The organism is Ruegeria sp. HKCCD6647-2, from assembly GCF_057221075.1.
Window position 1 is genome coordinate 55628 of sequence record NZ_JBWVBD010000005.1, and the last position, 57671, is coordinate 113298.

At 58.7% G+C, this 57671-nt stretch carries 51 protein-coding genes (2 of these 51 running past the window's edge); 25 read left to right on the forward strand and 26 right to left on the reverse strand.

From position 1 onward, the window contains the following. On the forward strand, positions 1–1351 hold the 3' portion of the coding sequence (locus AC2TDJ_RS14170; protein ID WP_480843095.1) for a dicarboxylate/amino acid:cation symporter. It extends 2 nt beyond the left edge of the window; the window shows 1351 of its 1353 coding nt (coding positions 3–1353); only part of the start codon is in view: it crosses the left edge, with 1 base visible at position 1; it ends in the stop codon at positions 1349–1351. A gap of 54 nt (positions 1352–1405) precedes the next feature. Here AC2TDJ_RS14170 and AC2TDJ_RS14175 read toward each other — a convergent pair whose 3' ends face one another. From AC2TDJ_RS14175 to AC2TDJ_RS14185, 3 genes are all read right to left on the reverse strand, one after another. After that, positions 1406–3760, reverse strand: a complete 2355-nt coding sequence (locus AC2TDJ_RS14175) for a TRAP transporter large permease subunit (RefSeq protein ID WP_480843096.1) — start codon at positions 3758–3760, stop codon at positions 1406–1408. A gap of 17 nt (positions 3761–3777) precedes the next feature. After that, positions 3778–4704 carry a TRAP transporter small permease subunit gene (locus tag AC2TDJ_RS14180; RefSeq protein WP_480843097.1) on the reverse strand — a complete coding sequence of 309 codons (927 nt, stop codon included), beginning with the start codon at positions 4702–4704 and terminating at the stop codon, positions 3778–3780. Positions 4705–4823: 119 nt separating this feature from the next. Next, a complete protein-coding gene (locus AC2TDJ_RS14185) occupies positions 4824–5906 on the reverse strand; it encodes a TRAP transporter substrate-binding protein (protein WP_480843098.1) in 1083 nt (360 codons plus the stop codon). 247 nt (positions 5907–6153) lie between these two features. On the opposite strand from AC2TDJ_RS14185, the gene AC2TDJ_RS14190 reads away from it, so the two are divergent. Next, complete coding sequence (locus AC2TDJ_RS14190) at positions 6154–7587, forward strand: cache domain-containing protein (RefSeq protein ID WP_480843099.1); 1434 nt, start codon at positions 6154–6156, stop codon at positions 7585–7587. Continuing rightward, a complete protein-coding gene (locus AC2TDJ_RS14195; RefSeq protein WP_480843100.1) occupies positions 7587–8231 on the forward strand; it encodes a response regulator transcription factor in 645 nt (214 codons plus the stop codon). Before AC2TDJ_RS14190 ends, AC2TDJ_RS14195 begins: the two co-directional genes overlap by 1 nt. 73 nt (positions 8232–8304) lie before the next feature. Here AC2TDJ_RS14195 and AC2TDJ_RS14200 read toward each other — a convergent pair whose 3' ends face one another. Next, positions 8305–8694 carry a bleomycin resistance protein gene (locus tag AC2TDJ_RS14200; protein WP_480843101.1) on the reverse strand — a complete coding sequence of 130 codons (390 nt, stop codon included), beginning with the start codon at positions 8692–8694 and terminating at the stop codon, positions 8305–8307. A 50-nt stretch (positions 8695–8744) separates the two neighbouring features. After that, on the reverse strand, positions 8745–9590 hold the full coding sequence (locus AC2TDJ_RS14205; RefSeq protein ID WP_480843102.1) for a HalD/BesD family halogenase: 846 nt from the start codon (positions 9588–9590) through the stop codon (positions 8745–8747). Positions 9591–10012: 422 nt separating this feature from the next. On the opposite strand from AC2TDJ_RS14205, the gene AC2TDJ_RS14210 reads away from it, so the two are divergent. From AC2TDJ_RS14210 to AC2TDJ_RS14225, 4 genes are all read left to right on the forward strand, one after another. After that, positions 10013–11764 carry an acetolactate synthase 3 large subunit gene (locus AC2TDJ_RS14210; protein WP_480843103.1) on the forward strand — a complete coding sequence of 584 codons (1752 nt, stop codon included), beginning with the start codon at positions 10013–10015 and terminating at the stop codon, positions 11762–11764. A gap of 71 nt (positions 11765–11835) precedes the next feature. Beyond that, positions 11836–13104 carry a glycosyltransferase family 87 protein gene (locus AC2TDJ_RS14215; protein ID WP_480843104.1) on the forward strand — a complete coding sequence of 423 codons (1269 nt, stop codon included), beginning with the start codon at positions 11836–11838 and terminating at the stop codon, positions 13102–13104. Beyond that, positions 13101–13661 carry an acetolactate synthase small subunit gene (ilvN, locus tag AC2TDJ_RS14220; protein ID WP_480843105.1) on the forward strand — a complete coding sequence of 187 codons (561 nt, stop codon included), beginning with the start codon at positions 13101–13103 and terminating at the stop codon, positions 13659–13661. The genes AC2TDJ_RS14215 and ilvN overlap by 4 nt, the downstream gene beginning before the upstream one ends. A gap of 304 nt (positions 13662–13965) precedes the next feature. After that, the gene (locus tag AC2TDJ_RS14225; RefSeq protein ID WP_480843106.1) at positions 13966–14679 is read left to right on the forward strand and encodes a helix-turn-helix domain-containing protein; all 714 of its coding nucleotides are present in this window, start codon (positions 13966–13968) and stop codon (positions 14677–14679) included. Between the two features lie 16 nt (positions 14680–14695). On the opposite strand, the gene AC2TDJ_RS14230 is transcribed toward AC2TDJ_RS14225, so the two are convergent. The 3 genes from AC2TDJ_RS14230 to prfB all read right to left on the reverse strand — a co-directional run bounded on the left by AC2TDJ_RS14230 (position 14696) and on the right by prfB (position 18221). Next, positions 14696–15478 (reverse strand): DUF2189 domain-containing protein, encoded by a 783-nt coding sequence (locus AC2TDJ_RS14230; RefSeq protein WP_480843107.1) that lies wholly within the window; start codon positions 15476–15478, stop codon positions 14696–14698. A 28-nt stretch (positions 15479–15506) separates the two neighbouring features. Continuing rightward, positions 15507–16904 carry an amidase gene (locus tag AC2TDJ_RS14235; protein ID WP_480843108.1) on the reverse strand — a complete coding sequence of 466 codons (1398 nt, stop codon included), beginning with the start codon at positions 16902–16904 and terminating at the stop codon, positions 15507–15509. A 189-nt stretch (positions 16905–17093) separates the two neighbouring features. Continuing rightward, complete coding sequence (gene prfB / locus AC2TDJ_RS14240; protein ID WP_480843109.1) at positions 17094–18221, reverse strand: peptide chain release factor 2; 1128 nt, start codon at positions 18219–18221, stop codon at positions 17094–17096. Between the two features lie 101 nt (positions 18222–18322). Here prfB and AC2TDJ_RS14245 point away from each other — a divergent pair, with 101 nt between their 5' ends. Further along, positions 18323–19132, forward strand: a complete 810-nt coding sequence (locus AC2TDJ_RS14245) for an aminoglycoside phosphotransferase family protein (RefSeq protein ID WP_480843662.1) — start codon at positions 18323–18325, stop codon at positions 19130–19132. Here the strand turns inward: AC2TDJ_RS14245 and AC2TDJ_RS14250 are convergent. From AC2TDJ_RS14250 to AC2TDJ_RS14260, 3 genes are all read right to left on the reverse strand, one after another. Continuing rightward, positions 19126–21615: a penicillin-binding protein 1A gene (locus AC2TDJ_RS14250; RefSeq protein ID WP_480843110.1), complete on the reverse strand. Its 2490-nt coding sequence runs from the start codon at positions 21613–21615 to the stop codon at positions 19126–19128. The genes AC2TDJ_RS14245 and AC2TDJ_RS14250 overlap by 7 nt on opposite strands. Positions 21616–21710: 95 nt before the next feature. Then, positions 21711–22931 carry an N-acetylmuramoyl-L-alanine amidase gene (locus AC2TDJ_RS14255; protein ID WP_480843111.1) on the reverse strand — a complete coding sequence of 407 codons (1221 nt, stop codon included), beginning with the start codon at positions 22929–22931 and terminating at the stop codon, positions 21711–21713. Positions 22932–22996: 65 nt separating this feature from the next. Continuing rightward, positions 22997–24160 (reverse strand): pyridoxal phosphate-dependent aminotransferase, encoded by a 1164-nt coding sequence (locus AC2TDJ_RS14260; RefSeq protein ID WP_480843112.1) that lies wholly within the window; start codon positions 24158–24160, stop codon positions 22997–22999. On the opposite strand from AC2TDJ_RS14260, the gene AC2TDJ_RS14265 reads away from it, so the two are divergent. Both AC2TDJ_RS14265 and AC2TDJ_RS14270 read left to right on the forward strand, forming a co-directional pair. Beyond that, positions 24159–25538, forward strand: a complete 1380-nt coding sequence (locus tag AC2TDJ_RS14265; protein WP_480843113.1) for a M48 family metalloprotease — start codon at positions 24159–24161, stop codon at positions 25536–25538. The two genes, AC2TDJ_RS14260 and AC2TDJ_RS14265, sit on opposite strands and share 2 nt — an antisense overlap. Continuing rightward, entirely contained in the window at positions 25535–26293 is a 759-nt protein-coding gene (locus AC2TDJ_RS14270; protein WP_480843114.1) for a DsbA family protein, read from the forward strand. Before AC2TDJ_RS14265 ends, AC2TDJ_RS14270 begins: the two co-directional genes overlap by 4 nt. 147 nt (positions 26294–26440) lie before the next feature. Here the strand turns inward: AC2TDJ_RS14270 and AC2TDJ_RS14275 are convergent, their stop codons facing one another. The 4 genes from AC2TDJ_RS14275 to hemA form a co-directional block, all read right to left on the reverse strand. Further along, positions 26441–27259, reverse strand: a complete 819-nt coding sequence (locus AC2TDJ_RS14275) for a DUF2189 domain-containing protein (protein WP_480843115.1) — start codon at positions 27257–27259, stop codon at positions 26441–26443. Between the two features lie 184 nt (positions 27260–27443). Next, on the reverse strand, positions 27444–28565 hold the full coding sequence (gene ispG, locus AC2TDJ_RS14280; protein WP_480843116.1) for a flavodoxin-dependent (E)-4-hydroxy-3-methylbut-2-enyl-diphosphate synthase: 1122 nt from the start codon (positions 28563–28565) through the stop codon (positions 27444–27446). Between the two features lie 71 nt (positions 28566–28636). Next, entirely contained in the window at positions 28637–29851 is a 1215-nt protein-coding gene (locus AC2TDJ_RS14285) for a helix-turn-helix domain-containing protein (protein ID WP_480843117.1), read from the reverse strand. 128 nt (positions 29852–29979) lie between these two features. Further along, positions 29980–31203 (reverse strand): 5-aminolevulinate synthase, encoded by a 1224-nt coding sequence (gene hemA / locus AC2TDJ_RS14290; RefSeq protein ID WP_480843118.1) that lies wholly within the window; start codon positions 31201–31203, stop codon positions 29980–29982. Between the two features lie 317 nt (positions 31204–31520). On the opposite strand from hemA, the gene AC2TDJ_RS14295 reads away from it, so the two are divergent. Continuing rightward, on the forward strand, positions 31521–32906 hold the full coding sequence (locus AC2TDJ_RS14295; protein WP_480843119.1) for a M20/M25/M40 family metallo-hydrolase: 1386 nt from the start codon (positions 31521–31523) through the stop codon (positions 32904–32906). Positions 32907–33041: 135 nt separating this feature from the next. Here the strand turns inward: AC2TDJ_RS14295 and lpdA are convergent, their stop codons facing one another. After that, entirely contained in the window at positions 33042–34436 is a 1395-nt protein-coding gene (gene lpdA / locus AC2TDJ_RS14300) for a dihydrolipoyl dehydrogenase (RefSeq protein WP_480843120.1), read from the reverse strand. A 215-nt stretch (positions 34437–34651) separates the two neighbouring features. On the opposite strand from lpdA, the gene AC2TDJ_RS14305 reads away from it, so the two are divergent. Next, a complete protein-coding gene (locus AC2TDJ_RS14305; protein WP_480843121.1) occupies positions 34652–35086 on the forward strand; it encodes a hypothetical protein in 435 nt (144 codons plus the stop codon). Here AC2TDJ_RS14305 and AC2TDJ_RS14310 read toward each other — a convergent pair. The 4 genes from AC2TDJ_RS14310 to AC2TDJ_RS14325 all read right to left on the reverse strand — a co-directional run bounded on the left by AC2TDJ_RS14310 (position 35083) and on the right by AC2TDJ_RS14325 (position 41605). Then, on the reverse strand, positions 35083–35661 hold the full coding sequence (locus AC2TDJ_RS14310; protein ID WP_480843122.1) for a DUF924 family protein: 579 nt from the start codon (positions 35659–35661) through the stop codon (positions 35083–35085). The two genes, AC2TDJ_RS14305 and AC2TDJ_RS14310, sit on opposite strands and share 4 nt — an antisense overlap. Before the next feature lie 107 nt (positions 35662–35768). Then, the gene (locus tag AC2TDJ_RS14315) at positions 35769–37043 is read right to left on the reverse strand and encodes an MFS transporter (protein ID WP_480843123.1); all 1275 of its coding nucleotides are present in this window, start codon (positions 37041–37043) and stop codon (positions 35769–35771) included. Between the two features lie 105 nt (positions 37044–37148). Beyond that, entirely contained in the window at positions 37149–38195 is a 1047-nt protein-coding gene (gene queA / locus AC2TDJ_RS14320; RefSeq protein ID WP_480843664.1) for a tRNA preQ1(34) S-adenosylmethionine ribosyltransferase-isomerase QueA, read from the reverse strand. A gap of 44 nt (positions 38196–38239) precedes the next feature. Then, positions 38240–41605, reverse strand: coding sequence for a YhdP family protein (locus tag AC2TDJ_RS14325; RefSeq protein WP_480843124.1), 3366 nt, complete (start codon positions 41603–41605; stop codon positions 38240–38242). A 67-nt stretch (positions 41606–41672) separates the two neighbouring features. Here AC2TDJ_RS14325 and AC2TDJ_RS14330 point away from each other — a divergent pair, with 67 nt between their 5' ends. The 6 genes from AC2TDJ_RS14330 to aqpZ all read left to right on the forward strand — a co-directional run bounded on the left by AC2TDJ_RS14330 (position 41673) and on the right by aqpZ (position 46847). Then, the gene (locus tag AC2TDJ_RS14330; protein WP_480843125.1) at positions 41673–42134 is read left to right on the forward strand and encodes a peroxiredoxin; all 462 of its coding nucleotides are present in this window, start codon (positions 41673–41675) and stop codon (positions 42132–42134) included. Between the two features lie 88 nt (positions 42135–42222). Beyond that, positions 42223–43041: a ferritin-like domain-containing protein gene (locus tag AC2TDJ_RS14335; RefSeq protein ID WP_480843126.1), complete on the forward strand. Its 819-nt coding sequence runs from the start codon at positions 42223–42225 to the stop codon at positions 43039–43041. 177 nt (positions 43042–43218) lie between these two features. After that, a complete protein-coding gene (locus tag AC2TDJ_RS14340) occupies positions 43219–44544 on the forward strand; it encodes a DUF5930 domain-containing protein (protein ID WP_480843127.1) in 1326 nt (441 codons plus the stop codon). Beyond that, positions 44534–45031 (forward strand): bactofilin family protein, encoded by a 498-nt coding sequence (locus tag AC2TDJ_RS14345; protein ID WP_480843128.1) that lies wholly within the window; start codon positions 44534–44536, stop codon positions 45029–45031. Before AC2TDJ_RS14340 ends, AC2TDJ_RS14345 begins: the two co-directional genes overlap by 11 nt. 287 nt (positions 45032–45318) lie before the next feature. Further along, positions 45319–45933, forward strand: coding sequence for a dimethylsulfonioproprionate lyase family protein (locus AC2TDJ_RS14350; protein ID WP_480843129.1), 615 nt, complete (start codon positions 45319–45321; stop codon positions 45931–45933). Positions 45934–46157: 224 nt separating this feature from the next. Continuing rightward, on the forward strand, positions 46158–46847 hold the full coding sequence (aqpZ, locus tag AC2TDJ_RS14355; protein WP_480843130.1) for an aquaporin Z: 690 nt from the start codon (positions 46158–46160) through the stop codon (positions 46845–46847). Positions 46848–46867: 20 nt separating this feature from the next. Here aqpZ and AC2TDJ_RS14360 read toward each other — a convergent pair whose 3' ends face one another. The 3 genes from AC2TDJ_RS14360 to AC2TDJ_RS14370 form a co-directional block, all read right to left on the reverse strand. Further along, complete coding sequence (locus AC2TDJ_RS14360) at positions 46868–47860, reverse strand: DUF3179 domain-containing protein (protein WP_480843131.1); 993 nt, start codon at positions 47858–47860, stop codon at positions 46868–46870. 120 nt (positions 47861–47980) lie between these two features. Continuing rightward, the gene (locus AC2TDJ_RS14365) at positions 47981–48529 is read right to left on the reverse strand and encodes a peptidylprolyl isomerase (protein WP_480843132.1); all 549 of its coding nucleotides are present in this window, start codon (positions 48527–48529) and stop codon (positions 47981–47983) included. Next, positions 48522–49028: a peptidylprolyl isomerase gene (locus tag AC2TDJ_RS14370; protein WP_480843133.1), complete on the reverse strand. Its 507-nt coding sequence runs from the start codon at positions 49026–49028 to the stop codon at positions 48522–48524. Before AC2TDJ_RS14370 ends, AC2TDJ_RS14365 begins: the two co-directional genes overlap by 8 nt. Positions 49029–49161: 133 nt before the next feature. On the opposite strand from AC2TDJ_RS14370, the gene AC2TDJ_RS14375 reads away from it, so the two are divergent. The 6 genes from AC2TDJ_RS14375 to AC2TDJ_RS14400 all read left to right on the forward strand — a co-directional run bounded on the left by AC2TDJ_RS14375 (position 49162) and on the right by AC2TDJ_RS14400 (position 55112). Continuing rightward, complete coding sequence (locus AC2TDJ_RS14375) at positions 49162–50352, forward strand: phosphoglycerate kinase (RefSeq protein WP_480843134.1); 1191 nt, start codon at positions 49162–49164, stop codon at positions 50350–50352. A gap of 166 nt (positions 50353–50518) precedes the next feature. Then, entirely contained in the window at positions 50519–50818 is a 300-nt protein-coding gene (locus AC2TDJ_RS14380; RefSeq protein WP_480843135.1) for an FtsB family cell division protein, read from the forward strand. A gap of 205 nt (positions 50819–51023) precedes the next feature. Further along, positions 51024–52013 carry a pyruvate dehydrogenase (acetyl-transferring) E1 component subunit alpha gene (gene pdhA / locus AC2TDJ_RS14385; protein ID WP_480843136.1) on the forward strand — a complete coding sequence of 330 codons (990 nt, stop codon included), beginning with the start codon at positions 51024–51026 and terminating at the stop codon, positions 52011–52013. A 15-nt stretch (positions 52014–52028) separates the two neighbouring features. Next, positions 52029–53399 (forward strand): pyruvate dehydrogenase complex E1 component subunit beta, encoded by a 1371-nt coding sequence (locus tag AC2TDJ_RS14390; RefSeq protein ID WP_480843137.1) that lies wholly within the window; start codon positions 52029–52031, stop codon positions 53397–53399. A 14-nt stretch (positions 53400–53413) separates the two neighbouring features. Beyond that, entirely contained in the window at positions 53414–54712 is a 1299-nt protein-coding gene (locus AC2TDJ_RS14395) for a pyruvate dehydrogenase complex dihydrolipoamide acetyltransferase (RefSeq protein WP_480843138.1), read from the forward strand. Between the two features lie 154 nt (positions 54713–54866). Further along, a complete protein-coding gene (locus tag AC2TDJ_RS14400; protein ID WP_480843139.1) occupies positions 54867–55112 on the forward strand; it encodes a hypothetical protein in 246 nt (81 codons plus the stop codon). Between the two features lie 13 nt (positions 55113–55125). Here the strand turns inward: AC2TDJ_RS14400 and cysE are convergent, their stop codons facing one another. Next, entirely contained in the window at positions 55126–55935 is an 810-nt protein-coding gene (cysE, locus tag AC2TDJ_RS14405) for a serine O-acetyltransferase (protein ID WP_480843140.1), read from the reverse strand. A gap of 86 nt (positions 55936–56021) precedes the next feature. Between cysE and AC2TDJ_RS14410 the strand changes: the two genes are divergently transcribed. Next, a complete protein-coding gene (locus AC2TDJ_RS14410; protein WP_480843141.1) occupies positions 56022–56360 on the forward strand; it encodes a TraR/DksA family transcriptional regulator in 339 nt (112 codons plus the stop codon). On the opposite strand, the gene AC2TDJ_RS14415 is transcribed toward AC2TDJ_RS14410, so the two are convergent. Beyond that, positions 56341–56637: a DUF7742 family protein gene (locus tag AC2TDJ_RS14415; protein WP_480843142.1), complete on the reverse strand. Its 297-nt coding sequence runs from the start codon at positions 56635–56637 to the stop codon at positions 56341–56343. The two genes, AC2TDJ_RS14410 and AC2TDJ_RS14415, sit on opposite strands and share 20 nt — an antisense overlap. 8 nt (positions 56638–56645) lie before the next feature. Beyond that, positions 56646–57671, reverse strand: partial view of a phage tail protein gene (locus AC2TDJ_RS14420; RefSeq protein ID WP_480843666.1) — the final stretch only. 1443 nt of this gene lie beyond the right edge of the window; the window shows 1026 of its 2469 coding nt (coding positions 1444–2469); its start codon lies off the right edge, out of view; its stop codon occupies positions 56646–56648.

Below are 57671 nucleotides of genomic sequence, written 5' to 3' on the forward strand. Positions count from 1 at the left end.
GGTTAACGCCACGCGACGGCTATTATCGGCCAATTTGACGACTCAGATACTCATCGCTCTGGCCTTCGGCATGGTTGTGGGTCTGGGATTGAATGTGATCAACATGCCCGGACTGCAACAGACCCTTGCCAACGGGTTGTTCGCAATGATCGGGCAGATGTTTCTGAACGCACTGCAGATGCTTGTTGTGCCCTTGGTTGTGTTTTCGCTGTTATGTGGCGTTGTCGGGATCGGTGATGTCCGTGTGCTGGGCCGCATCGGGGGTCTCACCTTTCTGATCTACGTCGCAACAACGGCACTTGCGGTCACGACCGCGCTGATCTTCGCGGGCCTCATCGGGCCTGGTAGCGGCCTGGGCAGTTTGCAGTTGATTGGGCAGTCCCCTGACGTCTCTGCCCAGCAGAATGTCTGGGACATTCTGGCCAATATCGTACCCAAGAACCCGATCAACGCGCTGGCCAATGGTGAGATGTTGCAGATCATCTTTTACACGATGATCGTTGGGGTTGCGGTTTTGATGATGGGGACCCGCGCCAAGAGTTTTGTCGAAGGTTGCGAGTTCATGAACGAGCTTGCCATGAAAATCGTAAGCATTGTCATGGCTTTCGCCCCAATCGGCGTCTTCAGCCTGATCGCGCGGACGTTTGCTCTTGAAGGGTTCAGCCTGTTCGCGCCGGTCATCGGGTATTTGACCACGATCAGCCTGACACTGGTGTTCCACCTGTGCGTAACCCTGATGGCCTTGTTGTATTTCACCACGGGGTTAAGCCCGCGTGTGTTCCTGAGCAAAATCCGTTCGGCCCAGGTTTTTGCGTTTTCGACGTCCAGCTCGAACGCAACGATTCCGGCCAGCATGCAATGCGTTACGCAACGGATCGGCGTCGACCGCTCGGTCGCCTCGTTCGGTATCCCGTTGGGCGCTACGATCAATATGGACGGTACCGCGATCATGCATGGCGTGGCGACGGTGTTCCTGGCCAATGCCTATGGCATCGATCTGGGCCTGGGCGGCTATCTGACCGTCATTTCGATCTCGGTCCTGGCATCGATTGGCACGGCCGGAGTTCCGGGCGTCGGCATCGTGATGCTGGCGATGGTTCTGAATCAGTTGGGTATGCCGCTTGAGGGGATCGGGATCATTCTGGCCGTCGACCGGGTCGTCGACATGATGCGGACCGTCGTGAACGTGACCGGTGACGCTGTCGTGACCACCATCGTTGGACAAAAGGTTGGCAAGCTGAACCGGGCGACTTTTGACAATCCCCACGCTGGGACGATCGATGTCCACCCGCTGGAAATCGACCCGGAAGCCGAGCGTGAGTTTGCAAGGCTGACGCATCCGCAAAGCTGACACAGATACGGAGGCCCGATTGGGCCTCCGCTTCTGTCGAATAACCAGATCGGCCTAGTTCGGGATCAGGTCCGGAACAATGGTCACGATGGTCGGGAAGAACCACAGGATCGCGATGCCGACCACCTGAATGATCACGAACGGAATGATCCCCCGGTAGATATGGCCCGTCGTCACTTCTTTCGGGGCGACGCCTCTGAGATAGAACAGTGCGAATCCGAATGGTGGTGTCAGGAACGAAGTCTGTAGGTTCACCGCCACCATGATCGTGACCCATTTCGGGTCGAACGACCCGCCGTAAATCACCGGACCCACGATCGGGATCACAATGTAGATGATCTCGAGGAAATCCAGCACGAAGCCCAGAATGAACAACACCAGCATCACGATCAGGAAGACCGTGAACTCGTTGTCAAAGCTCTTGAGGAACTGCTGGATATAGTGCTCACCACCGAATGAGATCACCACAAGGTTCAGCAGCTGTGACCCGATCAGGATCGTGAACACCATCGAGGTCACCTTGGCCGTTTCTCGCACGACCGGGGTCAGAACCCCGCTGGAGAACAGGACCCAGCAACCGAATAACAGCCCGAACAACGCATAGAGATAGGCCGAATACGCGATGCCAAACGCGACCCAGGTCTCAAAGCTCACGCCACCCTGGTTGATGCGCAGGTCAAAGTTCACACCCATCAGCAATGCAATGATGACGGCGAAGGTCGCCCAGATGATCACCTTGCCGGATCGTTCCTGATCCTGCAGCTTTCGATAAGCCGCCAACATGATGGCGCCACCTGCCCCCAACGCCGCCGCCGGTGTCGGATTGGTTACCCCGCCAAGGATCGAGCCCAGCACCGCGATGATCAGAACCAGCGGCGGAAAGACGACGCGGATCAGATCATTCGTGGCACAGCGGGCCGCGGCCTCTTTGCAGCCGTAGATTGCCAATGCAAACGGCAAGGCCAGCAACACGAAGGTCAGCCCGGAGGACGTCGTCGGCGCGATCAGAAGCACGTCCACCAGCAGCATCAGCAACAGGCCGATTGCACCCAGGATCAACGGCTGCGTCGGGCGCGAAGGCGCGATGCCCCGACCCAGCGTCAATGTCAGACCAAGCAGCACGACGATGATGGCCACGCCAGTTCCAATTGGCGCCGCTGCCGCGATCTTTGCATCACGGGCCGCTGCCAGTTCCTCTTCACTCAGGCGTTGCGCCTGCGTTGTACCGCCTGCTGCATCAATGGCCTCCTGCTCGGCGACGGCCTGGTCCCATGCGGACTGACCGTGCAATTCGATCATCGAGGCCTGACACTCGGCCGACACGTTGGTGCGCAGCGATGCACTCTGAGAAGCGTCGGAAAATGTCGAGACCGATATGTTCTGGCTGCCGACAACACCCACGTTGCCCAGCAGAACGACACCAACGATCAATGCGACGGGCACACCCAGCAACCAAGTCAGGCCTTCACCGCGCGTTACGGGCTCACCGCTGCCGCCTGACAGTTCGACCGCCGGGGCCTTTTCCGGGTTCAACAGAGCGTAGCCAAAGGCATAAAGCGCATAGAGCAAGGCCAGCATGATCCCCGGCAGCAAGGCCGCCTGGAACAACGTGCCAACCGAAACCACTGCGGGTTCACCCAGATAGGTCAACGCATCGGTACACCCCGCCTCAACTGCGCGGGTTTCCTGAGCGGTCGAATAGAGATCACCGGCCAGCGTCCCCAGCAGAACGATCACGATAGACGGTGGAATGATCTGCCCCAACGTCCCCGAGGCCGCGATTACGCCAGTCGCCAGTTCGGGCGAATAGTTGTTTCGCAGCATTGTCGGCAAAGCCAGCAGTCCCATCGTCACAACGGTTGCACCAACGATCCCGGTCGAGGCTGCAAGGAACGCGCCGACAACCACGATGGACACCGCCAGACCGCCCGGCAGCGGGCCAAAGACACGCGCCATGGTGGTCAGCAGATCGTTCGCGATTTTCGACCGTTCCAGCGTGATACCCATCAGAACGAACATCAGCACCGCCAGCAGGGTCTCGATGGACTGACCGGCCAGAACACGCTCGTTCATGCGGTTCACGATGAACGAGACGTTGCGGTCCAGCGCGGTTTCCCAGCCCGAGACAAAGACAGGCTCGCCTATCCTTGGCAAATCAGGGTATCGGAATACGGATATCACGTCGGGTTTGACCCCGGAATTCACCAAATCCCGATAGGCTTGCGATCCGGTGTCGATCGCCTGGTGGATCAACAGCCCGGCACTGTCCAACGCCGCGATGATCCCGAATGAGATAATTCCGGCACCGCCGATGGCGAAGGCCACCGGAAAACCGGACAGGATGCCTCCGAAAAGGCAGAAGAATACGATAATGAGGCCTATCTCGACGCCATCAAGTCCGAATAGCATTGTCTTGGTCTCCGTCCTTAATGTGCGCCTTCGTAGGCTTCTTCACCCTCGCCAAGGCTGTCCTTGTCGAGGTATTTTCCAGTGCTTTCCGGGCCTTCCACGTATTCCAGATACGAACGGTACAGGAACGCAATTGCATGCAGGAAGACCATCGCAGCAAAGGCGACGAGCAGAATCTTGAACAGGAAATAGCCGTTGAAGCCGTTGGGGCTGAACCCGATGGTCTCGACGTTCCAGCGCAGCGCGCGGGATTTCATGACCAAACGGTCCAGCGTATCACTGGCCGAGGGTTTGGGCACGATCAGATGCCGCCACATGAAATACCAGCCATACATCCAGGTCAGCACGGCCATGGGCATCATGAACAATACTGCGCCCAGCATGTCCACGACACGTTTGGCCCGGTGGCTGATGCCGGCATAGATTAGGTCAACACGCACGTGGCCGCCCTGCACGAACGTATAGGTACAGCACAGGCAGACAACCATGGCGTTGTAGAGTTTCAGCTCCTCGGCATACCAGCTGATGTCCATTTGCAGGGGAATGCCGAAACCAAAGGACATGTCCGGTCGGGCAAACACGCGTTGCATGAAAACGATCACGATCTGCTGGATCACCATCAGCAATCCAGCCCAGGCAAAGAAGCGCCCGGTGGTGTTGGCGAACCCTTCGAGGCCACGCACCATGCCCCACATGAAGTTCCGGTAGTAAAGACCAATCGCGGTCAGAACCAGAAACAGTGTGAAAATCACAAAGAAGAACTCGACCGATCCGCCATAGTAGACAAAGCGCATGATAGCTTCTTTGTCCGACCAGTTCAGCCAGAGCTGCGGATGCGTGATAGCGTATCCGAAATTATAGAAAGCTTCGGCGATGTTCTGAACGAACCAAACCAGTCCGTTCCACAGGGCGCCGAAGAAGGAGATACCGTTATCGTCCTGCATGTTGTCCCCGGTTCTTCAGTTGCAATGCTGATTATAGCGGGTTTGTCCAAACCGCGCATTTGCAACAGGAAAGGTTCCCCCGCGCCTGCGGGGAAACCAAATGACTAAATACTTCGTTGTTAGCCGCGAACGCGGTCGCGCTGTGCAGTGTAGGCGCCCGACGACAAGTTTAGCCAGGCCGAGGATGCCGCCATCGACGACATGGCGCTGTCATGAATCTTCTTGAACAGCTCGTCGCCCATGTTCTCGTCCAGAACCTCCTGGCTGGCCTTACCGAACGCATCCCAAACACTGTCAGGGAACTCCAGAACTTTCACGCCACCGGCCTGAAGACGCTGCAGGGCTGCACCGTTGTTGGCCAGGAACTGCGCCAGGTTCCACTGGTGCGCTTCGGCTGCTGCAATCTCGATGATCTTCTGCTGCGCCGGGGTCAGTTCTTCGAACACGTCGCGGTTGGTCGCCAGCGACAGACCCGCGCCCGGCTCATGGAAGCCCGCGGTGTAGTAAGTCTTGGTGATCTCCTGGAAACCGGCCTTTTCATCGGCCCACGGCCCGATCCACTCGGTTCCGTCGATCGCGCCGGACGACAGCGCCTGATAGACTTCCGAACCCGGAATGTTCTGCACGGACGCACCCAGTTTACCCAGAGCTTTGCCACCCAGACCCGGCATACGGAATTTCAGGCCATTGAAGTCTTCGGGGCTGTTGATCTCTTTCGAGTACCAGCCGCCCGCCTGCGCGCCGGTGTTGCCTGCGATGAAGGACTTCAGACCAAAGATCTGACCAAGCTCGTCATGCAGTTCCATGCCGCCATCGTGGTAGTACCAGTTGACCAGCTCCTGCGCGGTCATGCCGAACGGAACAGCAGTAAAGAACGCATAGCCCGGATGCTGCCCGACAAAATAGTAGTCAGCCGCGTGATACATGTCGGCCTGACCCGAGGACACGGCATCAAACACTTCAAACGCGCCCACCAGTTCGCCAGCGGCCTTGATATCAACGGTCAGACTGCCATCCGACATGGCGTTGATGCTGTCGGCACAACGCTGCGCGCTGTCAAAAACGCCAGCCAGACCGCGGCCCCACGAGGTTACCATGGTCAGCGTACGATTGCCCTGCGCATACGCGGGTGCCGCCAATGTGGCAGCAGCGGCAGCCGAACCACCAATCGCAGAAGTTTTCAGAAATGAACGACGATCCATGTGAGTGTTCCTCCCCTCCATATTCAAAGCCCGGATCTGTCCGGGCCAGTCGTTACCAATGAGCGTCAGCGTAATGACACTCAAGTGAATGTGAATACCTAGTACTACGTAGTCGGGCCGGATTTTTTCGGAATTTGGACAAATGATATGACCGATTTGGCGCCTTGTTTCACGGATTCATCGTCTGCATCTGCATACGCGCCCAATCTTTTTGCAATTTCTCGCCGTCTTGCGTATCGATTCGACCATGGGAGGACTTCGAAACCTGGTCTCGCTGACCTATGCACAAAAACTGTCGTTGGTGGCGGCTATCCCGTTGCTCGCGGCAGTGGCCGCAATCGCCGTTGTTGTTGCTTATGAATCCCGCGCCACGGCGGAACGCGAAATTCAGGCCCTGGAACGGCGCCTGATCGAGGCCAAAAAGGATGAACTGCGAAACTATGTAACGCAGGCTCGCAATGGGTTTGCTTATATTTACGGTCGCGCATCGCCAGACGATGCCGAAGCCAAGAAGCTGGTTACGCAGATCCTGTCAGCGATGATCTACGGCAAAGACGGGTTCTTCTTCGTCTACGATTATGACGGCACCAATCTCGTCAGCCCACGCCAGACCGAATTCATCAATCGAAACTGGGTTGATCTGACCGACAGTGACGGCACGCCTATTGTTGATGAGTTCATAAGCCTCGCCCGACAGGGAGCGGGGTGGCACAGTTTCATGTGGCAAAAGCCCTCGACCGGGGAAGAGGCTCAGATGATCGCCTATGTGGTGGGGTTGCAGGATTGGCGCTGGGTCGTCGGGACAGGCGTGTTCATCGACGACATCGTTGCCACTGTCGCCAACGCGCGCGCCGAAGTCGAGGCACGCGTGCAGCGCACCTTTCTATATATCGGCGGTATTGTTCTGGCCGCCGTGCTGATCGTGTTCACCTCGGGCATGCTGCTCAACTTCCGCGAACGCAGGCTGGCTGACGCCAAACTGAAAGAGCTGACCCAACGGGTTTTTGACGCGCAGGAAGAGGAACGCGGTCGCGTGGCGCGCGAACTGCATGACGGCATCAGCCAGATTCTCGTCGGTGTTCGCTACGCGCTGGACAATGCCCGCCGTCGGTTGTCCCGTGGCGATGATACGGGGGCACAGGCGCCGCTGGAAAAAGGCATCGACAATCTGGGCACGGCCATCACCGAGGTTCGCCGCATCAGCCGCGACCTGCGTCCGGGTGTTCTTGACGACCTTGGGCTCGGCCCGGCGCTCAAGGCGCTCACCGACGATTTCCGTGAACGCACCGGTATCGAGACCGAGTTTTCCACCGTCGTGTTCCGCAACCGGCTGGATCAGGACAGCAAAATCGCCCTGTACCGCATTGCACAAGAAGCTTTGACAAACATTGAACGCCATTCTGGCGCCACTCACGTTACAATTGATCTGCGCGGTCACAAGAAAGGCGCGACCATGCGGATCACGGACAATGGCCGCGGCCTGCGCAGTGAACCGGGCCGGATCAGCACCGGTATCGGTCTGCGTAACATGCAGGAACGCATCGAACAGCTTGACGGATCGCTGCGCATCCTGTCATCACGCGGCGCGCGCAGCGGCACCGTGATCGAGGTCAGCCTGCCGCTCAGTCGGATGCTGTCGCCGCAAGATGATGCAATACCCAAGCGAAAGGCCGGTGCCTGATGCCCGATACGATCCGAGTCCTCATCGTCGATGACCATCCGATGGTCGCCGAAGGCATTCAGTCCCTGCTGGAAATCTATGATGAAATCGAAGTCGTCGGCACCTTGTCCAGCGGGCAGGAAGCCGTCGACCAGGCCGTGCGTCTGCAACCTGACGTGATCCTGATGGATCTGAACATGCCCGGTCTGGGTGGTCTCAGTGCCACCGAGATCATTCTGGAACGCCTGCCTGCGACCCGAATTCTGATCCTGTCGATGCATGACAGCCCGGAATATATCTCAACCGCGCTCAGCCATGGCGCCAAGGGCTATGTGCTCAAGGACGTGCCCACGGATGAAATCAAGCAGGCCATCGATGCCGTAATGCGCGGTGAGCAGTATCTGTGCACCGGCGCCAGCGGCTCGCTGGAACCCAAACAGGACGACACGCGCGAGGCACTCACGGGGCGCGAACAGACAATTCTGCTGGAACTGGCGCAGGGCAAATCCAACAAAGAGGTTGCCAGCGCTCTGGATATCTCGGTTCGTACGGTCGAAACCCACCGCAAGAATATCAAACGAAAACTGGGCATATCCTCGACCGCCGGCCTGACCCGCTATGCGCTAGAGCACGGCGTTCTGCAGGGCACCGGCCACAGTTTCTGACCGCAGCGCGCAGCGCTGCCTGGCCCAACCGGAGGAGATGCGCCGCAAGGCGCGTCGACACCGGGCGGGAGCCCTACCCTTCTGCGCGTGGCCTGATGTCTTCACCAAAAAAGACCAGTGTGCCGTCTTCGTCGATCACGTGGAACTCGCGTTGCAAATAGGGCTGATCAAATGGCGGTCGCACCCGCCCTGCTGGCAAGTCTCTCAAGCCTGGCTCCAGATCGGCATAAAGGGCATCAATTCCACCGACATCGATATAATAGGACTGATCGTCGCCCAACGGCCGTCCGTCATCGCGTGGCGGGCACTCCAACAACCGAATGGCAACAGTGCCCCACGACAAATACGCGTAGTTCTCCTGTTGAAATCCGCAGGTGAACCCCAATCGATTGCAGTAGAAATCAATCTGGTTCTGCAACGAGGAACACAACACAAAGGGCGTCAGTTGCAAGATACGAGACATAAGCGGCATCCTCCGGTCGGCTGCGGCCTTAGTCTACAGGTTCAACCGGATCAATCCAGCAATCGATCCTTCCGCCGTCCTTCCCGATCATAGTGATGTGGCAAAACCCGGCCGTACAGTTGTTTGGTCCGCTCGACCCCACCGCACATTCCCTCGGTTTCGACGAACGAAAATATTCCGACATAACGCTTGCGGTCGCCGGACACCGGCGCCACACGGTGCAGCGAATACCGCCCCTTGAATATCTGCAGGTCACCCGGCTGTAGTTCCAGCCGGCGTACGTTTGCCATCCCTCCGTCAAGGATCGCGGTGACCGCACTAAAGTTCTCGTCCTCGGCGCTGCGCAGGTTGGGCGCATATTCAAACTCTCCGCCCGCCTCTCCGTTCTGAATGGCCAGCGTTACAGTGTAGTTGTTTGTGTCGAAATGCCAGGGAAAACCCTGCCCTTCTTCAACCACATTGATAATCACGTCCGCCAACGGGTCGTCATAGCGAAAGAACCGGTCCTCGGGTTCGTTCAGCGCCGCGCGGATAAAGGGCAGGAAACCCGGATGCTCGTATATCCGCCGTAATGGCCCCGCCTTGTCAAAATTGTCCGCCGGTACAAACGCGTTGGAACGGTCGTAGAAACGCCGGATCGGGTGGCCAATTCCAAAGCGCGGATCGTCCTTGGTGAAATATGCGTTTGTCCGGTTGAACGAGCGATGTGCATTGGGGGCGACGGCATCAGCCTCGCGCAGCAATTGCTCAAGCCCTTGTTCGTGCACAAAACCGGGCAAGACAGCGCAACCATCCTGATCCAGCTCGCGCCGCAGATCCCGGATCAATTGCTCGTACACCCACGAGTCCGGGCGATCGATCGGGTACTTTCCCAGATCTACCAGATCCTGCAACATGGTCTGCCTCCCTGTTCTGCACCTACAGGTTCAGCCTGCCCGAGTCACAAGCGCCTCTCTGGCCCGTTTCGGACATCGCCTTGACGCATTCAGACCAGTCGGAAGCCGGCCTGAACCCGGTGAATTGGCCGCCAATTCGCGGATGTTTTCTTCGTGCGTCATTTTGCGCAATAAAATGTCGCAAAATTCGTCGTTCACATCATGAAATTGAGTCAATTGCCTGTTGACGCCCCTTCCCCCCGCTCATAATGTCGCCCCCAGCAAAAAGGAGCCTCTGGCGATGAGAACGCTAGTCGTAATCGTAGGAACCACGCGCATGGGCCGGTAACGGTAAGCCATAATCGAACCCATGCGCCTCCGAAAACCTCGGGGGCTTTTTTTATGCTAAACGCAAGACACATGTCGCGAACGGAGCAAAGCAGATGACACGTGAGATGACCGGCGCAAAGATGGTGGTTCAGGCCCTCAAGGATCAGGGCGTGGACACGGTATTCGGGTACCCCGGTGGCGCCGTCCTACCGATCTATGATGAGATCTTTCTGCAAAACGACATCCGTCACATTCTGGTGCGGCATGAACAGGGCGCGGTTCATGCGGCCGAAGGTTATGCCCGCTCGACCGGCAAACCCGGCGTGGCGCTGGTAACATCCGGCCCCGGCGCGACCAACGCGGTGACCGGCCTGACCGACGCATTGATGGACTCGATCCCGATTGTCGTTCTGACCGGTCAGGTCCCGACCTTCATGATCGGCTCGGATGCCTTTCAGGAGGCCGACACCGTTGGCATCACTCGCCCCTGCACCAAGCACAACTGGCTGGTGAAGGACACGGATTCACTTTCCGAGACGATGCATGAGGCTTTCCACGTTGCCACGTCAGGCCGCCCAGGCCCTGTACTGGTCGACGTTCCGAAGGACGTTCAGTTCGCTACTGGCGAATACAGCCCACCCAAGCCGTCGACCTCGCATTACCAGCCGGTGTTGAAAGGCGATCTGGAAGAGATCACCGAGCTGGTTGCGGCGATTGAAACGGCAAAGAAACCTGTATTCTACACCGGCGGCGGCGTGATCAACTCGGGCCCTGCCGCCAGTCAGTTGCTGCGCGAACTGGTGGACGCTACCGGCTTCCCGGTCACCTCAACCCTGATGGGGCTGGGCGCATATCCCGCCTCGGGCGACAACTGGCTGGGAATGCTGGGCATGCACGGTCTCTACGAGGCCAATATGGCGATGCATGACTGCGACCTGATGATCAATGTCGGTGCACGGTTCGACGACCGGATCACCGGCCGTATCGACGCGTTCTCGCCGAACTCGAAAAAGGCGCATATCGACATCGACCCGTCCTCGATCAACAAGGTGATCCGCGTCGATATCCCGATTGTCGGCGATGTGGCGCATGTCCTGGAAGACGTTCTGAAAGTCTGGAAAGCGCGCGGGCGCAAGACGGATGCGGCGGCTGTCAAACAGTGGCAGGCCCAGATCGCGGACTGGCGCAAGGTGAACTGCCTTGCCTTCACGAACAGCGAAAAGTCGATCAAGCCGCAACATGCGCTGCAGCGGCTGGAAGAACTGACCAAGAAGCACGACCGCTACATCACAACCGAGGTCGGCCAGCACCAGATGTGGGCCGCGCAGTTCCTCGGCTTCGAGGACCCCAACCGCTGGATGACCTCCGGTGGATTGGGCACGATGGGCTATGGCTTCCCGGCCTCGATCGGCGTGCAGATGGCCCACCCCGACGCGCTGGTGATCAATGTAGCCGGCGAAGCCTCTTGGCTGATGAACATGCAGGAAATGGGCACCGCCGTTCAATACCGCTTGCCTGTGAAACAGTTTATCCTGAACAATGAACGTCTGGGCATGGTGCGCCAGTGGCAGGAGTTGCTGCATGGTGAGCGCTATTCGCATTCCTGGTCCGAGGCCCTGCCCGATTTCGTCAAACTCGCCGAGGCGTTCGGAGCCAAAGGCATCATGATCAGCGATCCTGCTGATCTGGATGATGCGATCATGGAGATGATCAACTACGACGGTCCCGTGATCTTCGACTGTCTGGTGGAAAAGCACGAAAACTGCTTCCCCATGATCCCGTCCGGCAAAGCCCACAACGAGATGCTGCTGGGTGAGGCTGAAACCCAAGGCGTTATTCAAGCCGGGGGCGCAGTTCTAGTCTGACACCGCAAACCTCGCCGGACGTCAAAAACACGGTTGACGGGTCAAACTCGTTGCGCAGAAAGGATGGCTTGATGCCACTCGATTCATCGCCCCAGACAGACGCGAAGACCGTCGCAGACACACGTCTGCGCATCTTCGATACAAAGCGCGGTTGGCAGTTGGGGACGCTGGTTCCGGCCCTGGTGCTGGCAATTTGCGCTGTTTGGGTTGCGCAGAGTTGGCAGAACATCGCCACCAATGGCATCCAGGCAATTGCGATCGATTTCACTGTGTTCTGGTCAGCCGCCAAGCTGGCCTATGCCGGTCACCCGCTGGCGGCTTTTGATCCCGAACAACTGATCCTGGTTCATGGGGTTCGCGGCGACACGTGGATGCCGTGGTTGTATCCACCCGGTTTTCTCGTCGCCATCCTGCCGCTGGGCGCGTTCTCATTTCCCGTGGCATGGCTGATCTTCCTTGGACTGTCCGTTCTGGCGATGCTGGCTGCGGTCCGTCCCTTTGCAGGCGGCGTCACACCGGTTTGGATCGGGTTCACATTTGCGCCGGCGATGTTGCCGGCGCTTGTAATCGGTCAGAACAGTATCCTGTGGATTGCCGGATTGCTGGCGGCGCTGGCATCGTTGCGCAGCGGTCGGCCGATAATGGCAGGTGTTCTGATCGGCTTTCTGACGCTTAAGCCGCAACTCGGGTTATTGATACCCGTCGCCCTGTTAGCCTGTTTTGCATGGCGCACAATTGCCGCTGCAATCGTAACCACCGTGTTGCTGGCAGCGGTTTCGACCTTCATCATGGGGGTTGAATACTGGACTGCAATGAATGAACTGACGCAGCATCACTTTGGGCTTGTGCGTGAGGCCGCCGCCGCAAATCACCTTATGATCAGCCTGTATTCCGTACTCGCAGGGCTGGGAGTTCCCGAACCCACGGCACTTGCCATACAATGGATCACGACCGGTCTGGCCGCGATCACTGTGGCGGTAGCGTGGTACAGCCCGAAGATCGATTTCGATCTGCGCGCGGCGACGCTGCTTTTGGCGATCATGGTAGCCAGCCCGTACTTCTGGCACTACGAAAGCGCCATTCTGGCCCCGGCTGCCCTCTTCCTGCTCCGGGCCGGCATTCTGACCGCCAACCGCTTTGGTTACGTGCTTGGCGTGCTGATGTGGTTGGGGGCCGCTCCGGCGATACTGGTCATCCTCATGACCGATATCACCGCTCTTTCAGTGCGCTTTTCATTTGCGCCCATCGTACTGGCCGCATGCCTGACTTGTCTTTTCGCCGTCATTCATCGGCTGCGAAACCCCGATTTGCCTGAATTCAACAATGAGGTCCTCAGATGACACCGCTGAACATCAAAAAAGGTTCCACCCGCCACTCGGCCTATAACTTGCGGCCCTCATTCTCGGACGTGCAAGAAAGCCATACAATCGCAGTTCTGGTCGAAAACGAACCCGGAGTTCTGGCTCGTGTAATCGGCTTGTTTTCGGGCCGTGGCTACAATATCGAAAGCCTGACCGTGGCCGAGGTCGATCATACAGGACATCTCAGCCGGATCACGATTGTCACGACAGGAACGCCGCAGGTGATTGAGCAGATCAAGGCACAGGTGGGCCGCATTGTTTCCGTACGCGACGTGCATGATCTGACGGTTGAAGGCTCCGCAGTCGAACGCGAGCTTGCGATCATCAAGGTGGTTGGCGAAGGCGAGAAACGTGTCGAGGCGCTGCGTCTGGCGGATATATTCCGCGCCAACGTGGTCGACAGCACGCTGAACTCATTCATCTTTGAAATCACCGGCGCCCCGGACAAGATCGACGCCTTTGCTGATCTGATGCGCCCATTGGGCTTGGTAGAGATTGCCCGAACAGGCGTGGCCGCCCTGCTGCGCGGCGACTGAGACTGAAGACTGCCCCGCTTGTCCGGAAAGGATCTAGCGGGGCAATTTCAAAAGCGCGCGACTGTCATTGTTCGCGAATTCAAAACAATCCTCGGCAGCTTTAAGGCATTGAGGGGCGCGCATGAAAAAGATCATGCAAAACAGGATAAAGCCTATTGCCTTTGCAATATGACGCGCTAGCCTGATTGACGCAACGTAACGCACAGGCAGTTCGTTGGGGTAATCTGTACGATTTTTGACTGTCGCTCGGTCCTAGGGCCAACGCGGTCGTGTTTTCCTGAATAACAAGAAATCTGGGACAGGCATGACCGAAACTATTCGCAAACCTGAAGAATTGCGCAACATGTTTGGCGCAAATCTCAGACAACTCGCCTCAACCTTCCCGACAATCTCGGCACTGTGCCGAGAACTTGGCATCAATCGAACCCAGTTCAACCGCTACTTATCGGGTGAAAGCTTTCCACGTCCAGATGTACTGGATCGTATCTGTCGCTTCTTCGAGGTCGACGCCCGGATACTTCTCGAACCGCTGGGCGAGATTCAGGCTTTCCAAAAGCATCCTGCGGCCAATGCGCTGGACGGTTTTTTGACAAGCCATCCGGACGCGGCCTTAGTTCAAGGTTTCTACCACGCAACCGAGTCGATTCCCGACGACCCATCCGTAACCAGCCATCGTCTTCTGCTCATTCGCAGAATTGGCCACAGCACGATTCTACGCGCCTATGAACCACGGCGTTTGTTACCCCAGTCATCCGCCAGGAACCGGGAAATCCAAGGCATAGTTTCCTGCAACGGGGACCAGATCTTTGCCCTGATGTCACGTCGGGGCGCAGCGGACAGCCGGATGATGGTTCTGTCAGCACGCCCCGATAGGCCAGAATGGACAGGCTACGTGGTCAGCCCCTATGGCGCCTTGTCCGAGCGTCCTGCGTTTAATCGGCTTGTCCTGCGACATCTGAACGATGACATGCAGGCGGCCATGCGACTTGCGCGCGCGGCGCCGCACGCCCCGGGTTAAACCTGCCGGTTGGCGGTCAGGCAGTACCCGGTTCTCCGCTTTCGGTTATTTGACGATAGAGATGCCAACTGGCGTGTCCCAGCAAAGGCAACACGATCAGCAATCCCAAAAACCATGGGATCATGGCCAGAAACGTGGCCACTGCAATGAATGCTCCCCACATCAGCATTACCGGCATGTTTGCGCGGACATAGGCAAAGCTGGAGATCATTGCCGTTACGAAATCCAGCTCTCGATCCAGCAACATGGGGATCGACAGGACGGAAATCATGTAAAGGATAAGGGCAAAGACCGCCCCGACGGCGGTGCCAACGGCCAGCATTGTCAACCCTTGTGCAGTGAAGAACACTTCCAACGAAGAGGTAACATTCGTCATCGTCGACAGGCCCATGAACAGAGCGAAAATCATGTGCCCCAGAAAGAACCAGAACAAGAACATGACCACGATGATTGCACAAATCGAAGGCAGCTGCCTGCGGCCCTGGTGTATGACAACACCGAAAATTGCTCCGAAATCCAGCGGCTCGCCTTGTTCGAGACGATGCGAAACCTCATACAGCCCCACGGCGGCAAATGGCCCGATCAGCGGAAACCCGATTGCTGCCAGCACCAGCCAGTATGAGGTTCCGGTTTTCAGAGTGATCCAGGCCATCATCCACCCTGCCAGAACGTAGAACCCAGCGAACAGCAACCCAAAAAACGGTGCGCGGCGGAAATCACTCCAGGCGCGGCGCAGCGCCTCTTTCAGCATTCCTGTATCAACAGGCCTTAGTGTCGGTACGCCAAAGGGTTTTTCCATTCTCAGTCTCTCCTCCCCATCGACTGTTTCAATCAGCCGGTCTTTTCTGCGGCCATCCGGTCGCCGCATGGTACGTCTCACCGATCGACAACAGATCCGCGTCGGACCCGCGCGGACCAAAGATCTGTAGCCCCATCGGCAGGCCGCCGGATCCAAAACCCGCCGGCATCGACAGGCTTGGCAGACCCAGCAGGCTGACGGGTGTCACAACCTGCATCCATCGGTGATAGGTGTCCATTGCAGTGCCCGCGATGTCGGTCGGGTACTCCCTCTCGATCTCAAAGGGCCAAACCTGCGCGGTCGGCAGGATCAGCACATCATGCGCCTGAAACAACGCATCCGTGCGCCGGAACCATTCGGTCCGTGTGACACTGGCGTGATGAATCTCCATCGCGCTCAATGCAAGTCCCCGATCAAGCTCCCATTGCGCAGTGTCCTTCATTGACGCTTTTCGGTCGGCCAAAGGTTGCAGTCCTGCCGCAACGCTCCATGATCGCAAGGTGATCCAGCTGTTCCAAATCCTCTCGGCATCAAACGGGGGCGGCAACAATTCGACATCAGCGCCAAGATCCGAAAGTACATCCAACGCCTGCTGACACAGTTCGAGGATACCGGCCTCGAATGGAAACGCCCCGCCCCAATCCCCAAGCCAGCCAATTCGCAACCCTTTAAGATCTGTGGCTTGGACCGGTGATACAGGTTGGTACGGCAATGAATGCGGCTGGCGTCGGTCTGGGCCGGACATCACGTCCAGCAGAACACCGATATCGGCAGGGCTGCGCGCCATGGGGCCCAGCGTGGACAACTGATGCAAATAGCCGTCCCCCACGGGTTCCGAGGGCACTTTCCCCCAGGTGGGTCGGAACCCGTAAACATTGTTCCAGGCCGCCGGATTGCGCAGGCTGCCCATCATGTCCGATCCGTCGGCCAAAGCCAGCATGCCCGTGGCAAGAGCCACTGCTGATCCTCCCGAGGACCCACCGCAGGACAACGCAAGATCGTAAGGGTTGCGCGTCGCCCCGTAGACCGGATTGAACGTGTGCGAACCCAAACCAAATTCCGGGGTGTTGGTCTTACCGATCAGAATGGCACCCGCCGCGCGCAACCGCGCGGCCAGAAGATCGTCGACATGTGGTAAATGATCTCGAAACAAGGGCGAGCCCTGAGACGACACGATCCCGGCCACGTTGACCAGATCTTTCACCGCAATGGGCAATCCATGCAACGGGCCGCGGTTGGGGCCTGAATCCAGCTTTTCTGCCTCGGCCAGCAGATCGGCCTCATCGCGCAACGCGACGATGGCATTTACACGGCCATTCACTGCACCGATCCGGTCCAGAGTCGCACGCATCACTTCCGCCGACGAGACGCGTCTGGAAGACAGGTCATCCAGCAGTTGTTCAGCAGAAATCCGGGTCAGGTCCATCTGGCTCCCACTCGCACAAGCCCTTGCTTTTGCGGATCAGCCTAGCCAAGGCCCCGAACCATTTAAACCCATTGTTTGAATGTATCTTTTCTCGGTGCACCGCGACAAACGGGATCCGCTTCATCTGGCCCAAAATATCCCGGGGGAGTCTCCGCCTGCGGAGACGGGGGCAGAGCCCCCTTTCAGAGCTTACCCGTCGCCCTGTGCTTCTGACCGGCTTTTTCCTGCCACGTCCAGGGCCAGCGTTGCCGCCATGAACCCGTCCAGATCACCGTCGAGAACACCCTTGGTATCAGACGTTTCATAATTGGTTCGCAAGTCCTTGACCATCTGGTAAGGCTGCAAAACGTAAGACCGGATCTGGTTGCCCCAGCCTGCGTCCCCTTTGGCCTCGTGGGCCGCGTTTATATCGGCATTGCGGCGGTCCAGCTCCTGCTGGTACAGGCGCGATTTCAGCGCCTTCATCGCGATATCGCGGTTCTGGTGCTGCGATTTCTCGGACGAGGTTACAACGATCCCGGTTGGAATATGCGTGATCCGGACTGCTGAGTCAGTGGTGTTCACGTGCTGACCACCCGCGCCGGAAGACCGGTAGGTATCAATACGAATATCCGACGGGTTCACGTCGATTTCAATATTGTCATCCACCACCGGATAGACCCAGACCGAGCTGAACGACGTATGTCGCTTGGCCGCCGAGTCAAAGGGCGAGATCCGCACCAGACGGTGCACGCCGCTTTCCGATTTCAACCAGCCATAGGCGTTGTGACCGGAAATCTTGTAGGCGGCGGATTTTATCCCCGCCTCTTCACCCGCGGTCTCGGATTGCAGCTCGACCGTATAGCCTTTTTTTTCAGCCCAACGGACATACATCCGCGCCAGCATCGAGGCCCAGTCGCAGCTTTCCGTACCCCCGGCGCCCGAGTTGATTTCGAGGAACGTGTCATTGCCATCCGCCTCGCCATCCAACAGCGCCTCAAGCTCTTTCTTGGCGGCTTTGGACTGAAGCTTTTTGATCGCATCTTCGGCATCCTGAACGACCTCTTCGTCCTCCTCCATCTCGCCCAGCTCGATCAACTCGATGTTGTCGCTCAGATCGGTCTTGATCGACTCGTAAGTCTCGATGGCATCCACCAGCATCTGACGCTCACGCATGAGTTTCTGGGCGTTTTCAGGATTGTCCCACAGGTTCGGGTCCTCGACGCGAGCATTGAATTCCTCAAGCCGATGCGGTGCGGTTTCATAGTCCATGCGCTGCGCCAGCAGCTCCAGCGACTTTTCGATTTCCGCCACGATGTTCTGGGTTTCGGCGCGCATGGTCAGGTCCCAACTTGCTCAATCAGGCCTGCGTGATAGCAAGAGGTGCGAGGCACCACAAGACAGGCAGGACCTGAATGCAGACCATACCGGATCAGATTATGAAAAGGTGGTCTTTGACGCCCATCATGCAAGTCGCCGATACCGGGCAGGCAAGGGTGTGGAAAGTCGCAATGGCTGACGGCGCATTCGCGGCCCTCAAGCTCTATCGCCGCTATGATCGCGGCAACGAAACACCGGGCACGCGCCTTTTGACTGCTTGGCGGGATCGCGGCGCCGTCAAGGTCATCGCCGTAGAGAGTAACGCCGTTCTCATGGAGTGGATCGACGGCCCTTCTCTCGGCGATGTCGCGCGAAACGGCGCGCCCGACCGAGCGGTTGAGTTGTTGGCCGAAACAGCGCGCAGGCTTCACAAAAACCCTCGGACCAATGTGACCGGGTTGAAGCCGTTAGACGAGGTTTTCACGCCGCTTTTCACGGCAGTGTTTGCAGGCACCTGCCCTGCAGTTCTGGCGCAGGATATGCACCAAGCCACTATTCTGGCGCAGAGGTTGCTTGCAAGTCAGAAAAGCCAGGCCGCGTTACACGGCGATCTTCATCCCGACAATGTCATGCTGACGGATGCCGGCCCGAAAATCATTGATGCAAAGGGATATTTCGGCGACCCGGCTTTCGAACTGGCCAACGCAATTCGTCACCCCAAAGGTATGCCGGATCTGGTTCGCCGACCGGAGCAGATCAAGCGGTGCTTGGTGCTGTACTCCAATGCACTGAACGTCCCCATCGAACGTCTTTCACAATGGGCCGCAGCAAAATGTGCTTTGTCGATCTATTGGCGGTCATCCGGAGCGATCACGGAAGACAGCGAGGCAGACCTACTCCACCTGCTGCTACGTATCGCTGATCAGTAAAGCCCACCGCCCTGTAAATCGCCCTGGCTTGCGTTGGGACCAACCGTGACCGTGTCACCTGTGGATGTCGTGACCTGGTGGCCGGAATTGCTGACCTCTTCGAACAACGGCAAATCCGAACCCATCGCGAAACCACCGTCATAGACACGGTCGATGAAGCCGTCGACACCGTCCCTGAAATACTCCGCCACAACATACTCGCCAGTCGCGTCTTCAGGCAGGCGGGCGCCGCTAAAACGGTCGATCTTGATAAAATGACCGCCCGGCGGCACTTCGAAGGGACCGCCGCCATATTTCTCGACGGCCTTTTCCATGAAGCTTTGGAAAACGGGGCCGCACATTGTGCCGCCATAGGCACCACGCCCCATCGGGCGCGGACGGTCATAGCCAATATAGCAACCTGCCACGATGTTCGAGGTGAAGCCTATGAACCACGCATCTTTCGATTCGTTCGTCGTGCCGGTCTTTCCCGCAGTGGGCACCGGCAGGTTAACGACGCGAGATGCAGTGCCGCGATCCACAACCCCCTTCATCATCGATGTCAGCTGGTAGGCAGTGATCGCATCCATGACTTGATGGCGATCAGTAACGATCTGAGGGGACTCGTCCGGTTCGATCCAGGAGGAGTTGCAATCCAGACACTGGCGGTCGTCATGGCGATAGATTGTCTTGCCAAAGCGGTCCTGAATACGGTCGACCAGAGTGGGCTCAACCCGTTCTCCGCCATTCGCGAACATCGCATAGGCGGCGACCATTTTGTATAACGTCGTCTCCTCGGACCCCAGAGAATTGGCCAGGAACGCGCCCATGTGATCATAGACACCAAAGCGCTCGGCATAACCTGCGACAACCGGCATGGTGACTTCCTGCGCCAGACGGATGGTCATCAGGTTCCGCGACTGTTCGATCCCGGTGCGCAACGGCGTGGGTCCGTAGAATTTGTTCGTCGAATTCTTGGGTCGCCAAAGTCCCTGTGGGGTATTTACCTCGATCGGGGCGTCGACGACGATGGTCGCGGGGCTGTAACCACTGTCCAGCGCCGCCGCATAGACGAAGGGCTTGAAGCTCGAGCCCGGCTGGCGCTGCGCTTGCGTAGCGCGGTTGAACACCGAGTCCTGATAGGAGAATCCACCTTGCATCGCCAGAACGCGACCTGAGTTCACGTCCATCGCAACGAACCCGCCCTGCACTTCGGGCACTTGACGCGCGGACCATTGCCCCTCTTCCGCGGCCATGACCAGAATGACGTCGCCGCGTTTGAAGTTGGCCGCAAAATCGCCCTGCATCCAATTGATGTCGGAGCGCGGGATGATGCCATCGGCGGGGCCGTCCTCGACCCCAACGGTCAGTTGCTGATCCGCAACGCTGAGGACCACCGCCGGGTACCATCGCGTCGGCAGCACAACATCACGCGGGATTTCCATTATGGCCAGAGCCTCACGCCACTGGGTTTCATCCGCGAGTTTTTCTTCCGGTATCACCTCACCTGTACCGCGCCACTTTCCGCGCGAACGGTCGTATTTCTGCAACGCCTCACGCAGCGCACGGGCAGCCTCGACCTGCATCTCTTCGTCCACCGAGGCGCGGACGGTGAAACCACCGGTAAAGAACTCACCCTCGCCAAAATCTTCGCTCAGCTGACGGCGAATTTCGTCGGTGAAGTAGTCGCGTGGCGGCAGCGCAGTGCGGAAACTTTCGAAATCTCCGTTCTGGACCGAACGCAGAGGCATTTCGACCTCGGTCTCATAGGTCGCCTGATCGATATAGCCGTTCTGCCGCATCTCGCGCAGCACGTAGTTGCGGCGGGCCAGCAGGCGCTCCTTTTGCCGGACAGGGTGGTAGTCCGACGGTGCTTTCGGCATCGCAGCCAGCATCGCGGCCTCATGCGGGGCAAGTTCCTGCAAGGTTTTGTTGAAGTACGTCTGCGCAGCCGCAGTCACCCCGTAGGAGTTTTGGCCCAGAAAAATCTCGTTCATATAGAGCTCGAGGATCTGCTCCTTGTCCAACGTATCCTCAAGCCGGGTAGCAAGGATGATCTCCTTGATCTTACGTTCGGCGCGGCGATCACCCGACAACAGGAAGTTCTTCATCACCTGCTGTGTGATGGTGGACGCGCCGCGGACGTTTTCACCCTTGGATTTCACTGCCTCGACACCCGCCGCGATGATGCCGCGCGGGTCATAGCCTTGATGCGTATAGAAATTCTTGTCTTCAGCGGAAATGAACGCCTGCTTCACCAGATCCGGGATTTCCTCGGACGGCGTGAATAGCCGACGTTCCTGTGCAAACTCGTCGATCAGTTGCCCTTCGCCCGAGTAAATTCGGCTGATTGTCGGCGGCTTGTACTGCGCCAACGACTCGTGGCTGGGCAGATCGCGCCCGTACATCCAAAACACAGCACCCACAGTGAGGGCCGCCATGAAAATACCCAAGGTCACGAGGCTGAATATCGCCCCGAAAAACGAAAGAATGAACCGGATCACGTTACTGCCTTTTATTCGCGGTGCCGCCTATATAGGGGTGCACCTCCGCCGGGTCAAAACACCTCGGCCCATATTAGCCGTTTTGCGCCGCAGGGTCACTGACCAATCAAAGACTGGTTGATCAAATCATCCTGCCGCCACTGCTCAAGCCCCTCGAAAATCCCCTGCGCCATACCTTCGCGCCATTTGGGGTTTTGGATGTTCTCAAGGTCTCTCGGGCTGGAAAGAAACCCAAGCTCGACAAGAACCGAGGGGATATCCGCCGCCTTGAGCACGGAAAAGGAGGCCGTCCGAAGCGGGCGACGGTTCATCGGCCCACCCTGCTGCGCCATCCCTTTTGCCAGCGCCGCAGCCAACGCATCGGTGCGCGGTTTGGTTTCCTGACGGGCCAAATCCAGCAGGACATCCGCGACCTGATCATCCGAACCGCTCAGGTCGATACCGGCGATCAGATCACCGCGATCGTGACGCTCGGACAGTTTCAAGCTGGCAACGTCCGAGGCTTCGTCCGATAAGGTGTAAACTGCGGCACCGTGGGCCCGTCCTTCTGACAGAGAATCCGCGTGAAGCGAGATGAAAACGTCGGCCCCTGCCCGGTGCGCCAGCGCGATGCGGCGTTCCAATGACACGAACCTATCATCGGTTCGCGTCAGCACGACTTCGTAACCTCCGGCACGCAGCAGCCTTTCGCGCAGTTCCCGAGCGAAAGTCATCATCAGGGTTTTCTCGTTGGTCCCAGGCACTTCGGCCCCCGGATCGATACCGCCATGTCCGGGATCCAATATTACGCGCAACGGTCGCAACCCGTCCTGCCGAGGGGCCGAAGGAGTTACTGCTGGTTCAGGCAAATCCCAACCCGGTTGACGTGGAGCACCTGCGCTTTCGGCAAATGTGTCAAAGTCCGTGCCCTTCAGGGTCAGCGACAAACGCGCTGTGCCCGTAGCGGTTTCGATGCGCATATCTGCCGTCTCGACTGCCAATGGCGCACCCAGTTCCAATACCAACCGGGACCAACCGGGCACGTAAGATCCGAACTGGACCCCGCTGATACGGGTCGACTGCAAAAAGGTTTCGCGTTCCAGCCCGGTCCAGTCAACTTCCTGAAAATCCAGCACCATTCTGTACGGATCGCGCAGAGTGAAAACCCGATAAGGCACTCCTTGGCTGAGGCCAAGATCAACCCGCACGCCCGAGCGACCCTCATCCGTAATACGGCTCTGATCCGGAAGTATGCGCGCCAAGGCACTGAAATCGTGCGCGACGGCAGCACCGGAAAGCGTCCAGATCAGCGCGAGTGTGAAGAGAAGCCTGCTCATAGCCTCAAGTTTTCCCGAGATCGTTTGCGCCGAGACTATAGCACGCAGCTAAGTTTGTGAACGCCTCAGACCTGTTCCTTGATTGCGCCCCGTTCGGCCATGAACAAGCGCAGCCTCTCCAACCCCTCTTCGATATCCGCTGTTGCGCGGGCATAAGAAAAGCGCAGGGTTGTGTGGCCGCGCTGGGGATCGAAATCCAAACCGGGTGTGACAGCGACGCCCGCATATTCGAGTATTTCAGAGGCAAAGGCACGGCTGTCATCCGTCAGGTCGGACACGTCGGCGTAAACATAGAACGCCCCATCCGGCGGCGCGATACTGGTAAACCCAGCCTTCGGCAGCCCTTGCAACATCAGAGAACGATTCTTGCGGTAGACATCCAGATTGGCCTGTAATTCGTCTTCGCAGTCCATCGCCGCCAATGCTGCCACCTGACTGGCGTGAGGCGCACAGATGAACATGTTCTGGGCAATCCGTTCCACGACACGCACCTGATCTTCGGGCACAACCATCCAGCCAACACGCCAACCGGTCATCGAGAAGTATTTCGAGAACGAGTTGATCACGTAGCACTCGTCCGTCAGTTCAAGCGCCGTCACCGCCTTGGCCTCGTATTCAAGGCCATGGTAAATCTCGTCGCTGATAAATGACGCCCCCTGCCCGTGTGCAGCCTCGATAAGTGCCCCCATCGCCTTGTGATCCAACATTGTGCCGGTTGGATTGGCGGGCGAGGCAACCATGAGCCCCTGTAAATCAAGCCCCGCGAAATCCGCCGGAACCGGCTGCAGGCGGTTTTCAGGAGCCGTCGGCAGATCAACAGGTTCAAGCCCAAGCGCCCTGAGTATCTGTCGGTACGAAGGGTAGCCGGGTGCGCCGATACCAACACGATCACCACTGTCGAACAACGCCGTGAAGGTCAGCAAGAACCCGCCGGATGAGCCGGGCGTAATTACGACCCTCTCGGGGTTCAGATCGACGTCATACCACTCTCCATAAAGCCGTGCGATTCGTTGCCGCAACGCGGGGAGACCCAGGGCGACAGTATAACCCAGCGGGCCTTGCTCCATCTCATGTGCCAGGGCCTGGACTGCGCCCCTGGGCGCGCCGGTTCCGGGTTGGCCGACTTCCATATGGATGATGTGACGCCCGGCTTCTTCGGCTTTGCGCGCGGCCTCCATCACGTCCATCACGATGAAGGGATCGACGCCGGACCGGGTTGAGTTTCTCATGCCCATCTCCCATGTTGCTGGCATGGCTTTTGAACGCGTATCAAGGCTGGCGTCAATCCCAGCCCTAATGCTGGTTGCAGTGACGTGGCTCGGCAGCGCCGTGCAAGCCCAAGCGCAAAGCCTGATCCGGGACCCCGACATCGAACATGGGCTGCGAGAGCTGGCGTTTCCCGTACTGCGGGCGGCGGGGCTGAACACCAACCGGGTGCGCGTGCTTGTTGTCAATGACAGCACGTTTAATGCCTTCGTGATCGACTACAACACGATCTATTTGAACTACGGGCTGATCCTGACCGTCGACACACCTGAAATGTTGCAGGCTGTCATCGCCCACGAGGCGGCCCATATCGCCAATGGTCATCTGGCCCGGCGGGCGGAAAACCTGCGGGCCGCCCAACGCAACGCTCAGTTGGGCACAGCATTGGCCCTGATCGCCGCTGCTGCCGGCGGCGGTGAGGCTGCCGCCGGTATTGCCGCGGGCACGTCAGCCTCTGCCCTGCGCAGTTTTCTGGGTCATACGCGGGCCGAGGAAGCATCGGCTGACCGTAGCGCTGCCAGCTATTTGCGATGGGCGGGCATTTCGCCCCGGGGCATGGTCAATCTGCACCGAAAATTCGCCGGTCAGGAATTGCTGAGCGAGGCCAATCAGGACCCGTATATGCGCTCGCACCCGACCAGCCGGGAACGCTTGCGCGCTGCCGAGGCATTTTTGGACGAATTCGGCGATCAGGCCAAACAGAATGCGCGCGCCGACTATTGGTTTGCGCGTGTCAAAGGCAAGCTGTCGGCGTTTTTGCGCGCGCCCGGATGGACATTGCGCCGCGCGGCCGAGGAAGATCACCGTGACATCCGACTGATGCGTGAGGCTTCGGCCCATCATCAGAACCGCGACCTGGCACGCTCGCGCGCGGCAATTGACGAAGCTCTGGCTATTCGGCCTGACGATCCGTTCTACTATGAACTGAAAGGTCAGATCCTGTTGGAGAACCGCCGTTTGAAAGAGGCAATTGTCGCGTATGGAAAGGCTGTCGAGATGGCGCCGAACGACGCGCTTATCCTGGCGGGGTATGGGCGCGCGCTGCTGGTCGACGGACAGACGAACAAAGCCCTGCAAGTGCTTGAAAAAGCGCGCGCAAGAGACTACCGGAATGCCCGACTGATGCGCGACCTGGGTTCTGCCTATGCGCAGGTGGGCAACAATGGGATGGCCTCGGCCGTCACCGCAGAAAGATATGCTTTGCAAGGCCGTCTGGCCGATGCAGGGATTCACGCAAGACGCGCCGTCGGGCAATTGCCCGAAGGCTCTCCGGGGTGGCAGAGGGCACAGGACGTGCTGATCGCCTCGGAGCGAGCAAAAAAGAAAAGGAAACGGAAATGATCCTCAGACACGCAGCCCCTGCCCTGTTGGGGCTTTCGCTGATCACCGGCCCCGCTCAGGCGCTGGACCTGAACGCAATGAGCGATGCCGAAAAGGTTGAATTCGGCGCTCAGGTGCGCGAGTACCTGCTGGAAAACCCCGAAGTGATCATCGAAGCGATCAACATATTGGAACAGCGCAATGCAGCAGCCGAGGCGCAAGCCGATCAGCAATTGGTCGCGGAGAACGCTGATGAACTGTTCAATGATGGCTATAGCTGGGTTGGCGGTAACCCCGATGGCGACATCACCCTGGTCGAGTTCATGGACTACCGTTGCGGCTATTGCCGTCGCGCAGTGCCAGAAGTGGCCAGCTTGCTGGCCGAAGACGGCAATATCCGTCTGGTGATCAAGGAGTTCCCGATTTTGGGCGACGCTTCGGTCCTGTCCTCGCGTTTTGCCATTGCGACCAAGCAGGTCGCCGGGGATGATGCCTACAAGCAGGTCCACGACGCGCTGCTGGAATTTACTGGCGAGCCGACGGACGTCACCTTGCGCCGCATCTCGGACGGGCTGGGGCTGGACAGTGACGCAATCCTTGCAGCCATGGACAGCGATGCGGTTACCGAAGAAATTGCCCAGACCCGTGCCCTGGCTCAGAGGATGCGGATCTCCGGTACGCCGTCCTTTGTTCTGGGCACTGAAATGCTGCGTGGCTTCCTGCCCGCCGACCAGATGCAACAGATTGCCGATGGCGTGCGGGCTGAACAGGGTTGATTGGCCAGAGGGCGGTGTGACCGCCCTTCGCCTTCCATCCCTTAACTCGGTACAGGCGAGGGATTGCTCCGCCACGGCCTGAAAATTGAACTTTACTTCCCTGCGGACGAAAAAAGCTCGCAGTTGCTCCGCCGTTGGCGGGATTGATCACCCTTCCAAGGGTTGCACGGCACGCTGATAGAGGTGCCATGTGGTATGGCCGAGGATCGGCAGGGTGAAGATCAGCCCCAGAAATGCCGGCACCAGCGACAACAGCATAGTGACCGAGATGATCGCCGCCCAGCTGAGCATGACTACCGGGTTTTCCGTGACCACACGAATGGACGTAAGCATGGCGGAAACGAAGTTGGTTTCCCGGTCAAGCAGCATGGGCATGGCAACGACCGTCACAGAGAACAACACAGCCGACAAAAATGCGCCTACGCATGTGCCAATGGCAAGGAAGGTCCAGCCCTGCGATGTGAAGAAGACTGTGTGCAAAAATCCGTCAAAATCCGAGAAGGATGCATTCTGAAGGATGATCGCCAGCCAAAGCCGAACCTGATATATCCACACCCAGAAAATGAACAGGGTGACAAAGGCCATCCAACCCAATTCGCGCTTGCGTTGATTTGCCATGACGGTGAGGATGTCAGACCAGCCGAAGCTTTCTCCCTTCTGCAAACGGCGGGACATTTCATAAAGCCCGGCAGCGGCGAATGGCGCGACCAAAGGAAAGCCTATGATGGCGGGAATGATCATCCAGATCTTGCCGAGCCAGACCAGCGCCCAAACAAACAGGATACCAAAGACTGCATAGAACAATCCGAAAAAGCTGCTCATGAAGGGGCGCGCCAGAAAGTCGGAAAACCCCGCCTTCAGCGACGAGGAGATATCACCTGCGGTTAACTTGTTGATCTTGGGCATGGCCGGCTGTTGCGGCGTCACATTGTTCGGTGGTGTGGGGCCTGCAGTCTTGGATGTCATGACACACTCCTACCAATGCATGGGTCCGTGCTGCTCTGTTTTCCAACAGACACAGCGCTGAAACGGACATCCCTCCTCCGCATTCAAGTTTGCATCAGGCGAGGCCTAAGAGCAAGGTGAGGCGCATTTCAGACACTACATGCGCAAGCGAGTTACCTGCAAATTGCCTAATCAGGCCGCGGGCTTATTCCGCCGCCTCTGCCGCAGCATCCAACTCCGCCGCCTTTTTCTCGACCTGTTCCACAATGTGGTCGATCATCTGGTCGTTCGACATCTTGTGGCTGGCCTTTCCGGCCAGGTAGACCATGCCGGCTCCGGCTCCGCCGCCGGTAAAGCCGACATCGGTCATCAGCGCCTCACCCGGTCCGTTGACCACGCACCCGATGATCGACAGGCTCATCGGCGTCTTGATGTGTTCAAGCCGGTGTTCCAGAGTCTCGACCGTCTTGATTACATCGAACCCCTGCCGCGCGCAGGACGGGCACGAAATGATGTTCACACCACGATGGCGCAGGCCCAGAGATTTCAGGATCTCGAACCCGACCTTCACCTCTTCCACCGGATCGGCCGACAGGCTGACGCGGATCGTGTCGCCGATGCCCATCCACAGCAGGTTTCCCAGACCGATGGCCGACTTGATGGTCCCTGATACCAGCCCACCCGCTTCGGTGATACCGAGATGGATCGGCGCATCCGTTGCTTCGGCAATGCCCTGATAAGCTGCCGCCGACAGGAAAACGTCGCTGGCTTTGACACTGATCTTGAAGTTGTGAAAGTCGTTGTCTTCAAGGATTCGGATGTGTTCCAGCCCGCTTTCGACCATCGCTTCGGGACAGGGTTCGCCATATTTCTCAAGCAGATGCTTTTCCAGACTGCCTGCATTCACGCCGATCCGGATCGAGCAATTGTGGTCGCGGGCGGCCTGAATGACCTCTTTCACTCGGGTTTCATCACCGATATTGCCGGGATTGATCCGCAGACAAGCGGCCCCGGCCTCGGCGGCTTCGATCCCGCGGCGATAGTGGAAATGGATATCCGCCACGATGGGCACCGGGCTTTCGCGTACAATCTCTTTCAGAGCTTTGGCTGACGCCTCGTCCGGTACCGAAACCCGCACAATATCTGCACCTGCCTCAGCAGCCGCCTGAACCTGAGCCACAGTTGCGGCCACATCGGTGGTCAGGGTATTGGTCATGGTCTGAACCGCGATAGGCGCATCACCCCCGACGGGCACGTTCCCGACCATGATCTGGCGCGATTTACGGCGATAGATGTCGCGCCAGGGGCGCACGTGATTGAGGGACATGAGGATGGACCCGCGTCTACCAAGGTTGCGTCAGTAGATAGTTCGGCAGCCGGTTCACCGCAATGGCTAGATCACTCGGCGGGCTCTTCTGTCGCCTGTGTCTGCAACTCGGCCACCAATTGCTTGAGGGCACTGTTCTGCTCGGCTTCAAGATCGGCAACGGCATAGGTCTCGGACACGGCATCCTTGGACAGGACGACCCCTTTGGCCACGGTACCGGGTGCGCCGGCCGGGCCATAATGCTCGCCGTTCATCGAGAAATAGACAGATCCCGAGGCGCCCGCCCGCAGTTGCGGCGGTTCTTCCGTCAGGGGTACTTCGAAAACGCTGCCTTGCTCGACCGTACCCAGTGTGCCTTCGAAAATAACGCTGCCATCTGCTGCGGTAACGCGCATCCAGGCTGGGCTTACGGCTACGATTTTCAGGGTGGTGTCGATCTTTTCCACCACCTGCGGCAAAGCGGGGCGCTCAACCGTGTGAACCTCGGCCACTTCTACCTTGGGCGGTTCCGGAGGACGGAAGGTTCCGACGGTTCGGGGGTCCAGAGTGGAAATCGGTGCGTCGCGGGCCACGAGAACCGGCACGTCCAGCGCTTGTGGCCGGTAGAGACGATCCAGAGCCTCTGCGCTTGGGGTGTCCGCGCTGGCGCTCTCGATCTCTTCCGTCTGGGTGCGGGCTGCATCCAATGGGTCGAGATCCGTCAGAACAACCGGGGCCTGTTCGACCGGGCTGACCTGAACCTGCTGAATGCGGTTCAGGACGGACCAACCGCCATAGCCGATCCCGCCGATCACCGCCAGCAACACCAGCGACGACCCAATCGCACGCGGGTCAATCTGGCTGAGGAAGGATTCCTTTCCGGGGACAAAGGGGGTGTTCGGCGAAGTGAAGGGGTCGTGCCCCATGGAACCGCGTGCGGGCAGGCCTCCGGCGCTTTTGCGTACGACCGACGCCTGGGCCGACATGCCATGGGCAACTTCGAAACCGCTTTCTTCGCAGAAGGTCGCGAACGTCTCGTCCGGGTTCATCCCCAGGTAGCGGGCATAAGAACGCACATACCCGGCAATGAAGCCGGGTGTATCAAATGCGTCGGGATCGGCATTTTCGATGGCAGCGATGTAGTTGGCTTTGATCCTCAGTTCGCGCTGAACATCCAGCAGCGATTTCCCCATGGTCGCGCGCTCACCGCGCATTACATCGCCAAGCCGTACCTCGTAATCGTCAAAACCCTTGGGTCTGACGTCAGTGTCTTCTTCGGAATCGCGCTGTGATCTGCGCCCAATCATTCCTGCTGCCCCATTCTGCCTGCCGCGTCTTACACGCCATCGGCGAATCATACTCACAATGATTCGTCCGGTGCTTTTATTGACTAAGCTTAACACGCGACAAGCGAGTTGCACACTTTGGCGTGAGGTTATCCGGCAAGTTCGGCGCGATTTAGCGCACAATGTGACCAAAGTTCGTCCATCGCTTGCACCAGTCGGTTCATTTCGTCAGGCCCATGTACTGGCGACGGAGTGAACCTCAAACGCTCGGTTCCGCGTGGGACAGTCGGGAAATTGATCGGCTGAACATAGATGCCGTAGTCATCCAGCAGCATATCGCTCAGCTTCTTTGTATGTACCGGGTTGCCAACGATCACTGGTACAATGTGGCTGCCATGATCGATCAGTGGCAGGCCCATGCCTTTGAGACGCAGCTTGAGGATCCTGGCTTGGGTCTGGTGCTGTTCCCGCAGTTCGGGCGCAGTTTTCAGGTATGCCACAGAGGCCGCCGCCCCTGCTGCAACGGCTGGCGGCAGCGACGTGGTGAAGATGAAACCCGGCGCATAAGAGCGCACGGCGTCACACATTTTTGCACTGGCGGCGATATAGCCCCCCATCACGCCGTAGGCCTTGGCAAGCGTACCGTTGATGATGTCGATGCGATGAGCCAGTCGGTCACGCTCTGTCACACCACCGCCGCGCGGGCCGTACATACCGACCGCATGAACCTCGTCGATATAAGTCAGTGCGCCGAATTCGTCGGCAAGATCACAGATTTCTTCGATCGGGCCAAAGTCGCCATCCATCGAATAGATCGACTCGAACGCGATCAGCTTGGGCGCGGCCGGATCGTCGGCCTCCAGCAGCTCTCGCAGGTGCTCAACGTCATTGTGACGGAAAATGCGCTTCGCGCCACCGTTGCGGCGCACGCCTTCGATCATCGAGGCATGGTTCAGCGCGTCGGAATAAATGATCAGACCGGGGAACAGTTTCGGCAGTGTACTCAGCGTCGCGTCATTGGCGATATAGGCGCTGGTGAACAGCAGCGCCGCTTCTTTGCCGTGCAGGTCGGCCAATTCAGCCTCAAGCCGTTTGTGATAGACGGTGGTGCCCGAGATATTGCGCGTACCCCCCGAGCCCGCACCCGCAGCATCCACGGCTTCGTGCATGGCATTCAGAACAACAGGGTTCTGCCCCATACCCAAATAGTCGTTGCCACACCACACGGTGATGTTCTGCTGTGACCCGTCCGGGCAAGTGCGCACAGCATGCGGGAAATGGCCGTTGCGACGTTCGATATCGATAAAGGTCCGGTAACGTCCTTCTTCATGCAGCCTGGCAATCGCTGTATCGAGCTGAGCAGTGTAGTCCAACGGACCCTCCTTGATTGCCCGACCTCTGTTCGCGGCAGCCGGGCGCCTTTTTCGCCGCATCTCGCGGGTTCGCACCCGCAGGCGACCTTGCGTTCCTCTGGGTCTGCTTTCTATGTCCCTGAAAAGCGCGCATCATTGATTTGCATCAAATATCTCTTTGCTTGCACCCAGACAAGTGAAGTTACGGCACTCAGACGTGGGGAAACGACGCAGCCCCGGCCCGCGAATTGCACATGGGCTTTGGCATGATCGGGCTGGACGGCATCGCAGACCCTGATAGGTTCGCCCCAGATTACCACACTTTCAGGAGTCTTCCCATGTCGCTAGACGCTGTACTGAGTAAGATCGACAGCGATCTTACCACTTCCATCGACCGCCTGATGGAGTTTCTGCGCATTCCCTCGATCTCCACCGATCCTGCTTTCAACGAAAAGGTCGATGAAGCTGCCGACTGGCTGGTGGCTGACCTGCAAAGCATTGGCATAACAGCCGAAAAGCGCGTCACGCCCGGTCATCCCATGGTCGTGGGTCATGTCGGAGAGGACGGTGACGGGCCCCATCTGCTGTTTTACGGCCACTATGACGTTCAACCCGTCGACCCGCTGGAACTGTGGAACCGCGATCCGTTCGATCCGGCGCTGGAAGACACCCCAAACGGACAGGTCATCCGCGGGCGCGGATCGTCAGACGACAAGGGCCAACTGATGACCTTTGTCGAAGCCTGCCGCGCCTGGAAAGCCGTTCACGGAAAATTGCCCTGTCGCATCACTTTTTTCTTTGAAGGAGAAGAGGAATCGGGCTCGCCTTCGTTGGTGCCGTTTCTGAAAGAAAACGCTGAGGAATTGAAAGCGGATCTGGCTCTGGTCTGCGACACCTCCATGGTGTCACGCGGCGTGCCGTCGATTGCCGCGCAATTGCGCGGAATGCTCAAAGACGAATTCACTATCCAGGGCCCGCGCATTGATCTGCATTCCGGCCACTATGGCGGCCCCGGCCTGAACCCGCTGCGGGAATTGTCGCGCATCGTTGCTTCGTTTTACGATGAGGAAACCGGACGAGTCGCCGTCGAAGGCTTTTACGAGGGCGTGCATGAAGTTCCGGCCGAGCAGTTGAAGCAATGGGAAAACTGCGGCTTCGACGAGGCGGATTACCTGAACTCTGTCGGTTACACCCAACCCCATGGCGAAAAAGGCTATTCCACTTTGGAACAGCAATGGGCGCGCCCCACGCTCGAGGTAAACGGGCTTTGGGGCGGATATAACGGTGCGGGGTCGAAAACGGTGATCCCGTCGCTGGCGCACTGCAAGATCACTTGCCGACTGGTCGGCGAAATGGACCCGGACAACCTGCGCGACAAGATCCGCAAACATGTCGAAAACCGCCTGTCGTCTGACGCCACAGTCGAGTGGGACAACGATCTCGAAGGATCCCCGGCCTCGGTCATGAACCTGAACCGACCCGAATTCGAAGCCGCCCGTGGTGCCTTGTCCGACGAGTGGGACCGCGAAGCCGTTTTTACCGGCATGGGCGGCTCCATTCCGGTGGTCGGCTACTTCGACACTGTGCTGGGTCTGGATTCCATGCTGGTCGGCTACGCCAATGACGACGACGCCATCCACTCACCAAACGAAAAATACGACGTCAAAAGCTTCCACAAGGGCATTCGCTCCTGGGCGCGCATACTGGACGCTTTGAACAAGTAGAACCCTTCAACACGGCTCCACCCTTCGCTCCGTGGTGTTTTCGGCCAGACAAAGTGCGGATCCCCTGCTTCATCTGGCCAAAAGTATCCCGGGGGAGACGCGGCTTGCCGCGGCGGGGGCAGAGCCCCCCTGTCTTTACATGTGGATCACGCGCCCATAGGCATCAAGCACGGCTTCGTGCATCATTTCCGACAGCGTCGGGTGCGGGAAGACCGTGTTCATCAGGTCTTCTTCCGTTGTCTCAAGCTGACGCCCGACAATGTAACCCTGAATTAGCTCAGTCACTTCCGCGCCGATCATGTGGGCGCCAAGCAACTCGCCCGTCTTGGCATCAAAGACCGTCTTGATCAGACCTTCGGGCTCACCCAGGGCGATAGCCTTGCCATTGCCGATGAACGGGAATCGGCCAACCTTGATATCGTATCCCAGTTCCTTTGCCTTGGCTTCAGTGTAACCCACAGACGCAACTTGTGGCTGGCAATAGGTGCAGCCCGCGATGCTTTCGGGTTTGACCGGGTGCGCATGTTTGCCCGCGATCAACTCTGCAACCATGACGCCTTCGTGGCTGGCCTTGTGCGCCAGCCAGGGTGCACCGGCGATATCGCCGATGGCATAGAGCCCGTCGACTCCGGTGCGACAGAACTCATCTGTCACAACATGGGTCCGGTCGATCTTGACGCCCAGAGCTTCCAGCCCCAGGTTTTCGACGTTTCCAACGATACCGACCGCGGAAATCACGGTGTCAAAATCGTGTTTCTCGACCTTGCCCTTGACCTCGATATGCGCCGTCACCTTACCTTTGGCGCGGTCCAGTTGCTTGACCATCGCCTTTTCCATGATGGTCATGCCCTGCTTGGTGAACGCCTTTTTGGCGAACGCGCTGATTTCCGCGTCTTCGACGGGTAGAACGCGATCCAGAACCTCGACAACTGTCGTGTCCGCTCCCAGCGTATTGTAGAAGCTGGCGAATTCGATCCCGATCGCGCCGGACCCGATGACCAGCAGCTTTTTCGGCATCCGAGGTGGCAGCAAGGCGTGTTTGTAGGTCCAGACCAGGTCGCCGTCGGCCTCAAGTCCCGGCAACTCGCGCGCCCGGGCTCCGGTGGCCAGAACGATGTTCTTGGCGGTCAATTCGTCGGTGCCCTTTTCGGTTTTGACGCTGACCTTACCCTTGGCCGGGATCGTCGCTTCGCCCATGACCACGGTCACCTTATTCTTTTTCAAGAGATGCCCGATGCCGCCCGACAACTGCGCCGCAACCCCGCGCGAGCGTTTGACCACCGCGTCCAGATCATATCCGACCTTGTCCGCTTTCAGGCCGAAATCCTTGGCGCGTTCCATCAGATGAAACACCTCTGATGAGCGCAGCAACGCCTTGGTCGGGATACAACCCCAGTTCAGGCAGATACCGCCGAGATGTTCACGCTCGACCACGGCCGTTTTCAGGCCCAATTGGGCCGCGCGGATAGCAGCAACGTAGCCGCCGGGGCCTGCCCCGATTACGATCAGATCAAAGGATTGTGCAGCCATGTGTACCTCTCGGCGCAGATCGGTTTTAAAACTAGTTTACCGTTAAACTAATTTTTATTTCACATCAACAATCATACCCGCGACATAAGTGACGCGGGGGCAATTGACCTTGTTTGAGCTGGTTTCAGCCTATACCCGCCCTGCGTCAAAGGCTAGAACAGAGGCAACTTGACCCATTCGGTATTTCCAAGTCATTGATAAATGAGAAGCAAATCATGGCCAAGACGCTCAAGGATCTTCTGCTCGCCCTGATAAACGCAACCCTGATCCTGTTGGCGCTGTGCCTGTTCCTGGGGTGGAAGCTGGCCCAATCCGTGGAAAACATACAGGCGGGGTCCGCGGAAAACCTGCAGGCGATCGGCCCGCTTCGAAATCAGGTGCAAGGCATTCGCGGTGAGCTGGAAGGCATTCGCAGCGACCTTGCCGCCATTCGCCAAAAAGACGGTGCACTCGATCTGGGATCCCGGGCAAAGTTGGAAGAAACGACGAAGGCTCTGAAAGAACTGGAAAAAAAGCTGGCGACAGCCCAGTCTCAGATTGCCACTCTCGTCGAAAATCCGGAAGACCTGATCAACTACGCCATCACCGCCTCGGCCGAGGTGATGACAGACAAGGTATTGGTCATTCGCGGTTGCGAACCGTCGAGTTAACTTGCCGCCTGAAGCGCCCGCACTGTCGACCCGTAGCCACCACTGCTGACATATGCAGCCTCGTGCTCGGTCGTCGGACGCTCCAGCGCTTCGTTGCGATACGGGAACCGTCCGAACTGTCGGATGATTTCGCGATGCGCCCGGGCATGCAGCAGATTGGCTGCCCCGTCCTTCGGCATCCGTTCACACATCAACCGCACGCACCGTTCCTGATCACACAGATTTTCCGAGTGCATCATCGGCAGGTAAAAGAACTGCCGTGCCGGTTCGTCGATCCTAAGGTCCCAACTCTTATCGACCGCGCATTTCGCCGCCGCCAGAGCCGCCTTGTCCGACGCAAACGCCTGCTTGCTACCTCGGAACATGTTTCGCGGAAACTGATCCATGAGGATGATATATGCCAGCGACCCGCTGGGATATGTCAGCCAAAGCGAAAACCGCCCTTGACACGCTGCCTGCCATGTTTCGAGGAACCGTTCGCGGATTTGCGCGTCCAACGCTTCATCCTGCAAGTACCACCCCTCGGGACCAACCTCATCTAACCAAAAACTCAATACTTCTTCAGGACCAACCATGCCCTTGACTCCGTAATTGCCCTCCCCAGGGACGTAACGTCAGTAAAGTCGGTTTTACAGAAGTGTTACAGTAAAATATTGCAACACACGCGAAATAAATCCGGCGCTTAGGCGGATTCCTGCGTTGTTTCAGCTTCATCCTGCGCAGCTTCGATCACGACCTCCTGCGCGACCTCAAGCGCGACCGGAGACGATGTGGGGTAAATAGGCGCAATTGAAGCAGTTTCGTCAACAACAACATAGGCCCGCTGGGTCATTCGATAGGCAGCATAAGCGGCTATTGCAAACATCAGCGTGGCAATGAACAGGAAGAACCCCTGTGGCCCAAATACCGCACCGCCCATCAGCCAACCGGTGATCAACGGCCCCGCGATAGCGCCAAAACCGTTGATGAACACCAGTCCGCCCGACGCTGCAGCCATATCCTCGTATTCAAGGTAATCATTTGTATAGGCAATCAGCAGCGAATACAGCGGGTTGGACATTCCACCGATAAAGAATGCCACGACCAAAAGAACTGGAAGTGTCACCCCGAAGACCATGCCGGTCAGCGCGCTCATCCCGCCGAGCGCAGCGGCTGACAGGATCAGGATGCGACGGTCCATACGGTCGGAAAACCAACCCAGCGGGTATTGCAGCACAAGGGCGCCGATATAAAAGGCCGCGACAAAGGTTGAAATTTCTGCAACCGACAAGCCGGCCTGCGCGCCATAGACAGCAGCCATCCCGAATTGCGCGGAAAACACACCGCCCAGAAGGAACATCCCGACGCAGCCAAGCGGCGAGGCATTCATCAACTGCCGGAGTGTCATCGGTTTCGTCGTGTCAAAAGCCGGCGTCGGAGAAATCGACAGCAGGATCGGCGCGAACGAAATCGAAACCAGGATCGAAGCGATCACGAAAGTCTCATAGCCCGCCGGATCACCCACCAACATCAGCGCCTGTGCGCTGACGACACCGGTCATCTGCACGATCATGTACAGCGACAGCGCTTGCCCGCGGTTTTCATTGCTGGCCGCGTTGTTCAACCAGCTTTCTGCCGTCACATACACGCCTGAAAAGCAGAACCCGATCACGACGCGCCCCAATGACCACGCAATCGGATTGGTCAGCATCGGGTACATGATCATCACGGCGGAAATAAACGAAGCCAGCGCGGCAAACACGCGAACATGCCCCACGCGCCGGATCATTTCGGGCGCAAGGCGCGACCCGCCCAGAAACCCGACAAAATATGCGGACATGACGAACGACATCTGAAGGGTCGAAAACCCCTCGATCTCGCCGCGCACGCCCAACAAGGTGCCCTGCAGACCGTTGCCGACCATCAGCAATCCCATACCAAGAAGAAGCGCCCATGCGCTGGAAAGAACCTGAAGCATGCTGCCACCTGGAATTGCCGACGTGCTGTACGTCTTGGGATCAAAAAACCTTTTGATCGCGCTTGTCTACGACATTGAAGGGACGCGATCCGGAAAACACGGCTTTTAAGGGATTAAAAGCGACGCATCCCCATACGAAAAGAACCTGTATTTCTGCGCCACAGCGTGATCGTAAACAGCCTTGACCCGGTCATGCCCCACCAGCGCCGAGACCAACATCAAAAGCGTGGATTTCGGCAGGTGGAAGTTCGTCATCAGGGCATCGGTGATGCGGAATTTGAAACCCGGGTAGATGAAGATGTCCGTGTCACCTTCCCAAGGCGCGATCTCGCCGCTTTGCGCAGCACTTTCGATCAGGCGCAACGCCGTGGTGCCGACGGGAATGACCCGATGACCCGCTGCCTTGGTTGCTTTGATTTCGGAGGCTGCCTGTTCACTGACACGGCCCCATTCCGCATGCATTTTGTGCGTCGTCACGTCCTCGACCTTGACCGGCAAAAACGTCCCGGCGCCGACATGCAGCGTGACGTATGTAAATTCGATCCCCCGATCCGCCAACGCCTGCATCAGCGGTTCATCGAAATGCAATGAAGCTGTCGGTGCAGCCACTGCGCCTGAATTCCGGGCCCAAATGGTTTGGTAGTCCGTCTTGTCCCGATGGTCCGCAGGCCGTTTTGCCGCGATGTATGGCGGCAGAGGCATAGCACCGGCTTGTTCCAGCGCGCGGTCGAAATCTTTACCTGTCACGTTGAACCGAAGGTAGGCTTGCCCATCCGCGATCCGCTGGAGCCGGGCGCTGAGTTCGTCCGAGAACACAATCTCTTCGTCAATTTTGACTTTCTTCAGGGGCTTGATCAGGGCGGCCCAGGTGCCGTCCGCCTGAGGGTCCAACAGAGTGGCCTCGATCGCGGCGGAGACCGGCCCTTGGGCACTGTTCCGATAACGGCGGCCATTGAGGCGCGCAGGGATCACACGGGTGTCGTTCAACACCAGCCGGTCCCCCGGTTGCAGCCATTGCGGCAGGTCGAACACGTGCTGGTCACTGATCTCGTCCCCCTGTGCAACCAACAGGCGCGCGGAGGAACGCGGCGTCGCGGGCCGCGTGGCAATCAGGTCTTCAGGCAGATGGAAATCAAAATCACTCAGCTTCATGCGCGCGCCATACATGGACAGGACAGATTCGGCCACAGGTCAGATTACCGGTCTTCTCCGCGCGTATGCTGGGCTGGATTAGGTCTGTCGGGGGTCGCATTGGGCCCGTCCGAAACGGTCGGCGCAGGGGCTCGCATCAGGTTCCGCAAAAACAATGGGGCCAGTCCGGAGAGCGGATTTACGGAAACCTGCGGATTGGTCAGTGGACCGGTCAGAGTATAGTTGAACGCAAAGATCCCCTCACCCTTGCGGCTCAGAACGCTGCCGACGGCGTTCAGCAAGTAGATAGGAGAGATCGCACCACGCAGATTCAGCGTTCCGGCCACTGTATTGACCGTGCCGTCAAAAGACAGGCCCATCGACGGTCCGACCGCACTGCCGCTCAGCACTTTGACTTCGGTTGGGGTGACACGCATCTTGCTGTCGATGGCCGAGAAAAAGATGCCCTGGCCTGCCATTTCATCCAACAGCCCGACCAGACTGATCGCGTTCAGAAGCGCGGCCATGGCCGGAGCATCCTTGATCCGTGTATTCCGGATTTTGAGATCCACATCGTAATCTCCCGGTGCGGTCGCCGGCTCCAACTGCAGATCCAGCGTACCTTTGCGGGCCTGTGTTATCAAACCTGCTGACCGCAGAACTGCACCGGCATCGGCAGACGTCAACCGGACTGCGCTACGCCCGCCGCGCGGAGAAACCTGTCCCTGAATTGGAGCTCCCCCGTTTACCTGCGCCCTGAAAGCGCCGGTCAATCCGCCTGTTGTCTGGAATGAACCGTTCAAGCCGGTCAGCGCCACGGTTTCGGTGACCTGCAACCGGTCCAGATTGACATCCAGCTTTGGCCCCGGCCCACCACTACCGGCGCCGCTGCCAAAGGTTGCCCTGGCCAAGTTCAGCACCCCGCCCAAAACCCGAATATCGGGAAGGCCGGCGCCGCGGCCGATAAGCTCGGCGGGTACGGCCAGCCAGTTCCCGATCTCGAACGAACTGAAGTTTACACGGTCAAAGGCTCCGTCCTTGAACGAGATCGACGCGGTGGTGCGCAGCCCGGCAGCTTCGATGCGCAATTGGTCAACACTCAACTGCTCACCCAAGGTTGCGACGGCGGTCATTGTTCCGGCATTACTAGTCGCCTTGCGCCACCCCAACTCCGGAATTGCCAACCCTACCCCAACGAGATCGGACTGCGCTTCGAGACTGGGCGGATCGCCCGCTCCGATACCGACCGTGAAATCCGCAAGCCCCTGCCCGGTCAGCATTCCAGGGGGCAGCCCGGCATTGATCTGATCCATCAGACGCGGAGAAAGCTCAATCTGTCCGGCGACCTGACTGCCCTGAGGCGTATCCCCCCCGATAGGTTGCGACCATTTTGCCTGAACCGGCACATCACCGAACAGTCCATTGCCGTCGATCGAGACCTGAGACTGATCTCCGGTCAGACGTAAACGGTCCGCGCTGACTTCAAATCCAGGCACCAGCTTTTCGCTGTCGATGTTGGACAGGTTTCCGGCAAAGTGAAACCGGGTGTCTTCCAGCTTGAGCCCCTTAATCATGGGCAACGACAAGGTTCCGGTCAGTTGAACCTGACCATCCGCCAGATCCACGGGCAAATTGGCCTTGGTCAACAGTTGCAACGGCGGTCGGTCCAAAAGCGACAGGGCGGCCGTAACGCTGCCCTTGGCCTGAATCCTTGCAATCCCCGGGGTCGATTTCTTGATGCTGGTATCCGGAATAATATAAGACGTGCCGGCGGCATCCACGGCTCCGCCCTGGTCGGCGACGACGATCCCCTTTTGCGCTGTGACAGTGAAGCGACGGTTAAGCAAGCTCGCCTGCCCCTGCGCCTGTTCGACCGGCGGCAAGGTCTTTGCAAATCGGACCTTGGTCTCGGCAAATTCAAAGTCCGCATAAATATCCGGCTTGGTGTCAGGTTTTAGACGCAGGGCGAAATCCAGATCAGACATCTCGCCGTGGAAAATGTTCTCGGTCACCCATTTGCGGGGCTTGGGGGCCAGCAACTCCGGCCAGTATTTCAGCACCTGCTGCGACGGCATTTGATCGATTTGCGCGTCGATCTTGGCAGCCCAGCCCTCGGGTAATCCAGCAAGTTCGCCGCTTAGTCTCAGACGGTGTTCACCGTCTTCAACCGTTACTTGACCCAACCGCACCCGGAACGGCGCCAGCTTTAATTGCAGATCCACGTCGGCCCGCGTCAGATTCAGCGCTTCGGGAAACAAGTCCGCCGGATTGATCTCGATCGCACTCAGCCGAAACTGCCCGGACATGCTGTCGAGCCGGCCGTCCTGCACACCCTGCAAAAAGGTCTTACCCTCTCCATGGACCGTCCCCCAGGCCGAAACGACCGAAACTTCGTTGAAGTCCAGAACCTGCTGAACCGGGTCATATGTGAAATAGGTACGGGCGGACTCGAACCTGACGGGGCGTGTTTCCGGGTTTGGTTGCACGGCGCCCTCACCAAGATTCAACGTGGCAAAGACGGGTCCCAACGCGCCTTCCGCGTCGACGCTGCCGCGCAGCGCCCCTGAAATTGGCGTCCTGAGCACCTGCATCCACGCCAAAGCCGGACTGTGGCCCGCAACGTCTTCTGCAGGCAGGTCGGTGATCGTCACCCCGAACTCTGCGGCCGCGCTGTCAAGGGAGCTGGTGTAATTTGCCTCGATCCCGCTGACATAATCCCGGCCAGCCAGGACCGAAAATCCAGTGGCCAGACGCACCTGCTGCGCAGTTCGAGTGGCGAGGATGTGCCCACCGTCCAATATCCAGGACCGTCCCTGTCGCAGATCCTGATAGTCCAGCGTTATCGCGTCCAGTTCAACCGAAGTCAGCGCCGACAAGGCCGGCGATTTGAAGATATCGTCCGAGGTTTCGATCAATTGGGCAAGGTTTGGCGCCTGGCCGACCGGTGCGCTACCGGACCCAACCGTCAGAGACAGCGCGCCGTCCAATCCGCGCGTCAGTGCAATCTGCGCGCCTTGCAGGATGATGCGTTTGGGCCGGACATGTCCCCGTAGCAGTGGCCGCATTGCGAGGCTGGCGCGCAGGTCGGACACCTCTGCAATCTGCTGACCCGCCGCGTCGCTGATGCGCACATCCGTCAACCGCAGTCGTGGCCGCCATCCTTCGTGAATGATGAAACTGACATCGCCAAATCGGATCTGAACGCCGCCCAGAGCCTGATCCAGTCGCGCCTCGACCCGGTCGCGCAACCAAACGGGCGCGTGCATCCGCTGGCCGATCACCATGAACGCCGACACGACCGCCAGAAACACCAGCACAAGTACGCCACGCAAGGTCCACAAAACGGCGCTGCGGCGGCGTGAACGGCGGTGCGGCTTTTTGCCGGTTTCTGTGCCTTGTTGTTGTTCTGGCTGCACCAATTTGCGTTCCACGTCTTTCAACCCGACGGCGGCGCCCTATGATACCGGGCAACCGTTAATTTTTCAGCCGGAGATCCCTATGCCCGACGTATCCGACATCGCACCCGATTTCACCCTGCCGCGCGACGGTGGGGGTCAAGTAACCCTGTCAGAGCAGCGCGGCAACGCGGTTGTTCTGTTCTTCTACCCTCGCGATGATACGCCGGGCTGCACCAAGGAATCCATTGGTTTCTCGGAACAACTTCAGACCTTTGCCGCTGCGGGCGCTCACGTTTTCGGGATTTCGCGCGACAGCGTGGCCAAGCATGACAAATTCGTCGCCAAGCACGGGCTGTCGACACCGCTGCTGTCGGACGAAGGCCAGACCGTGTGCGAGGATTACGGCGTCTGGGTCGAAAAGAACATGTATGGACGCAAATCCATGGGGATCGAGCGATCCACCTTCCTGATCGACGCCAAAGGGCGCGTTGCCCGTATCTGGCGCAAGGTCAAGGTGCCCGGTCACGTGGAAGAAGTGCTCGAGGCCGTGCGCGCACTGTGACGCCCCCTCGACCCCTGGGGCCATCCGGTCTATGTCGCGTTGAGATTTCGAACGGCGGAGCACACCCTTGCCCAAGACACTGACCCAGATGGCAACTGAGGTTTTGACAACCGCTGACGGGCGGGCCAAGACCGCGCTGTCACAGCAATACGCCGCCGATTGGTTCGCCGCGCGCAAGGGCGAGCGGTCACAGATCGAAATTGGCACCGCAACGCCGCCGCCTTCTCCTGCTCGCCCGGACCAACCCGAACTGCTGTCGCCGCGCGACGTGCCAAAGCGGCGACCGGGCACCGAAGCAGGACGGGTCGCTTTGCTGCACGCCGTGGCTCATATCGAGCTGAACGCGGTCGATCTGCACTGGGACATCATCGCACGCTTTGGCCACGTGCCGATGCCGATCGGGTTCTACGACGACTGGGTCAAATGCGCCGAAGAGGAATCGCGCCATTTCGAGATGGTCTGCGATTGTCTGGAACAGATGGGTAGCTTTTATGGCGCCCTGCCCGCCCATGCCGGGATGTGGCGCGCCGCCGAAGACACGGCGGAAGACCTGATGGGGCGCCTTGCCGTCGTTCCCATGGTACTGGAAGCCCGTGGTCTGGACGTCACGCCCGGCATGATCGACATCTTTCGCAAGGCCAAGGCAGATCAGGCTGTCGCTGCGCTTGAGGTCATTTATGCCGAAGAAGTCGGGCATGTAGCTTATGGCTCCAAGTGGTTCCATTTCCTGTGTGGGCGCGAGAATGCGGACCCCAAGGATGTGTTCCACACGCTCGTACGTCGTTACTTCCACGGAGCACTCAAACCGCCCTTCAACGAGGAAAAACGCGCCGAAGCCGGATTGCCGCCGGATTTCTATTGGCCTCTGGCCGAAGACTTGCCCGCCCCGGGTTCGACCCCTGATTGAATTTCAGACGCAGGTTTCGGCAATTTCCCGCCGATTCCAAGCGGGAAAACTGCGGTTATGCGGTCCGACTGGTCAACAAACTTGCCCCATTGACCCCACCCCTTTATGCAATCGCGTCAAGGAGCGGCCACTCACTCACGACCGGCTCCGCGATATGGGGACAACGAGGTACGACGCGTGCGAACACGTCTGGCAATCAAACTACACTCACTGCTCGAACGGCACTTTCCAGAACGCCGTGTATTTCTGAAATCCGACAATGATACTCGGTTCATCCGACTGAGCTCCGAAACTCAGGTTGCTGCTGTTGCCGGAGTCGCCGTAGTGGTCGGCTGGACGGCCGTCGCGACAGCGATCCTGCTGATGGACAGCATCGGGTCAGGGAATTTTCGGGAACAGGCGAGGCGCGATCAGGCCACCTATCAGGAACGCCTGAATATCCTGTCGGCCGAACGCGACGCCCGCGCGGCCGAAGCCCTGGCCGCGCATGATCGGTTTAACGCGGCCCTCGAACAGATTTCGGTCATGCAGTCCGAGCTGCTGGAATCGGAAAACCGTCGTCGCGAGCTGGAGACCGGGATCGAAGTTATCCAGACCACTCTGCGCGCAACCATGAAGCAGCGCGAAGAGGCCCGCGAAGAACTGGCGGTGCTGAAGCAGGTAACCGGCGGAGAAGCCTCTTACATGGCGGCCTCAGTCAACCCCGAGCAGATGGCGTTCATGACCGACGCTTTGGCGCGTACGGCGCTCGAACGTGACCAGATCGCCGCTAACGCACAGGGTGCGCTGGATCAACGCGACGAGCTGGAGCTGGAAATCCGGCTGATGCAGGAGCGGAACGAAGAAATCTTCCGCCAGATCGAAGAAGCCATGGTGATCTCGGTCGAGCCGCTGGATAAAATGTTCCGCAGCGCGGGCATGCCCACAGATCGCATCATCGAAGAGGTCCGGCGCGGATATAGCGGTATGGGCGGTCCGCTGACCCCTTTATCCTTCAGCACGCGCGGTGAGGAACTGACCCCCGACGAGATCCGCGCCAATACACTGCTGCAACAAATGGACCAGCTGAACCTCTACCGCATCGCTGCGGAAAAGGCCCCCTTCGCCAGCCCGGTGCGTGCAGCGGTTCGGTTCACCAGCGGATATGGTACCCGCCGCGACCCCAAGACCGGCGGGCGCCGCATGCATAACGGTGCTGATTTCGCTGGTGCGCAGGGTACGGATATCTTTGCCACCGCCGACGGAGTCGTCTCGCACGCGGGCTGGCAATCCGGATTTGGGCGGCTGGTGAAAATCAAACACGCCTTCGGAATTGAGACACTTTACGCTCATAACACCAAGATCCGCGTCAAGGTTGGCCAAAGGGTCTCGCGCGGGGATCATATTGCTGATATGGGTAGCACCGGACGGTCTACCGGCACCCATTTACACTATGAAGTGCGCGTGAACGGAAAACCTGTTAACCCAATGACTTACATCAAGGCTGCGAGAAATGTTTTCTAAGAGCAAAATCAACGAACCCGGCCCCAAAGAGACTGAGGCAGCGAAACCGGCCGCTCCGGCAACACCGGCACCTGCAGCGGCTGAGCCCAAAGCGAGCACCGCGCCGAAAGCAAAACCGCCTGCGTCGGTTCTGTCTTCCGACCTGCACATCACGGGCAACCTCAAGACGTCGGGTGACATTCAGGTTGAAGGTACTGTCGAAGGCGACATCCGCGCCCACCTTCTGACCATCGGCGAAACCGCGACGATCAAGGGCGAAGTCACTGCCGACGACGTGGTCATCAACGGCCGCATCGTGGGTCGAGTGCGCGGTCTCAAGGTCCGCCTGACCTCGACCGCGCGCGTTGAGGGCGACATCATCCACAAGACTATCGCCATCGAAAGCGGCGCCCATTTCGAAGGCTCGGTCCAGCGTCAGGACGATCCGCTGAACCCCGGCCGTAGCGGTAAGGCCGGCGCCAACCCGGCGGCGGAAGCCAAGCAGTAACTTAGCTGCAACTTCAAAAGATGCGAACGCCGCAGGTTTTTCTGCGGCGTTTTTCTTTGAGATAACATACGGACCTGCTGCTTCGCCAAGGATGCGGTTCAAACAGGAAGCAGGTTCCGGTTCGCACCGGACTGACATTCCTGCACCTCCGGGATTGCGCCAAATATTGGCGACAGGAACCAGATTTTCCTTTCGAAGGTTCGAAATCGACCTGTCGGCGTCGTTTTATCCGCAGAATCCTAGGGCACGTACCGTCAGATGGGGCGATCTCAGGAGTGCGCGAGCCCATGGTCTGCAATGAAAAGTTCGAAGAACTGCTGCAAGCAATATCGGATGTATACCAGGCAGAGTCCGATCCGATGGGACCGCATTCGGCACGTGCACTTGTGAACACACCTCCGGTACGCGCATTTGACGCGGTTCAACCGTGCCTTTTGGATGCGGGTATCCGAACAGTTCTGGCCAACAGCCAACACCCGGTTGCAGCGGCAGCTTTGAATGCGCACACGCTGTTGCCCTGGGGCTCAAACCCTGTCGAAGACAACACCGAAGCCGGAATTGCCGCCATGATCAGCGTTGCGTCGCTGATGGCCCCCGAAGGACCGATTCCCGCACCGGATGTCCGTCTTGGATTGGTCTATATGCGTCCGAACAGCTATTACCCTCTCCACCTGCATGACGCCGATGAAACCTATGTCATCGTCGCAGGCCGGGCATTGTGGACAGCCGGCGACGACATACAGATGCGCGGTTCTGGCGACATGATCCACCATCCCAGCCTGATGCCTCACGCCTTTCGCACCGGCCCCGAGGGTTTTGTGGCCCTTTGGCGCTGGAGCGGTGACATCAACACGCATTCCTACACTTTCGTGGAAGCGCCCGAGGCGGACCTGCTCGCCTGATCACCAATTCATGCGCCGATTGTCCAGCCGGTGCCCGAATGGATGAGCCGGTTTTCAATCCGAACCGTTGCCGAGCTTGTCGACACAGACCAAAAGCCGCGTAATACCTCTGCGATCAGGCCCTTCGTTTGGCTGGTCGAGGCAAAACTTGCCCACCTTTCACAATTTCACAAAACATGCTTTTTGAATTAACCTTAAAGTCGTTGTTTTCTGGAGGACTTTTCATGGCATCAAAACTCATGGCTGAATTCTTTGGCACCTTCTGGCTGGTTCTGGGTGGCTGCGGCAGCGCGGTACTGGCGGCGGGTGTCGCCGACGTGGGCATCGGCTGGCTGGGCGTATCGTTCGCCTTTGGTCTGACGGTTCTGACCATGGCCTTTGCGGTCGGTCATATCTCAGGCGGGCATTTCAACCCAGCGGTCAGCCTGGGGCTGATGATAGGCGGGCGCTTTCCAGCCAAGGACTTGCTGCCCTATTGGGTCGCGCAGGTACTTGGCGCGATTGCGGCGGCACTGGTGCTTTATCTCATTGTCAGCGGAGCACCCGGCTTCGACGGGGTCGGTAGCTTTGCCTCAAACGGGTACGGAGATGCTTCGCCCGAAGGGTATTCGCTGACATCGGCGCTGGTTATCGAAATTGTCCTGACAGCGTTCTTCATCCTGATCATTTTGGGAGCAACCTCCGATTGGGCCCCTGCGGGCTTTGCCCCCATTGCCATCGGCCTTGCGCTGACGCTGATCCACCTGATCTCGATCCCGGTGACGAACACTTCCGTGAACCCGGCTCGATCGACCGGAGTCGCCCTGTTCGCGGACGGCCCTGCATTGGCGCAACTCTGGTTGTTCTGGGTTGCACCACTGATCGGAGGGGCCGTTGGAGCGATCATATGGAAGGTGATGTCGCCAGACGACTGACATTTTCTCGATGGTGGTCGCTATTGGCGACCACCAAGCATCCATTTGCCATTCGGCCAGAAAGCATGAAAGGCAAAGGCAAACATTACATCGTGCACCACATCCCTTCCCTGTCCGTCACGGACACGTATTGACCCGATATCCCGACCTTTCGATATGCGCCCTGCATCCAGTGCCGAGGCCTGACCGGGAACCCAATGAATGATCACGCCACCTTCGCGCACCACATTTTCGCGGCTGAGCCGCGTCAGTGGCCACGCCCGATCACCGACGCGGACAACACGTTCGAGCGGGGGAATACCGTGGGGTGGAAGCTCACCGCTATACAGAAACGGCCGGCGCGACGTATCGTAGCCCCGGTATGGGTTACGCCCGTAATCCCGGTTGAACGCGGGTTCCGTCATCACCAGACCATCGGGATTGCGGGCTGTGTATTCTGCCCAGCTTTCCATCCAAGCCGGCAGCGCCCTGAGCTGGCGGCCCGTCATGCGCCCGACAATTGCCTCGCCGGTCGCCTGTTGCCACCAGCTTTGTGTTTCGCGGTCATACATGACCATATCCGAGTTTCGCAACTTGCCGGTCACTCCGAAAGTCAGAATGCCCTGCGGTGTTCGACGGTCGAAGACGAGGCCCGAGTTGCACAAGGGGCAATAGGTGACGGCGACCGGAACTCTTCCGATGCGGTCATTCACGATTTCGTGCCAAATCAGATACCGGATCGGATAGGCTCGCGGCGTCTGGCGCGGCAGTTCAACCGTGATGACGGGCTCGGAAGGGGTAATTGCAGAAACCCCCGAGGCACGGGCAAATTCTGGCCTGCTCAGGGCCGGTATTCCGTCCTTGGGAGGGCCGCCGGACTGAATCTCGGCCCAGCTCCTGATACTGGTCAGGCTAAAGTCGGTGTCCGGCCATTCGCCGCGCCACGACTCAGGTTCGGCCTGTGCAGCCGTGTTGAGAAAAACCAGCAAGACAGCAATGATTATGCGCACCGGACCATTCCGCCCTTCAGGCATCAGTTTGCCCCCGGTGCGAAGCTCTGACCAGCCCGGTACACGCGGATGTGACGCAAGCGGAGCAAGACACGTCCCGCGGAAGAAAAATGCCCGGCGTCGTTTCAGGCGCCGGGCATAGCGTCATTCTGTGACGGTGACCTTTTTCATCGCATCCGGCTGTCCGATCACCGCGCCGTTGGGGCCGTCCCCCCGCTTGATGGCGTCCACCACGTCCATGCCGTCAGTGACCTGACCAACGACCGTGTACTGACCGTTCAGGAAAGGGCCCGGCTCGAACATGATGAAGAACTGCGAATTGGCGCTGTCGGGATCCTGCGCCCGCGCCATGCCGACAACACCGCGATCGAAATTGTAGTCCGAAAACTCGGCCGGCAGGTCGGGACGATCCGATCCGCCAGTACCGGCCCGGCGCATGTCGCCACCCAGGCGACCATGTTGGACATCGCCGGTCTGGGCCATGAATCCTTCGATCACGCGGTGGAAAACGACCCCGTCATACTGACCCGCCGCAGCAATCGCCGCAATCTGTTCCACATGCTTGGGCGCAAGGTCTTCGAACAGATCGACCGTAACGGTGCCGTTTGCCCCCTCGCCTTCGATCTCGATCTGCAATCCGGTGGCCAGCGCCGGACCGGCCAACAGAACAAACGCGGAGGCCAGCTTAAACATCTGCAGCCACCTTGACGCTGATCATGCGGTCGGGGCTTGCAGGCGGCTCACCACGAACGATGGCGTCCACATGCTCCATCCCGTCGATGACGCGACCGTACACCGTGTACTGGCCGTTCAGGAAGTGGTTGTCCTTGAAGTTGATGAAGAACTGCGAGTTTGCCGAATCCGGGTTCTGCGAACGCGCAGCGCCCAGTGTGCCGCGGTCATGGGGCAGCTTCGAAAATTCTGCCGGTACGTTCGGCAGCGAAGACCCACCGGTGCCCGCCATACGCAGGTTGAACCCGTCTTCCATGTCACCGTGCTGAACATCACCCGTCTGCGCCATGAACCCGTCAATCACACGGTGAAAGGCCACGTTGTCATATTCACCACCGCGCGCCAGTTCCTTCATACGGGCGCTGTGCTGCGGGGCCACGTCCGGCAACAGCTCGATGACGACATTGCCGTCTTTCAGCTCGATGATGATTGTGTTTTCGGGATCCTTGATCTCGGCCATGAGGCCCTCCTGTCGTTTGTGTTGCGCAAATACCTATTCCCCACGCGCATGAATGCCAAGTGACGCATTGACCTGAGGGCAAAATGCAGGAAAAGAACCGCCTAAATCTGTCACTATTCACGAGGATCGCACGATGGGCTGGAAAACGCTGGACGATATGGACCTGAACGGCAAACGCGTGCTGGTGCGCGTCGATATCAATGTGCCCGTTGTGGACGGTGTCGTGACCGACGCCACCCGGATTCAGCGGATCGTGCCGACAGTGCGCGACATTCTGGGCGCCGGGGGCAAGCCGATCCTGTTGGCCCATTTTGGCCGCCCCGGCGGAGAGCGGCGCGAGAACCTCTCGCTGAAACAACTGATCCCGACCCTTGAGGACGCGTTCGGTGCCACGGTTCTTTTTGCCGCCGATTGCGTTGGCACCGAGGCTGAACTGGCGGCTGAACAGCTACAGCCGGGTCAGGTCCTGCTTCTGGAGAACACCCGATTCCATGCAGCCGAAACCAAGAACGACGCCGACCTCGCGGCCGGTATGGCAAAGCTGGGTGATGTCTATTGCAACGACGCTTTCTCGGCCGCGCACAGGGCCCACAGCTCGACCGAGGCCATCGCGCGCCTGCTGCCTGCTTGCGCAGGCCGGCTTATGCAGGCTGAACTGGAGGCGCTGGAAGGCGCTCTGGGCGCACCGAAACGCCCGGTTACGGCGGTCGTTGGTGGGGCGAAGGTTTCCACCAAGCTGGAACTGTTGGGCAACCTGATTGACAAGGTGGATTACCTTGTCATCGGCGGCGGCATGGCGAACACTTTTCTTGTCGCCAAAGGTCTGAATGTCGGGAAGTCGCTGGCTGAAACCGCGATGAAGGACACTGCGGCCGAGATTCTGGCCAAGGCTGAAAACTCGGGCTGTACCATCGTTCTGCCCGATGATGTTGTCGTTGCCGAGAAGTTCGAAGCCAACGCACCGCATCAGGTCCTACCAGCTGACCAATGCACAGAGGACGGCATGATCCTGGACGCGGGTCCGGACAGCGTTGCAGCCATCACCGACATCATCGCCAAAAGCCAGACGCTTATCTGGAATGGTCCGCTGGGTGCGTTCGAAATCGAACCCTTCGACGCCGCAACCAACGCAGCCGCGCTGAAAGCTGCCGCCCTTACGCGATCCGGTCAACTGATTTCGGTCGCGGGTGGTGGTGATACCGTTGCTGCGCTGAACGCGTCAGGCGCAGCCAAGGATTTCTCTTATATCTCTACAGCCGGAGGCGCGTTTCTGGAATGGATGGAAGGCAAAACACTGCCCGGCGTTGCCGCACTGGAGCGGTAAGGAACACAAAAAAGCGTTCTGCCCGGGCGCTTTTTTTCTGAACCGAAACAGAGAACGATTTTTTTGCCTCACGGGGGATTCACAACGCGAATCACCTGTGACATAGTGATTTCAGATGCCCGGTAAGGGCACGTTTTCGAGGCAGTTTCATTCGGTGGTTAACGCAGTGACCCGTTCTCATCGTCCCGGCCTGGGTGCCGTTGTTTTCTTTTCGATCGCGTTCATGCTGGGCGTCTATTTTACCTTCGCCGCCGTGCAAGGCGATTATGGCTTGTTTCGCAGGGTTGAGATTTCGGCCGAACGGGACGCCCTTTCGCGCAACCTGACCGAGCTGAAGGGTGAAATCGACCAAATGGAAAACCTGACCCGCCGCCTGTCTGACACTTACCTGGACCTCGATCTTCTGGATCAACAGGCGCGTTCGGTTCTGGGTATGATCCGGGCAGACGAAATCGTCATTCGCTGAACTCCACGCAATGCGTTTGAGACTATCGATGATCGAACGGCCCGACCTGCCCAATTCTCTTCGAGCTCCCAATATCTGCAACAATAAACAGCAAATTTCGGCCCGACCCGACGCCACGTCACATTTACTCTCGCCAGATCGGCCCAAATGCTTTATGAGATAGTTTAACGCTAAACTATCTTGCCGAAAGGGGGAGATCGCCACTATGGCTGCGCGAAAAACCACAAAGAAACCAAATGTTTCTGCGGAAGAACTTACCACCTATTACCGTGAGATGCTGCTGATCCGCCGATTCGAGGAAAAGGCCGGTCAACTCTACGGAATGGGACTGATTGGCGGTTTTTGCCACCTTTACATCGGTCAGGAGGCAGTTGTGGTCGGTCTCGAGGCCGCGGCCGAAGAAGGTGACAAGCGTATCACCTCGTACCGCGATCACGGGCACATGCTGGCCTGCGGCATGGACCCTGGTGGTGTGATGGCCGAGCTGACCGGGCGCATCGGGGGCCTGTCCAAGGGTAAGGGCGGCTCGATGCATATGTTCTCGAAAGAAAAGCACTTCTATGGCGGCCACGGCATTGTCGGCGCGCAGGTACCGCTGGGGGCAGGTCTGGCCTTTGCCGATAAGTACAAGGAAAACGGGCGCGTGACCTTTACCTATTTCGGTGATGGAGCAGCGAACCAGGGTCAGGTCTACGAGACTTTCAATATGGCGGCCCTTTGGGAACTGCCTGTGGTATTTGTCATCGAGAACAACCAATACGCCATGGGTACCGCGCAAGCGCGCTCGACTTCGACCAAGGACATCTATCACCGGGGCGAGGCCTTTGGCATCCCGGGTGAGATCGTTAACGGCATGGATGTGCTGGCCGTAAAAGCCGCCGGTGAAAAGGCCGTTGCGCACTGTCGTGCGGGCAAAGGCCCCTACATCCTGGAGATCAAGACCTACCGCTATCGCGGCCACTCGATGTCCGACCCGGCAAAATACCGCACCCGTGAGGAGGTTCAGAAGGTCCGTGAACAAAGCGACCCGATCGAACATGTGCGCGAGCTGCTGCTGACCGGCAAACACGCGACAGAAGATGACCTGAAGGCGATCGACAAGGAGATCAAAGAGGTCGTCAACCAGGCCGCCGAATTCTCGAAAGAAAGCCCCGAGCCGTCGCTGGACGAGCTCTGGACCGACATTTACGCCTGAGAGGACGAATAAGACATGGCAACCGAAATTCTCATGCCCGCCCTTTCGCCCACGATGGAAGAGGGCACATTGGCCAAATGGCTGATCAAGGAAGGCGACACCGTATCGTCCGGCGACATCATGGCCGAGATCGAAACCGACAAGGCCACGATGGAGTTCGAGGCCGTCGATGAAGGCATCGTCGGCAAGATACTGATCAACGAAGGCACCGAAGGGGTTAAGGTCAACACCCCCATCGCGATCCTGGTCGAAGAAGGCGAAGACGCCTCCGCCCTGCCCGCGACTGCGCCTGCAGTCGCAGCGGTGGCCGAGGCCGCCCCCGCGGCGGTTGAGGTTGCCGCTCCTGCCTCAGCACCAGCGGCACCGGTCGTAGACCTCTCGCCCGATTGGCCGACCGATGCCGAGATGGCACAGCAAACTGTTCGCGAAGCTTTGCGCGACGCAATGGCCGAAGAGATGCGCGGTGACGAAGACGTCTACCTGATGGGTGAAGAAGTCGCTGAATACCAGGGGGCGTACAAAGTCTCGCAAGGTCTTCTGGACGAATTCGGCCCCAAACGCGTGATCGACACCCCGATCACCGAACATGGCTTTACCGGTATCGCAGTCGGCTCTGCCTTTGGCGGGCTGAAACCGATTGTCGAGTTCATGACCTTCAACTTCGCGATGCAGGCGATTGACCAGATCATCAACTCTGCCGCCAAGACACTCTATATGTCCGGCGGTCAGATGGGTTGCCCCATCGTGTTCCGCGGCCCCAACGGCGCGGCGGCCCGTGTGGCAGCACAACACTCGCAGGACTACGCCGCATGGTACATGCAGGTTCCCGGACTGAAAGTCGTGATGCCCTATTCGGCAGCCGACGCCAAAGGCCTGTTGAAATCGGCCATCCGTGACCCAAATCCGGTGGTCTTCCTCGAAAACGAAATCCTTTACGGCCGTTCCTTCGACGTGCCGCAAGTGGATGACCTGGCGATCCCGCTCGGCAAGGCTCGCATATGGCGCGAAGGCTCAGACGTTACCATCGTCAGCTTCGGCATCAGCATGCAGTTCGCTCTGGAAGCCGCCGACAAACTGGCCGAGGAAGGCATCAATGCCGAAGTCATCGACCTGCGCACGATCCGCCCGATGGATACCGGTGCGATCATCAATTCGGTGATGAAGACCAACCGTCTCGTGACCGTGGAAGAAGGCTGGCCGCAAGGCTCGGTCGGCAGCTACATCTCCTCCGTGGTGATGCAAGAGGCGTTCGACTATCTCGACGCACCGGTCATCAACTGCACCGGTAAGGATGTTCCGATGCCCTACGCCGCGAACCTCGAAAAGCTGGCCCTGATCACCACCGATGAGGTGATCGCCGCCGTCAAACAAGTGACCTACCGGTAAGGAGCGACAGACAGATGCCCACCGAAATTCTGATGCCCGCCCTTTCACCGACGATGGAGGAGGGCACGCTTGCCAAATGGCTGGTCAAAGAGGGCGACACCGTCTCCTCCGGCGACCTGCTGGCCGAGATCGAAACCGACAAGGCCACGATGGAGTTTGAGGCCGTTGACGAAGGAACAATCGGCAAAATCCTGATCCCCGAGGGCACCGAGGGCGTGAAGGTCAACACCGCAATCGCGGTTCTGCTGGAAGAAGGCGAAAGCGCCGATGATATCGCCGCAACGCCCGCCAAAGCACCAGAGGCGGCTCCTGCCGCCGCGGGCAACGAGGCCGCCGCCCCTGCGGCGTCCGAGGCGCCTGCCCCTGCCCCGGCTGCTCCGGTCAAGGCGGATGGTGGTCGCATCTTTGCCTCCCCCTTGGCCCGTCGGATTGCAGCGCAGAAAGGACTCGACCTGGCGCAGATCACCGGCTCCGGTCCTCATGGTCGTATCGTCAAAGCCGACGTCGAAGGCGCAACTGCGTCCGCTCCGGCTGCTGCCCCTGCACCTGCTGCAGCGGCCCCGGCTGCCGCCACTCCGGCTGGCCCCTCGGCAGACGCGGTGGCTCGAATGTACGAAGGCCGCGAGTACGAGGAAATCAAATTGGACGGTATGCGCAAGACCATCGCCGCACGCCTGTCCGAGGCCAAACAGACCATCCCGCATTTCTACCTTCGCCGCGACATCAAGCTGGACGCACTGTTGAAATTCCGCAGCCAGCTGAACAAACAGCTGGAAGGCCGTGGCGTGAAGCTGAGCGTCAACGACTTTATCATCAAAGCCGTCGCCAACGCGCTGCAGCAGGTTCCCGCCTGTAATGCGGTTTGGGCAGGCGACCGGGTTCTGCAACTGAAACCCTCGGACGTGGCCGTTGCGGTTGCCATCGAAGGCGGTCTGTTCACACCCGTGCTGCAGGATGCCGACACCAAGTCACTCTCTGCGCTGTCGACCGAGATGAAGGACCTTGCAGGTCGTGCACGCGAACGCAAGCTTGCCCCGCATGAATATCAGGGGGGTACCTTTGCGGTCTCGAATCTCGGCATGTTCGGAATCGACAATTTCGACGCCATCGTGAACCCGCCACATGCGGGCATTCTGGCGGTTGGCACAGGTCTGAAAAAACCCGTTGTGGGTGATGATGGTGAACTGACAGTGGCAACCGTGATGTCGGTCACCATGTCGGTTGATCACCGTGTCATCGACGGCGCCCTGGGTGCGCAGTTGCTTCAGGCGATTGTCGACAACCTCGAAAACCCGATGGTCATGCTGGCCTAGGCACTTTCTTTGAAAGGGGCGCGCCGGGCTGTTTCCCGGCGTCCCCGCCTGCTCAATTCAATGACGTGAGCAAACGTGACCCGAAACAAGCTTGCTTGTGACCGAACGCGCGCCAACTTCGAAACACCTCCATTTCGTATGTGACAGGTGTTTCATGATCTTCGCCAAATCAGCCACTGCTCTTGTTCTGCTTTCCCTGCTGACACTATCGATACCAACAAAGTCCGGTGCAAAGCCCAACAGTTACCCGGGTGAAAACTCCAGCTTCAAATCGACCGACCCTGCCGAGATCGCCAAACAAAAAGCAGAGCGGGAACGGCGAATGGAATTGCGCAAACAGAGGCGTGAGAAGCGGCAGCAAAAGCGGTTGAACCGAAGAAACAACCGCTCGGGCCAGTGATCGGGGTGGTCAGTTACTGATCCTTGCCCAACATGTGATCCATGGAGATCGCCGGCTGGTCGCACCCGGCTTCACCTACGATCTTGGCCGGTATACCAGCCACGGTTTTGCAGGCGGGTACTTCTTGCAGCACAACCGATCCAGCGGCGATTCGGCTGCAATGGCCGACCTCGATGTTGCCCAGAACCTTGGCCCCGGCCCCGATCAGAACGCCATTGCCGATTTTGGGGTGGCGATCTTCTTCTTCCTTGCCGGTGCCGCCCAGCGTAACCGAATGCAGCATCGAAACATTATCCCCAACCACGGCGGTTTCACCGATCACGATGGAGTGTGCGTGGTCGATCATGATGCCCTTGCCGATCTTTGCGGCCGGGTGAATATCGATCCCGAATATCTCGGACGAGCGCATCTGGAAGAAATATGCCAGGTCATGCCGACCTTTGCGCCACAACCAATGTGCCACCCGGTAGGCCTGCATGGCCTGATAGCCTTTGAAATATAGCACCGGTTGCAGTAGCCGATGGCAGGCCGGATCACGTTCGTAGACCGCCATCAGATCGGCGCGCGCGGCCTCGATCAGGTCGGAATCGTCGGCATAGGCCTCGTCCACGATTTCACGCAAAACCATCATCGACATCTCGTTCGAGCACAGTTTTGCCGAAATCCTGTAAGACAGGGCACGTTCAAGGCTGCGATGATGCAGGATACAGGCGTGCACCAGCCCACCCATCAGCGGCTCTTTCTCCACGGCTGCCTGGGCCTCAGAGGTGATGCGATCCCAAACCGGATCGACGGGTGTCACGTGGCTGCGCTTTTCGAACATAGCTTTTGATCCTTTCCTGCGCCTAGAATAGCCATCTAGGCCCAAAAAGGCCAAACGCAAACCCTTGATGAGCATTGCAACAAAAAATGAACGAGACCAATCTGCAATATTTCACGCGCCGCATTCGTGATCGCCTGACCGAACTGGATGCGCAGTCTGCCTCGGGGCAGGACGCGCAATCGGTTGTAGAGCTGGACCAACAGGCAATCGGTCGCCTTAGCCGCATGGATGCACTGCAAAACCAGGCCATGGCCAAGGCGCAGCAGGCTCGGCGCGATCTGGAAGTCCTGCGTTTGCAAACCGCGCTCGCCCGCATCGAAGAAGGGGAATTCGGTTATTGCGAGGATTGCGGAGAGGAGATCCCGCATGGTCGACTGGAATTGGACCTCGCGGCCAGCAAATGCGTCAGCTGCGCTTCGGGTTAGTCAGAAACAGGATCAGGTGGCGCAGAACCGTTTCGAAACACTGACAATACTGCAAATCATCGAACCCCGGTTCATCAACCAGTTTCCGTCCCAGCGCAGCTGCCATCAATGAACCGTTCCCATAAATCGGGTGCAGTCGACCGGTTTTCGAGACATGATCATCAGCCAGTTCCGCTTCGGCGATCATTCGGGCGCAAAGCCGGTCGCGGTCCATGTGCGGCGCGGCCAACAAGGCGCGCGCCGCGGTGCTGACATCACCGTGCAAGACAGGGCGCATCCGCGTTCTCAGCCTACCGAAATTCTGGCAAACGGACCCGGTCCATAAGCCGCCGAGACCTGCGCCACGGCAATCTCATACGGCCCGTTCAGGCCGTCCGTGGCCTTCATTGCAGTCGAGTAGTGCCAGTTGGCCGATCCCGTCACGTCTTCACGCAGCATGGTACCCGACACGAAGATGCGGATCAGGTAAGACTCGCTTTCTTCGCCCAGGGGAATTTCGAGGCCGCTCCAGTCATCACCGTCGATCCGTGTCCGCCGTATCCACGCAAACTCATCGCCGGTCGATGACTGTTTCGCTTGTAGATGCACCGGGGCGTAAGGGCGCAGCCCGTTGCCGTCAAAAGCCTCAACCAGATGCGTGTAAGACGGGTCATCATAACCTCGGGTGGCTGGGCCGATGCGATAGTGTTTTGCGATGCGCCGCTCGGTCCGCAACAGGCCCGTTTGGTAAACACGTCCGTCCAGCAGCACGAAATATGAACCTTCCGGCCAGACATCGGGCATCATCGCGTCCGTTCCAAGCTGCCCGCGCAACCGGGAGCCCAGCGTGTAAACGCCCGGCTCGTGCAGCGCCGCATCGGCGAACTGGAACACTTCCCAATTACCTGGTGTTCCGTCCCCAATCGCGGCCAGGTTGGCACCGTTCAACAGGGCCGAGCGTGGGTGCGATTCAAGAACACCGTCGATCAGTTTCACGCGCAACGGCGCCCCCTCGTCCCAGATCCCTGGGCTGGCTCGCCGCAATAGTGTCTCGGTAAACCCGACGACCGCCTGCCCCGGAATCACATCGCCCAAAGCATAGTTTTCATCCTGCGCGGCTGAGTAGACGGCAGCGCTACCGGGCCAAGGATTGGCCGAAACCGCAAGATACGGCGCGTGCGGAACCTCCGATCCGGTGATAAGCGGCAGGTCCAGAAACACGGGCAGCACGGGAACAGGTGCCGTGAACGGTTTTGCCGTGACGGCATCATCCGCCGGGTCTGAGGGTGCATAGACCGCAGGCTCGACTCTCACCGCATCCGCGAGCTGCAT

What these genes read in the sequence shown, in the direction of transcription:
- AC2TDJ_RS14175 (WP_480843096.1), bottom strand. Translation starts at nt 3,760, where the DNA reads ATGCTATTCGGACTTGATGGCGTCGAGATAGGCCTCATTATCGTATTC.
- AC2TDJ_RS14180 (WP_480843097.1), bottom strand. Translation starts at nt 4,704, where the DNA reads ATGCAGGACGATAACGGTATCTCCTTCTTCGGCGCCCTGTGGAACGGA.
- AC2TDJ_RS14185 (WP_480843098.1), bottom strand. Translation starts at nt 5,906, where the DNA reads ATGGATCGTCGTTCATTTCTGAAAACTTCTGCGATTGGTGGTTCGGCT.
- AC2TDJ_RS14190 (WP_480843099.1), top strand. Translation starts at nt 6,154, where the DNA reads ATGGGAGGACTTCGAAACCTGGTCTCGCTGACCTATGCACAAAAACTG.
- AC2TDJ_RS14195 (WP_480843100.1), top strand. Translation starts at nt 7,587, where the DNA reads ATGCCCGATACGATCCGAGTCCTCATCGTCGATGACCATCCGATGGTC.
- AC2TDJ_RS14200 (WP_480843101.1), bottom strand. Translation starts at nt 8,694, where the DNA reads ATGTCTCGTATCTTGCAACTGACGCCCTTTGTGTTGTGTTCCTCGTTG.
- AC2TDJ_RS14205 (WP_480843102.1), bottom strand. Translation starts at nt 9,590, where the DNA reads ATGTTGCAGGATCTGGTAGATCTGGGAAAGTACCCGATCGATCGCCCG.
- AC2TDJ_RS14210 (WP_480843103.1), top strand. Translation starts at nt 10,013, where the DNA reads ATGACACGTGAGATGACCGGCGCAAAGATGGTGGTTCAGGCCCTCAAG.
- AC2TDJ_RS14215 (WP_480843104.1), top strand. Translation starts at nt 11,836, where the DNA reads ATGCCACTCGATTCATCGCCCCAGACAGACGCGAAGACCGTCGCAGAC.
- ilvN (WP_480843105.1), top strand. Translation starts at nt 13,101, where the DNA reads ATGACACCGCTGAACATCAAAAAAGGTTCCACCCGCCACTCGGCCTAT.
- AC2TDJ_RS14225 (WP_480843106.1), top strand. Translation starts at nt 13,966, where the DNA reads ATGACCGAAACTATTCGCAAACCTGAAGAATTGCGCAACATGTTTGGC.
- AC2TDJ_RS14230 (WP_480843107.1), bottom strand. Translation starts at nt 15,478, where the DNA reads ATGGAAAAACCCTTTGGCGTACCGACACTAAGGCCTGTTGATACAGGA.
- AC2TDJ_RS14235 (WP_480843108.1), bottom strand. Translation starts at nt 16,904, where the DNA reads ATGGACCTGACCCGGATTTCTGCTGAACAACTGCTGGATGACCTGTCT.
- prfB (WP_480843109.1), bottom strand. Translation starts at nt 18,221, where the DNA reads ATGCGCGCCGAAACCCAGAACATCGTGGCGGAAATCGAAAAGTCGCTG.
- AC2TDJ_RS14245 (WP_480843662.1), top strand. Translation starts at nt 18,323, where the DNA reads ATGAAAAGGTGGTCTTTGACGCCCATCATGCAAGTCGCCGATACCGGG.
- AC2TDJ_RS14255 (WP_480843111.1), bottom strand. Translation starts at nt 22,931, where the DNA reads ATGAGCAGGCTTCTCTTCACACTCGCGCTGATCTGGACGCTTTCCGGT.
- AC2TDJ_RS14265 (WP_480843113.1), top strand. Translation starts at nt 24,159, where the DNA reads ATGCCCATCTCCCATGTTGCTGGCATGGCTTTTGAACGCGTATCAAGG.
- AC2TDJ_RS14260 (WP_480843112.1), bottom strand. Translation starts at nt 24,160, where the DNA reads ATGAGAAACTCAACCCGGTCCGGCGTCGATCCCTTCATCGTGATGGAC.
- AC2TDJ_RS14270 (WP_480843114.1), top strand. Translation starts at nt 25,535, where the DNA reads ATGATCCTCAGACACGCAGCCCCTGCCCTGTTGGGGCTTTCGCTGATC.
- AC2TDJ_RS14275 (WP_480843115.1), bottom strand. Translation starts at nt 27,259, where the DNA reads ATGACATCCAAGACTGCAGGCCCCACACCACCGAACAATGTGACGCCG.
- ispG (WP_480843116.1), bottom strand. Translation starts at nt 28,565, where the DNA reads ATGTCCCTCAATCACGTGCGCCCCTGGCGCGACATCTATCGCCGTAAA.
- AC2TDJ_RS14285 (WP_480843117.1), bottom strand. Translation starts at nt 29,851, where the DNA reads ATGATTGGGCGCAGATCACAGCGCGATTCCGAAGAAGACACTGACGTC.
- AC2TDJ_RS14295 (WP_480843119.1), top strand. Translation starts at nt 31,521, where the DNA reads ATGTCGCTAGACGCTGTACTGAGTAAGATCGACAGCGATCTTACCACT.
- lpdA (WP_480843120.1), bottom strand. Translation starts at nt 34,436, where the DNA reads ATGGCTGCACAATCCTTTGATCTGATCGTAATCGGGGCAGGCCCCGGC.
- AC2TDJ_RS14305 (WP_480843121.1), top strand. Translation starts at nt 34,652, where the DNA reads ATGGCCAAGACGCTCAAGGATCTTCTGCTCGCCCTGATAAACGCAACC.
- AC2TDJ_RS14310 (WP_480843122.1), bottom strand. Translation starts at nt 35,661, where the DNA reads ATGGTTGGTCCTGAAGAAGTATTGAGTTTTTGGTTAGATGAGGTTGGT.
- AC2TDJ_RS14315 (WP_480843123.1), bottom strand. Translation starts at nt 37,043, where the DNA reads ATGCTTCAGGTTCTTTCCAGCGCATGGGCGCTTCTTCTTGGTATGGGA.
- queA (WP_480843664.1), bottom strand. Translation starts at nt 38,195, where the DNA reads ATGAAGCTGAGTGATTTTGATTTCCATCTGCCTGAAGACCTGATTGCC.
- AC2TDJ_RS14330 (WP_480843125.1), top strand. Translation starts at nt 41,673, where the DNA reads ATGCCCGACGTATCCGACATCGCACCCGATTTCACCCTGCCGCGCGAC.
- AC2TDJ_RS14335 (WP_480843126.1), top strand. Translation starts at nt 42,223, where the DNA reads ATGGCAACTGAGGTTTTGACAACCGCTGACGGGCGGGCCAAGACCGCG.
- AC2TDJ_RS14345 (WP_480843128.1), top strand. Translation starts at nt 44,534, where the DNA reads ATGTTTTCTAAGAGCAAAATCAACGAACCCGGCCCCAAAGAGACTGAG.
- AC2TDJ_RS14350 (WP_480843129.1), top strand. Translation starts at nt 45,319, where the DNA reads ATGGTCTGCAATGAAAAGTTCGAAGAACTGCTGCAAGCAATATCGGAT.
- aqpZ (WP_480843130.1), top strand. Translation starts at nt 46,158, where the DNA reads ATGGCATCAAAACTCATGGCTGAATTCTTTGGCACCTTCTGGCTGGTT.
- AC2TDJ_RS14360 (WP_480843131.1), bottom strand. Translation starts at nt 47,860, where the DNA reads ATGCCTGAAGGGCGGAATGGTCCGGTGCGCATAATCATTGCTGTCTTG.
- AC2TDJ_RS14365 (WP_480843132.1), bottom strand. Translation starts at nt 48,529, where the DNA reads ATGTTTAAGCTGGCCTCCGCGTTTGTTCTGTTGGCCGGTCCGGCGCTG.
- AC2TDJ_RS14370 (WP_480843133.1), bottom strand. Translation starts at nt 49,028, where the DNA reads ATGGCCGAGATCAAGGATCCCGAAAACACAATCATCATCGAGCTGAAA.
- AC2TDJ_RS14375 (WP_480843134.1), top strand. Translation starts at nt 49,162, where the DNA reads ATGGGCTGGAAAACGCTGGACGATATGGACCTGAACGGCAAACGCGTG.
- pdhA (WP_480843136.1), top strand. Translation starts at nt 51,024, where the DNA reads ATGGCTGCGCGAAAAACCACAAAGAAACCAAATGTTTCTGCGGAAGAA.
- AC2TDJ_RS14390 (WP_480843137.1), top strand. Translation starts at nt 52,029, where the DNA reads ATGGCAACCGAAATTCTCATGCCCGCCCTTTCGCCCACGATGGAAGAG.
- AC2TDJ_RS14395 (WP_480843138.1), top strand. Translation starts at nt 53,414, where the DNA reads ATGCCCACCGAAATTCTGATGCCCGCCCTTTCACCGACGATGGAGGAG.
- AC2TDJ_RS14400 (WP_480843139.1), top strand. Translation starts at nt 54,867, where the DNA reads ATGATCTTCGCCAAATCAGCCACTGCTCTTGTTCTGCTTTCCCTGCTG.
- cysE (WP_480843140.1), bottom strand. Translation starts at nt 55,935, where the DNA reads ATGTTCGAAAAGCGCAGCCACGTGACACCCGTCGATCCGGTTTGGGAT.
- AC2TDJ_RS14410 (WP_480843141.1), top strand. Translation starts at nt 56,022, where the DNA reads ATGAACGAGACCAATCTGCAATATTTCACGCGCCGCATTCGTGATCGC.
- AC2TDJ_RS14415 (WP_480843142.1), bottom strand. Translation starts at nt 56,637, where the DNA reads ATGCGCCCTGTCTTGCACGGTGATGTCAGCACCGCGGCGCGCGCCTTG.